Here is a 47546-nt window from a genome sequence, read left to right on the forward strand (position 1 = left end):
GTGAAGGCCGTCGACGGCGTCGACTTCGCGCTCGGGAAGGGCGAAACCCTCGGCATCGTGGGCGAGTCCGGCTGCGGCAAGTCCACGGTCGCCAAGCTGCTGGTCAGCCTGGAGCGGCCGACGCGCGGACGGATCCGCTACAAGGGCGAGGACATCACCAGGCTGTCCGGCCGGGCGCTGAAGGCCGTTCGCCGCAACATCCAGATGGTGTTCCAGGACCCCTACACCTCCCTCAACCCGCGCATGACGGTCGGCGACATCGTCGGGGAGCCGTACGAGATCCATCCCGAGGCCGCCCCCAGGGGCGACCGGCGCCGCAGGGTCCGCGAACTGCTGGACGTGGTCGGCCTCAACCCGGAGCACATCAACCGCTACCCCCACCAGTTCTCCGGCGGCCAGCGCCAGCGCATCGGCATCGCACGCGGCCTCGCCCTGCGCCCCGAGGTGATCGTCGCCGACGAGCCGGTGTCCGCGCTGGACGTCTCGGTACAGGCGCAGGTCGTCAACCTCCTGGACCGGCTGCAGAGCGAGTTCGAGCTGTCGTACCTCTTCATCGCGCACGACCTGTCGGTGGTCCGGCACATCTCGGACCGGGTCGGGGTGATGTATCTCGGCCGGATCGTGGAGACCGGCTCCGACGAGCAGATCTACGACCATGCGACGCACCCCTACACCCAGGCGCTGCTCTCCGCGGTCCCCGTGCCGGACCCCGAGGCACGCGAACGGCGGGAGCGGATCATCCTCACCGGTGACGTCCCGTCCCCGACGGACGTGCCCTCGGGCTGCCGCTTCCGTACGCGCTGCTGGAAGGCGCGGGAGCGGTGCGCGCAGGAGGTGCCGGAGCTGGCCGTCCCGGAGACCCTCCGGGACGCCGGTGGCCCCGCCGCGCACGCCTCGGCCTGCCATTTCGCAGGGGCCGATCATGGAAATCGGGTCCCATAACCGCACATATGTACAGCAATTGCGTTAACACGCAGGCAACTCGGCTGACCCGATTCCGATATACGGACGCGTCAGTCTGAACAGCGTACGGCCGTGCGGGTGCCGTAAACGGGCCGGGATGCGCCATGTCATCCCGGCCCGTTGCTTTGCCTACGCGAGCCCCAGCGAACGCTTCAGGAAGTCCACCTGAAGCAGCAGCAGGTTCTCCGCGACCTGTTCCTGCGGGGTCATGTGCGTGACGCCCGACAGCGGCAGCACCTCGTGCGGCCGGCCCGCCGCGAGCAGCGCCGAGGACAGCCGCAGGGCGTGCGCGACGACCACGTTGTCGTCGGCGAGGCCGTGCACGATCATCAGCGGCCGGTGCGGCTCGGCGGGCGCGGAGAGCCCCTCGTCGGTGACGAGCGAACTCTTCGCGTACGCCTCCGGGTTGGCCGCCGGGTCACCGAGATAGCGCTCGGTGTAGTGGGTGTCGTAGAGCCGCCAGTCGGTCACCGGGGCGCCCGCGATGCCCGCGTGGAAGACGTCCGGGCGGCGCAGCACCGCGAGCCCGGCCAGCCAGCCGCCGTAGGACCAGCCGCGGATCGCGACCCGGGTCAGGTCCAGGGGGTGGGACTTGGCCAAGTCCTGCAGCGCCTCGATCTGGTCGTCGAGGCTGACGGTGAAGTCGTGGTGGATCGCCTTCTCCCAGCCGGGGGAGCGGCCCGGGGTGCCCCGCCCGTCGGCGACGACCACCGCGAAGCCCTGGTCGGCGAACCACTGCGAGGTCAGATGCGCGTTGTGCGCGGCGAGGACCCGGGGGCCGTGGGGGCCGCCGTAGGGGTCCAGCAGAACCGGAAGGAGGGGTTGCGAGGTGTCACTGGGGTAGTCCGTAGGCATAAGCACGGCGCACGGGATCCGTCGTGCGCCCCCCTCGGTGAGCTGCACGCGCGGGGACAGACCGGGATCTTCCGCATACGACCGGACAGTCGCCGTCTGCTTCCCGTCCCCCAGAATCCGCACCAGGCTCCCGGGCCGGTCGAGCGCCGCCGACACCAGCACGGTCACGCCCCCGGCGCGCACCGCCGAGTGCACGCCGGGCTCCTGGGAGAGGCGCTCGACCCCGAGCTCGTTGACGCGGTAGACATGCACCTCGCCGGTCTCCGGCAGCTCGGCCTCCGCACCCGCCGACGCCGAGACCAGCACGTCGTCGGCGGTGACGTCCAGCACCGCCCGCACGTGCAACTGTGCTCCGGTCAGTGGACGTTCGCCGACCGCGAGGACCCGCGCACCGCCCTCGTCGGCGATCCGGACCAACTGTCCCGAAGGGCTCCAGCACGGCACCCCGGGGAAAAGATCCAGCCAAATCGGATCTTCGTCGGCGTGCACCATCCGGGTCGCCCCGGACTCGGCGTCCACCGCCAGGTACAGCTGGCTGCGCTGATCCCGCGCCTGGACGAGAAGCAGCGGCGCACCCGACCCTGACCAGTGCACTCGTGCCAGATACGGATACCGCGCACGGTCCCAGAGGACCTCCGTGCGTACCCCGTCCAGCCCGAGAACGAACAGCCTGACCTCCGCGTTGGCCGTCCCAGCAGCTGGATACGGCACGTGTTGTGGGTCACGTTTCGGCTGTGCGGGATCTGAGATCCACCACCGCTCCACGGGCGTGTCGTCCACCCGCGCCACCAGTAGCCGGTCCGACTCCGGAGCCCACCAGAACCCCCGCGAACGAGCCATCTCCTCGGCCGCGATGAACTCGGCCAATCCATAGGAAACCGTGTCGGATTCCGGCTCCGCTACCACCCGGTCGCCCTCTCCCTCGGCGCCCACGACCCGCAGCGCGCCCCCGGCGACATACGCGACGAGCCGCCCGTCAGGGGACGGACGGGGATCGACCACCGGCCCCGGCACCCGGATCTCCCGCGCCGTACCGGCCCGCAGCTCGGCCGTGAAAAGCCGCCCCGACAACGAGAAAGAGGCCAGCTCCACGGCCTCGTCGGTGGCGTAGCCGACGATCCCGGCCCCGCCCTCGCGACTGCGCTCACGGCGTGCCCGCTCCTCGGGCGAGAGGTTCTCCACGGCACCCCCGAGCAGGGCACGCGGATCGGCGGCCAGGTGCTCCGCACCATCCGCGGGATCGAGCACCCACAGGGCACCCGCGCGGTCCGTGCCGGAACCGGAGCGCAGGAACGCGACCCGGGAGCCGTCGGGGGCCACCGTGAACGAACGCGGCGCGCCGAGCGTGAAACGCTGGGTGCGGGCGTGGCGGCGGGGGAAGGAGTCGGACTCGGTCGTCATCCCCCGACCATATTGGCCATGCGCCCCCTTGTGCGGCTGTGCGCCGCGAGATGCGCACGTACTCGTAGTTATGATCACTAGCGCACTGTGGGTATGAACCTGCTGGCAGTTGTATGGATTTACAAGTTACCCCGCTCTGTTTTGCCCCCACGTTCCCGGGTTCTTGGAGGTGAGCCGCCGTGGCACTCTCGATTTCGGCGGTGGTGCTGCTGGCGATCATCGTCTTCTTGTTGATCAAGAAGTCAGGGCTGAAGGGCGGTCACGCGGTCGTCTGCATGCTGCTCGGCTTCTACCTCGCCTCCTCGACGATGGCGGGGACGATCAACGATCTGACGACGAGCGTGGCGAGCATGATCGGCAGCATCAAGTTCTGACGCTCGCCTTCTGACGCGCGTCGGCACGGGGGCTCCGGTGGGCGGTTGACCGGAGCTCGCCCTTCGCCGCCGTAGTCCGCGCCTTCCCCGCATCTGGATCCGTAAGCTTGACGGATCTGGGACAAGTGCTGGGCTGGAGCGGGGCGCGTGAACGGACACAACGCTGACGATCGGCTGCGGGAGCTGGCGAAGGCCTCGCCCAACTTCGGGCGTCTCTACGGCTACCAGCCCCTCCTCGCCATCTACGGCTCACAGGCCGAACTCACGGTCCTGACCAACCCGAACGCCGCGTACGTGAGCGCCGGCCAGTTCGGCGAGGTGCTGGCCGAGGAGTTCGTCACCCGTACGGGCACGCGTGTCGAGGGCACGACCCAGTTCGACCGCCTCAACGCGCTCACGCGTGCGGGCGTCCTCGTCGGCTGGAGCCGTGACGCCTTCGACAAGCTGCGCCGGGGCCGCAACGACGCCGCGCACAACCATCTCTTCGACACCACCAAGGCGCTCGAAGCGCTGAAGCTGTGCTGGCAGCTGGGTGACCTCTTCGACCGGGCCATGGGCGGCACGCGGACGGTGTCCGCCTTCGTCCCGCCGACGCTCCCGGCCGATGTGCCCTCCACCGACCCCGAGGAGATCGCGGAGCTTCAGGAGGCTTTGGAGGGGCACCGGCGGGCGCTGGCGGAGTCGCGCGTCAGGCTGTCCGAGACCAGCGATCGTCTGGAGGCCGAGCGGCGCGCCCGTGCCGAGGCGGAGGCGCTCATCGCCAACGTGCGGCAGTCCGAGTCGGCGTACACCGCCCAGATCGAGGAGTTGCTGGCCCAGGTCGCGGACCTGCGTGCCGCACACCAGCAGCGGTACGACCGTGAGCGCCTCCGGCCGCGCAAGGTCGCCTCCGCGGCCCGCGAGGCCATCGTCGAGCGCGCACAGCGCCCCGCGCCGCTCAACGAGGTACAGGCGCGCAAGAAGATCGACGCGATGCTGACCAGGGCGGGCTGGCTGATCCAGAGCAAGGCGGAGGCCAACCCGCTGGCGGGCCGGGGCGTCGCCATCGAGGAGTTCACTCTGGCGACCGGCCGCGCCGACTACGTCCTCTACGTCGACGGAAAGATCGTCGGCGTCATCGAGGCCAAGCGGGAGGGAACCGCGCTCGCCGGTGCGCTCGGTCAGAACGAGCGGTACGCGGCCGGTGTGCTCAAGGAACACGCGATGGCCGTATGGCGCCGGGACGAACCTTTCGCGTTCCGGTACGTCAGCACGGGCGCGGAAACGTACTTCCTCAACCGCGTCGACCCCGAGGCCCGCTCCCGTGAGGTCTTCGCCTTCCACCGTCCCGAGACGCTCGCGACCTGGATGAAGCGGACGGACGAGGAACCGGAGGCCCCGACCTTCCGCGCGGCCCTCCGCGCGAGCATGCCGCTCCTGGAGACCCACGGCCTGCGCATGGCCCAGGTGGAGGCCATCGCGGGCCTGGAGGTCTCCCTGGCCGCCGACCGACCCCGTGCCCTCATCCAGATGGCCACAGGCGCCGGCAAGACCTTCACGGCCGTCACGGAGACCTACCGCCTGCTCCGCCACGCGGGCGCCCGCCGGGTCCTGTTCCTCGTCGACCGCAACAACCTCGGCAGACAGGCACACGCCGAGTTCGACAAGTACCGCACACCCGACGAGAACCGGAAGCTGACCGACCTCTACAACGTCGACATGCTGGGCCGCAGCGGTCTCCAGGACACGTCGGCCGTCGTCATCTCGACGATCCAGCGGATGTACGCGCTGCTCAAGGGCGAAGAACTGCCGGACGGTTCGACGGGGTCGAACGAGGCGGAGGCCGGGGACCGCGAGGACGCGCAGGCGGACGCGCAGGCCTCGAACCTGGACGAGACCTACGCGGCGGACGAGCCGATCACGGTCGAGTACAACCCCGACGTCCCGATCGAGTCCTTCGACGTGATCGTCATCGACGAGTGCCACCGCTCGATCTACGGCCTGTGGCGCGGCGTCCTGGAGTACTTCGACGCCCACCTGGTCGGCCTCACGGCCACGCCGACCCGCCAGACCAAGGGCTTCTTCGACAACAACATGGTGTCGAGGTACACGTACGAGCAGGCCGTGGCCGACGGCGTCAACGTCGACTTCGACGTCGTGCGCGTCAACACCACCCTCCGCGAGGACGGCGGCGCGAAGATAGAGGCCGGTACGACAGTCCGCATCCGCGACCGCCAGACCCGCGCCCAGCGCTACGAGGAACTCGACGAGGACTTCGAGTACACGACCGCGCAGCTCGGCCGCTCGGTGATCACCGAGGACGAGATCCGGGCCGTGCTGACGACGTACAAGAACAACTGGCAGCGGTGGTTCCCGGGGCGAGTGGACCTCCCGAAGACTCTGGTCTTCGCGGCCGGAGACGATCACGCGGAAGAGGTGCTGAAGCAGGTCAAGGAGGTCTTCGGCCGGGGCGACGCGTTCGCCAAGAAGATCACGTACAGGTCGCGGCAGAACGGCGACGACCCCGACGCGCTCATCAACGACCTGCGCAACTCGCCCCGTCTGAGGGTGGCGGTGACGGTCGACATGATCGCCACGGGCACGGACGTGAGGCCGCTGGAGTGCGTGATCTTCCTCCGGTCGATCAAGAGCCCGGTCCTCTTCGAGCAGATGAAGGGCCGGGGCGCCCGCTCGATCGACGCGGACGAGCTGAAGGCGGTCACGCCGGACGCCGCACCCGACCTCACGAAGGACCGTTTCGTCCTGATCGACGCGGTGGGGGTGACGGACTCCCCTCTGGTGGACGCCCGCCCCCTGATCCCGGCGGGGGAGAAGAGCGTCTCCCTGGCGAAGCTGTTGGACAAGGCCGGTACACGGTCCCTGACGGCCGACGAGGCGGAGACGCTCGCGCGCCGCCTGGCCCGCATCGAGCGCCAGTTGGGGGAGGAGGAGAAGGGCCTGCTCGCTCAGACGTCCGGGGGTGTGAGCCTGGCCGACCTCGCCCGCAGGATCACGGACGCGGTGGATGTGGACACCCAGGACCAGGCTCGCCGGGAGGGCGGCGCCGAACTGGCCAGGAAGCTGGTCCAGGACGCGGTCGCCCCGCTGACCTCCCGTCCGGAGCTCCGGAAACTGATCCTGGAGATCCGCCACCAGCAGGACCTGACGTACGACGAGACGACGGAGGTCCGTGTCACCGAGATCCGCGAGATACCGCGCGAGGAGAGAGCCCGCAAGGAACTCGCCGAGTGGAACTCCCTGTTGGAGAAGGAGCAGCGGGACGAGAACGCGGCGATCCGGGTCGCGCTGGGGAGCGGGGCCCGTGTCAGCCCACACGAGGCACGGGACGCGCTGAAAGAGCTCGCGGGCAAGATCCGCGCGACGAACCGCGCCTGGACGACGAGCGTCCTCTGGGACCACTACGAGCAGCTCGGCAAGGCGGCTGCCGGCCCTGGCAAGGAGGCGGGCCTGGGTGACCTCGTCCGGCTCATCCGCTACGAGCTCGGCGCGGACGCCGAGCTGCGCCCGTACCGTACGGTGGTCGAGGAGCGCTTCGAGGGCTGGCTGCTGCGGCAGCGACAGGCGGGCGTGGAGTTCACCGAGGAGCAGGTGTGGTGGCTGGAGCGGATAAAGGACGCCATCGTCAACGACATCGGCATCGAGCCAGGAGACTTCGGGCACGCGCCGTTCACTGAGCGCGGCGGAGGCCGGGGCTTCATGCGGGCGTTCGGGGACAAGGACAAGGCGTTGGAACTGCTGGATGAGCTGAATCGGGAACTGGGTTGAGCGTGAGCGTGGATGGGGAGAGGGAGCTTCCGGCGGGGTGGGCCTGGGCGGCGCTGGGAGACGTAGCCGACACAGCGCTAGGGAAGATGCTGGACAAGAAGCAGTCCACTGGCCTGCATCCGACTCCGTACCTGCGGAATGTCAATGTGCAGTGGGGCCAGATCGACACAGATGACTTGCTGACGATGGACATCGAGCCGGATGACCTTTCCCGGTTCATGGTGTCCAAGGATGACCTGGTCGTCTGTGAAGGCGGAGAGGTCGGACGCTGTGCCATCTGGCACAAGGATGAGCCGATTGCGTTCCAGAAGGCACTTCACCGTGTACGCCCTTCGCGGGCGCTGGATAACAGGTACCTGCGCTATTACCTGGAATACGCCGCCAGCGCGGGAAAGCTGGCCAAGCTCTCCACCGGCAGCACCATCAAACATCTTCCGCAGCAGCGGTTGCGCGAGGTGCCGGTGCCGCTGCCGCCGCTCGCGGAGCAGCACCGCATCGTTGAGGCCCTCGAAGAGCAATTGCCAAGGCTGGACGCAGCCGAGGCCACAGTCAAGAGGGTGAGACACCGGAAGCCTCATTTGAGCGGTGCGTTCCGGGACGCCCTCATCCATGCCAATGGAGATCTGCCGACTGGTTGGCGCTGGGGTGAACTTGATGACGTCATCGAACGTGTGGAGGCTGGCAAATCATTCCGGTGTGATCCTCGCCCTGCTCTCGATGAGGAGTGGGGTGTAATCAAGGTGAGCGCGATGACATGGGGCGAGTTCCGGCAAGAAGAGCAGAAAGCGGTTCCGGTCGGCCGAGAGATCGATGCCCGCCACGAAATCAGGGTGGGGGACATCCTTGTCAGTCGCGCAAATACGCCTGAGTATGTAGGCGCTCCGGTTCTCGTTCGTCAAACAAGAACCCGACTCCTGCTCAGTGATAAAAGTCTGAGACTGGTACCCAAGTCAGGCGTGAATCGCAACTGGCTGATTACCGTACTGTCGGCCCCCTTGGTTCGTCGGCAGATTACGGCTAGGGCGACTGGTAGCAAGGACTCCATGCGAAACATTTCGCAGAAAGATCTGCTGTCCGTGAAGGTCCCTGTGCCGCCGGAGGACGAGCAGCAATCGCTGGCGGAGCGCGCGGACGAGCTGTTGACGGCGCTTGATGGAGCGGCGCGCGAGGTGGAGCGCGTTGCGGCACGGGCGGGCGCGCTACGCAGGGCTCTCCTTCGCCGTGCGTTCTCCGGCCAGTTGGTCTCCCAGGATCCAGCAGATGAAGACGCATCCGCTGTTCTGGCCCACGTTGCCGCCGAGCGCGCAGCGCAACCCAGGGCCACGCGCCCCCGCAGGAGCACCGGAAAGAAGGCCGCCGTACCCCGAGTCGCCATGCCCGCCGCCCCAGAACCAACCCCCGCCCCCGCCCTCGCCGTACAGCAGGAGTTCGACCTGTGACCGCCCCCGCAGACGCCCCGCAGCCCACTCCGGAAGCCGCCGAGACGGCCAAGGCCGTTGCCCAGACGAACACGCTCGTCTCCAAGCTCTGGAACTACTGCAACGTCCTCCGCGACAACGGCATGTCCACCATCGAGTACGTCGAGCAGCTCTCCTACCTGCTCTTCCTCAAGATGGTCGACGAGATCGAGAACGACCCGTGGGACGGCCAGGACATGAGCGCCATCGTCCCCGCCGACTACAACTGGAAGTCACTCGTCGGCAAGCGCGGCGCCGCCCTGGAGCAGCACTACCAGGCCACCCTCCTGCACCTCCGCAGCAAGCCCGACACCACCATCGGCACGATCTTCGCCGACGCCCAGAACCGGATCACCAAGCCGGCGCTCCTGGAGAAGCTGGTCGTCGAGCTGATCGGCCGCGAAGACTGGGCCATGACCGGCACGGACCTCAAGGGCGACGCCTACGAGGGCCTGCTTGCCAAGGGCGCATCCGACACCAAGACCGGCGCCGGCCAGTACTTCACCCCGCGCGCCCTGATCGACGCCATGATCGACGTCGTCCAGCCCGGCCCGGACGACACCATCACGGACCCCGCCTGCGGCACCGGCGGCTTCCTCATCGCGGCCCACTCCTACATCCGCGACCACCACATGAAGAAGATGTCGCTGGACGAGCGGAAGGCCTACGACGAGGGTCGCAAGATCTGGGGCAACGAACTCGTCACCGCCACCGCCCGCCTCGCCGCGATGAACATGCTCCTCCACGGCATCGGCAAGAGCGACGGCCCCAGCCTCATCCACGTCGGTGACGCCCTCGCCGACAAGCCCAGCGGCAAGCACGCCACCCTCGTCCTCGCGAACCCTCCCTTCGGCCGCAAGTCCGCGATCACGGTCATCGGCCAGGACGGCGAGGTCGAGAAGGAGGACATCCAGTACGACCGCGACGACTTCACCGCGACCACGACGAACAAGCAGCTGAACTTCCTCCAGCACATCATGTCGCTCACGGCGATCAACGGTCGTGCTGCTGTCGTCCTGCCGGACAACGTCCTCTTCGAGGGCGGCGCCGGTGAAAAGGTCCGCCGCAAGCTGCTCGACGAGTTCGACCTGCACACCATCCTGCGGCTGCCCACCGGCATCTTCTACGCAGGCGGCGTCAAGGCGAACGTCCTCTTCTTCGACAAGAAGCCCCCGCGCGCCGACGGCAAGCCCCTCACCACCGAGACCTGGATCTACGACTTCCGAACCGGCCAGCACTTCACCCTCAAGCAGCGCCCGTTGACCCGCGCCCACCTCGACGACTTCGTCGCGGCGTACCGGGTTGGTGAACCCCGGTCGGTCCGCGTGGAATCGGAGGACGAGAACGGCCCGTTCAAGAAGTTCAGTTACGAGGACCTGATCGCCCGCGACAAGGTCAACCTCGACATCACGTGGATGAAGGACCCCGCCCTCGAAGACGCCGACAGCGGTCTGCCGCCCGAGGTGATCGCCGAGGAGATCGTCCGCGACCTCCAGGCCGCCCTGAACGAGTTCACGGCCATCGCCCGCTCACTCGGCGGCGAGGTCGACGTACCGGAAGCCGAGGTCGAGTAGGTCGGCCCTTCGGGCAGGGCGATTGTGTGCGCTGAGTCTCAACGGCAGTCAGCAAAACCCCAGGTCGCCTCGTTGGCGCGTGAGACTCAGCGCACACAAAGTGGGCGACGCTCGTACCTTGTGGGTCAGCCTTCGGACGCGTACGACACGAAGTCGGCCCAGGCCTCCGGCGAGAGCTGGAGGCGGGGGCCGGCGGTGTGCTTGGAGTCACGGACGTGGATGGTGGCGGGGGTGGTGGCGATCTCGACGCAGTCACTCGGGTTGCTGCTGTCGCTGTAGCTGCTCTTGAACCACACCAGGTCCTGCATCATGTCTCTCCCCATAGTTGTTCGATGAAGGCCAGCGACTCCTGTGCGGTCAGAGCCTCGGCCCGGATGATGCCATAGCGGAGTTCGAGGATCCGGAGCTGCCTAGGGTCGTGGACAGGGCGGCCGTTGAACTCGTCGTCCATGCGCCCGACAGCCGCCGTCGCCGAACTTCAGCACCTGGATCCGTCCTCCGGTACCAGGGTGGTCCCAGCGGTCCGTCGGCATCACCTGAATTTCGACGCTCCGCAACTGTGCCACCTCCAGCAGGTGTTCGAGCTGTGCGCGCCACACCATGTTGCCGCCGACCGGCCGCCTGAGCGTCGTCTCTTCCAGGACGAAGCTGAACTCAGGGGCGGGTGAGCGGTCGAAGACCGTCTTCCGGGCCATGCGCGCTGCCACAGCCTGCTCCAGTTGCTCTTCCGGAGGGACCGGTCGTCGTGTCCCCAGCAACGCCCACGCATACTCCTTCGTCTGGAGCAGGCCGTGCAGATTGTGGTTGCCATACGAGAGCAACTCGACCGCCTTCGCCTCCATCTCCGCCAGATCCCGCACCTTCTTCGGGTACCGGACCTTCTCCACGTCCTCCTTCATCGCCGAGAGCAACCCACCCGCCCCCAACACCTCGTCCGCCCTGTCCAGGAACTCCGGCCGAGGGATCCTTTTCCCGCTCTCCAGCTTGTAGACCATGTCCTCGCCGTACCCGACGGCCTCCCCGAACCGGCAGGCCCGCATCCCCACCGCCTCCCGGCGCAGCTTCACCTGTCGCCCGACCGTCGCGACGACCGCAAGCCCCCACTCGTCATCCGGATCCACCTCCCAACCCGGCTCGTCCGCCTCGCCCTTGAGCCGTACCGCTTCGCCGTCCACCTGTGTCATCCCGCGTCCTCCCGTCGTACGTCCTGGCAACGACGCCCTACCCGTGCACACCACGCCGACCGGCCCGGACAGTGCTGGACAGAACCGGGTGGTCACCATACGTAGTGGCGTCGTCACAATTGACGGTAAGCGAGCATCGCGACCGCGTGTGAGGTGATCCGCGAAACAGGCATCCGTGAAGGTTCTTGCTGGACCCCGCCATATGCGGACAGCCTGGACACGGCCGGACAGCCGCCTGACAGTCGTCGTACGCAAGGGGCTGATCGCTGTTTGCGGCTAGTGATCACTGCCACTCTCAGTGACGTGATCCACGACACCGCCACCCCCGACGCCCGGTCCGAGCGCCCCGTCCGGGACTTCAGCGTGCTCCTGTCTTCCACTCCCCGCGGGGCACGCCTCGGCCGACTGCTTGCCGTTGAGCAACTCCGTTCCTGGGGCCTCCCCTTGGACCCGGCCCGGCAGATCGTCGCGGAACTCGCGGCCAACGCGGCCGTCCACGGCCGTATCCCCGGCCGGGACTTCCGGCTCAGCCTGTACGTCCTCGCAGGCACCCTTCGGATCGAGGTGACGGACACTCACGGTGACCGGCTGCCGCTTCTCCAGGACCCCGCCGCGGATGCCGAGTCAGGTCGTGGCCTCCTCCTCGTCGACGCGCTCGCCGACCGCTGGGGAGTGACGTCCGAGCTGTGCCCGCGCAAAACGGTCTGGGCCGAAGTGCAGCTCGCACCGGAACCCGATCGCCCGTGCTTCGGTGCGAGGGGCGGTCTCTTTTCCAAGGACCACGGCGGTGAAATGACCCGACCAAGCCCCACCCCTCCCGCCCGCCGGGCTTCTCACTCGCGCGAGTGAACATCGCCAACTGGACTGGATTCGCGGCCTATTGCCTGCCCTACTCTCAGCGCAACAACACACCGCAGAAATGCGACGGCCCCCGCCGGGACGGCAATCCCAGTGCGAGGGCCTGACCACCAAGGAAGATGAGTCCTTCCCGATGGATACGCAGAACCCTAGCGCGCCCGCGCACGCCCAGTCCCGTCCAGTCGCCAACAAACACCCGAATCGGCGGCACTTCGGCGGCCTCGTCCACGACAACGCCCGGCACACCGAACGCTTCACGGTGATCGGCAACCACCTCGCCCAGCACCAGGAGCTGTCCCTCGTCGCCATCGGCCTGGCGGTTCATATCCAGTCGCTGCCCAAGGGCGCCCAGGTCGACATCAAGTCCCTCACGTCCCGTTTCACCGAGGGCGCGACCCGTATCGCAGCCGCCCTGCGCGAACTGGAGGACCACGGCTACCTCCGACGCGAGCGGGAGCGCGTCTCCGGCGGGCGCATCGTCACGCGCACGATCTCGTGCAACCAGCCCGGCCATCACCGCCGTACAGCCACCGCCGACCACGCGCCCGGCGCCCCGGCCAAACCGAAGCGGTCCACACCCCGCAAGCCCCTCCCCGCCGTCCCGCGCCCCTCGCACCTCCACCCCAAGCTCCTTCAGGCGGCCATGGACCTCCTCGCCGATCTCCGCCGCCACGACCCCCGCCTCCTCCTGTCCGTCTGTGACGTCACCCACCTCGCCCCCGGCGTCGCCGCGTGGCTGGAGCGGGACGTCAGTGCCACAGCCGTACGACAGGCGCTCACCGCCGATCTCCCGCCCGAAGGGCCCCGCCGCCCGGCCGCGCTCCTGGCCCACCGCCTCACGGCGCTGCTGCCGCCCCCGCCCCCGTTCCGCGCCCCTGCCGCTCCGCCACCTGCCGTCCGGCACCCCGTGCGCAACTGCGACGGCTGCGACCGCGGCTTCCGCTCGCCCGAGCCGGGCGCTCGTTGCCGCGAGTGCCAGGCACGGGCGTCGGCTCGCTGAAAACCCAACCAAGCAAGTAAAGGAACCGCATGGTCAACTCGTCCCACGAGGCGATGCACCGCATCTTCCAGGAGTACCCCGGACTGTTCGCGGGCGTCTCCAAGGTGCTCGGCCTCCCCGTCATCCAGCCCACGTCCGTCACGGTGCTGCCGACCGATCTCACCGAGGCCAAGCCCGTTGAACGTCGTATCGACACCCTGCTGCGTTTCGACGGCGACGCCCCGATCCTGCTGGCTGTCGAAGCACAGAGCGCAAAGGACGCGAACAAACCCGCAAGCTGGGCCTACTACCTGTCCTTCCTCTACACGAAGTACAAAACCCCACCCCTGCTCCTGGTGGTCTGCCAGGATCGGCCCACAGCCGAGTGGGCCGCTCAACCCGTATCCATCGGCCCCGCATGGTGGGCCGCGCTGACACTGCGCCCGCTCGTGGCGGGTCCGCACAACATGCCCTTCATCACCGACCCGGACGAGGCCGGCGCCGACCTTGCGCTGGCTGCGCTGTCCGCCATCACACACGCGAAGGATCCCGACGTCGGTGTGATACTGAAGACGCTGTCCACCGCTCTGCGGAATGTGCCGGAGACCGTCGCCGACCCGATTATCGAACTCACCACACGAGGCCTGGACAGCATGCGTCGGGCCGCGGAATTCTGGAGGAACCTGGTGGCTGTGGACCTTTCTTTCTACAAGTCGTCGATCTCCGAAGAGATCCGTGACGAGGGGCGCGCGCAGGGTCGTGCCGAGGACATCCTGCTCGTCCTGCAAGCCCGCGGACTCGACGTCCCGGACGACATCCGCGAGCGCATCACCGCCTGCGACGACCCCGACCTTCTGCGCACCTGGCTCACCCGCGCAGTCACCGCAGCCTCCGCCGAGGGCATCTTCACCGAGCCGGAAGACGACGCCTGAGCCCTGGGGGAGCCGTCGAGCCCTGTCCCACCAGGGTCCGACGGCTCCCCAGCGGGACCGGCGTGATCCGGAAAGCGAAGGACCGGAATCGGTCACCTTCCTCTGAACAGCCCGTTCCCTCTTGACTGACCCCCGCGCCGCTCGGGAATCGTGCACGTAGAGATCGTGACGGAGAGTTCCTCGGGGGTTACCGGTGGCCGTTCCCAGACCGCAGACGCGTCAGTTCGAGGCGTTCATGACGAACCTGTCGTACGCCAGGCGCATGGTCGAGGCGGGCCGCATGCTGACCCCGTTCAAGTCGCCCAGGATCGACATCGACGACTTCTACCGGGCTGCCTGGGTGCAGGCCGTCGCCGCCATCGATCACTGGCTTCATGAGGAGGTCCTGCGCCGGGTCGCCGAGCTCGCGGCCAAGGACAGCCCCGAGATGCCGCACCAGCTGCGCGTGTACGAACTGCCGCTGCACAGGGTCGAGGCGGTGCGGCGAGGCGACGTCACCCTTCCCGAGGCCGTCGTCGAGCACCTGCGGGACAAGCTCGCGGCCCAGTCCCTCCAGCATCCCGGAAAGATCTCCGAGGTGCTCAAGCTCGTCACGGAGAAGAAGGTCTGGTACCTGTCCGCCGGATGGATCAACCAGACGTTCTTCCAGGGCCGCACCTCACGCAACGAGAAGACGCTTCGCAGCCGCTATCTGGAGATCACCCAACGGCGCAACAAGATCGCCCACGACGCCGACCTGATCGACGGCGACCTCGAGCAGCGCCGTCCCATCGACGAGGCCGCTGTGAACGACGCCATCGACTGGGTCGAGCGGATCGCGCTCGCCATCGCCCACGTGCTCGACGACGAGGGGTGACGGGCGGGCGGGGAGGTGACCGCCGGGCTGCTGTCGCCTCGTAGGGTGGTCCCATGACGGAACTGTCCGCTCGGCGGCTGCTCCTGGTGCACGCGCATCCGGACGACGAGTCGATCAACAACGGCGCGACCATGGCCCGGTACGCGGCCGAGGGTGCCCGGGTGACCCTGGTGACCTGCACCCTCGGGGAGCGCGGCGAGGTCATTCCGCCGCAGCTGCGGCATCTGACCGGCGCCGCCCTCGGCGAGCAGCGGCTGCGCGAGCTCACCGACGCCATGGCCGCACTCGGCGTCGGTGACTTCCGGCTGCTCGGCGGGGTGGGGCGGTACGGCGACTCCGGGATGATGGGGATCGCCGACAATGACGACCCCGACTGCTTCTGGCAGGCGAGTGTCGACGAGGCCGCCGCCGCGCTCGCCGAGGTGATCCTCGAGGTACGGCCCCACGTGGTCGTCGCCTATGACGACAACGGCGGCTACGGCCACCCCGACCACATCCAGGCCCACCGGGTCGCCCTGCGCGCCGTGGACTTCGCGGCCGGAGCCGATGTCGAGGGCGGGGCCGGCTGGAGTGTCCCCAAGGTCTACTACAACCGCGTCCCGCGTTCCGTCGCCGAGGCCGCCTTCGACCGGCTCCGGAAGGAGCTGCCGACGCTCCCCTTCACCAAGAGCGCGGCCGTCGCCGACGTACCCGGAGTCGTCGACGACGAGCGGATCACCACCGCGATCGACGGCACCGCGTACGCGCCCGCAAAGGCCGCCGCGATGCGCGCGCACGCCACCCAGATCGAGGTCGCCCCCGGCGAGCGCTACTTCGCCCTCTCCAACGAACTGGCCCAGCCCCTCTTCACCACCGAGTACTACGAGTTGGTGCGCGGGAGCCACGGGGGACCGGTACAGAACAGGGAGACCGACCTGTTCGCCGGAGTCGCCGGAGTCGCCGGAGTCGAGGAGGCCGTCTGATGTCCGGTCCCGGTTCGATGCTCGCCCAGCCCCTCCAGCCGCCCTCCGCCGGACGGATCGCCGCCTATCTCGGGCTCCTTGTCCTCGGCGCGGTCACCGGTGTCGCCGGTGCGCTCGTCCAGGCCGGGCTGTTCCCCGGCGGGCTGCTGCTCGCGCTCGCCGGCGCGGCCGGGCTGTTCCTCGGCGGCGCCCGGGCCGCGAACAGCCGCGCCGGAGCGGTCGCGCCCGCCGCCGGCTGGATGATCGCCGTAATCCTGTGCACCGCGGGCCGACCCGAAGGGGACTTCCTGTTCGGCGCGGGAGGCGGCTCCTACCTCTTCCTGCTCGGTGGCATGGCCCTCGCTGTGATCTGCGCCACCCTTGGGCCGGGGAGGCAACCGGACGGTCCCGACGTCCGACTTGGCAAGTGACGTACTACTTCGCGAAGGCGCGGGCGTTCGAGTCGTGTGTGGTTTTCAACGGCGGTCGTGGGATACGCGCCAGAAGTGGCCAGTATGGTGGTGCGCGCCGCCGAGCTGCCCGTGAGGTCGTGGCGGGCGGCGGAGCCAAACTGGAGAACCTGCCTTGAGTCGTGAAACTGACAGTCCGTCCTCCGGGTCCAACGGGCGCGGCGGGGCCGCGTACCCCTCGGGTACGCCGCCGTACGGCATCCCCGTGGTGCCCGACGCCGGTGCGGACGCGGGCCGTTCGGCCGCCCAGCCGGAGGAACGCAAGACCGAGACCACGCTGACGACCCGGATCCGGATCAACATCCCCGGTTCCCGGCCCATTCCGCCGGTCGTCGTGCGCAAGCCCGTCGCGGACTCCGAGAGCGACGGCAACGGCACCGGCGCCGACGCGCAGCCGGGGCCCGCCGCGGGCGCCAAGAACTCCAGCGGGCCCTCCGGGTCCGCCGGATCCGACACGGGCACCTTCGAGCTGCCCGCCGAACCCGCCCCCGCCGCCGCCGAGGAGAAGGCGAGCGACTGGTTCGCCCCGCGCAAGTCCGGGCCCGCCAAGGGCGGTCAGGGTGGCGGCGCCACCAACGGGGCGGGCATTCCGGGCGGTTCCGCCACGGGTGCGGGCGCTTCCGGCACTTCGGGTGCCTCGGGTGCGTCGTCCGCGCCGGGTGCTTCGGCCGGTGGCGCGCGGCCCGGTGCCGGGCGACCGGCCGGTGGGCGGCCCGGTGGCGTGGTCGGCTCCATGAGCGCGCCGATCGGATCCCGTCCGGGCGGCACCAACGGCGCCGGGCTCCCCGGTGCCACCGGCGGTCCGGTGGCTCCCGGGCACGGTGGCGGCACCGGTTCCTTCGACGTGACCGAGGCGCTGACCGCGGGCCCGCTCGGCACGTCCCGACCGCCGCAGGGCGGCGCCGAGGCGCGCCGCGACGACCTGCCGTACTTCTCGGAGAGCGGCCGCGGCGACCAGCAGGGCTTCCCCGGGACGAACGGCCGGGCCCCCGGCTCCGGCAGCCCGCACGAGTTCAACGCGCCGACCGGTGGTCCGGGCAGCCGGCACGACTTCAACGGCCCCGACGGGCCCTCCGGCCCCCATGGCCTCGGCGGCCCGCAGGGCCCCATGGGCCCGACCGGCGGCCCGGTCACGGGTGACGGCCCGATGGTGCCCCCGGTGGCGCAGAGCGCGGCCGGCACGGCCGTCGGCGCCCCCGGCACCCAGGGCACGCCCGGCAACCCCAACGGCTACGGCGGACCCGGTCGGCCGGGTGGCCCCGGTGGCCCGCGTACCGCCGCTCCCGGCACCGGCACGGGAACCGGCCCCGCCACGGGCCGCCTCCCCGGTGGCGGTCTGAGCGACGACACCGCGGTCCTCACCCCGCAGAAGCCCGCCCCCGAGCCGGGCGGCATGGGCGGCGGCTTCGGCCGTCCCGCCGACAACGTCTCCGGGCACACCGTCACCAGCGGCATCCCGGTCGTGCCCTCCGGTGCCCAGGGCGGCCCCGGCGCGCCCGCGCCCTTCGCACCCGGCGGCACGCAGGGCGGCGGCCCCGGGGCGAGGACCGCGCCCAAGTCGGCCGCCGCGTCCGCGCAGAACGCGTCCGACTCCAAGAAGAAAAAGAAGAAGGGCCGCAGCAAGCTGGTCCTGCTCGGCGGGGTCCTGGTCCTCGGCGGTGTCGGCGTCTACGGCGCCGGACTGCTGATGAACCACTCCGACGTGCCCAAGGGCACCACCGTGTTCGGCGTCGACATCGGCGGCAGCACCCGTGACGAGGCCGTCGCGAAGCTCGACGACGCCTTCGAGAAGCGGGCCGCACAGGCGCTGAAGCTGTCCGTCGACGGTGACACCGTCTCCCTCAAGCCGGACCAGGCGGGCCTGCAGTTCGACATCCAGGCCACGGTCGACGACGCCGCGAAGAGCGACTACAACCCGGTCTCCGTGATCGGCTCGCTGTTCGGGCAGCACCGCGAGATCGAGCCCGAGCTGCCGGTCGACGAGGAGAAGCTCCAGGCGGCGCTGCAGAGCGCGGCGGGCGGCTCCGGCTCGGCCACCGACGGCACGATCAAGTTCGAGTCGGGCAAGGCCGTCGCGGTCTACGGCAAGGCGGGCAAGGGCATCGACGCGGCGAAGGCCGGGGAGGCCGTCGTAGCGGGGTACCGCACCCAGGTGGAGACCGGCTCCGCCGCCGCGGTGAACGTCCCGACCACGGCCAAGCAGCCGACGATCACCGACGCCGAGGTCGACCGCATGATGAAGGAGTTCGCCGAACCGGCGATGTCCGCGAACGTCAAGATCCAGGTCAAGGGCACCGCCCAGGGCATCGAGTTCAGCCCGAAGAACTCGCTGTGGAAGTTCCTCGGCGTCAAGGCCGTCGACGGCAAGCTGGTCGAGGCATACGACCAGGAGGCCCTGAAGGAGCTGTACGGCGGCACCTTCGACGGCGTCCTGATCACCCGCGGCACCGGCCAGAAGACGGCCGTCACCGTCCAGGACGTCATCGGCGCCCTGCGCCCGGCCCTGAAGAGCACCACGGACCGGACCGCGGTCATCGACACCAACCCGAGCTGACCCGTCGGCAGTACCGCATGACATGACATCTGTCATGCGGTACTGCTTTTAGGGGCGCGGGGCTGTATAGATTTGCGGCTCCGCCGCGTGGGCGCGCGCAACCACCCCAGCCCGCACCCGCCCCCCGGCACTAATTCAGCATCGCGCGAGCCGCATGAGCCTCCCGCCGTACCCGTGCCGCCGCGGGCTCGTCCACCACCTCCACCAGCGAGGCGTACTCCTCCAACTCCGCCGCCCCACCCAGGAAATCCCCCCGCTGCACGAGCAACGCCCCCTTCTCGTACCGCAACCGAGCCGGATGAGAAGGGACCAGCAGCGACAACTCCACCGCCCACAACCCCACATCCGAGCGCTCGGGCCGAGCCGCGGCCCACGACCGGATGTTGTTCAGGATCCGCATCACCACGGACAACGGCTCCGCCGGCACCAGCATCGACGGCTCCAGCCGCGCCGCGCCCGCCCCGGCCACCAGCAGCTCCGCGTCGTCGGCCGACAGCACCCGGCCCCCGTCGAACGGATCGACCAGCACCTGCCGTTCGAGATCCTCCGGCGGTCCGAACCCCACCACGAAGTGCCCCGGCAGCGCGACCCCGTACACCGGCGCCCCCGCCCGCCGCGCGACCTCGACCCACACCACCGACAGCAGGATCGGCAGCCCCCGCCGCCGTAGCAGCACCTGATGCAGCAGCGAGGACTCGAGCCGCTGGTAGTCCGCGCCGGAGCCGCGGAACCCGTACCGCCCGCCCAGCAGCTCCTCCAGCGCGAGCGCCCACGCCCGCGCCCCGCCCGGCCGGTACGGCAGCTCCCCGGCCAGCCGGTCGAGCTCCGCCTGCGCGGCGTCCACCCCGGCCTCGCCCAGCTCCGGGTCGGCCGCCGCGCCCACCAGCAGACACAGCGCCGCCAGATCGGGCCGCTCGGCCCGCGCCTCCTCGGCGAACAGCCGCCGTACCTCTGCGGGGTCGTACGCGCTCACGACGGCTCCCGGTAGTGGTGGTAGGCGTGATGCGCCGAGAACCCCATCCCGGCGTACAGCGTCCGCGCCCCCGCGTTCTCCTCCTCCACCTGCAGCCAGGCGGCCGAGGCGCCCTCGTCCAGCGCCCGCCCGGCCAACGCGGCCATCACCCTCGTGGCGAGCCCCCTGCGGCGCTGCGCGGGATCGACCTCGACGGCGGCGAACCCGGCCCACCGCCCGTCCACGACACACCGCCCGATCGCCGCGGGCGCGCCGCCGGCCGCACCGGGTATCGACGCGAACCACACCGACGGTCCTCCCCCACTCTCGGCTTCGCTCGAGCGGGGGGACCCCCATCCCAGCACTCTCAGAGCCACCTCGCTCACTCCCTTGCGCTGATACCGGGCCAGCCACGCCTCGTCGGCCTCCCTGGCCAGCACCACACCCTCAGCGTCCGCCCGGTCGGCGACCGGCGCCAGCGCCCCGGTCCACAACGCGGCGGTCACCTCACGCACCCACCCGCGCCGCTCCAGTTCCGCGCAGAGCAGCTCCTGGGTCCCCTCGGCGCCGGTGGCGGTCTGCACATAGGCGGGCAGGCCGCGCTCTCCGTACCAGCGTCGTACGGCCTCCAGGGCGCCGTCGAGCGGCAGGCCGGGGTCGCCGAGCGGCAGCACGGAGTTGGCGCGGCGGGTGAACCCGGAGGCGGCCCGCAGCTCCCACTCGCCGAGCCGCTCGCTCTCCACCGGCCGCCAGGCCCGCGAGGCGACCCGGGCCAGCTCCTCGTACGACGCGGCGGGCCCCCGGCGGCGGGCCGGGGCGGCCGGGACGACCTTCCCCGCGACCAGCGAGGACTCGTCAATCCGGACGGCCTCACCACTCTTCCGTGTGATCACGAGCACACCCTTGTCCCATGATGTGAGAACACCCACCGTGTCGGTGAATTTCCCCTCCGTGACTCCAGGGTCGCTCAACCGTCGTACCGAGACGCGTTTGCCCACGTCAGCAGCGGTGATACGGACCTCGAGGCGTCCGTAGGCCGAGATTTCCACTGGTCGGTCCACCCCTCCTGTTCGGATCATGCCCAGGAACGGAGATACTAGGGGCGGGCATCGACGACGCCGCGCTCCCGCGCGCCAGGCGGCAGGGCCTGAGGAGGCCCGCCAGCGCCCTATCGAGGAGGAACGACAGCGTGACCTACGTCATCGCGCAGCCTTGTGTCGACGTGAAGGACAAGGCGTGCATCGAGGAGTGCCCGGTCGACTGCATCTACGAGGGCCAGCGGTCCTTGTACATCCACCCGGACGAATGCGTCGACTGTGGTGCCTGTGAGCCGGTCTGCCCGGTCGAGGCGATCTTCTACGAGGACGACACTCCGGAGGAGTGGAAGGACTACTACAAGGCGAACGTCGAGTTCTTCGACGAGCTCGGCTCGCCCGGCGGCGCCAGCAAGCTGGGTCTGATCGAGCGCGACCACCCCCTCATCGCCGCGCTGCCGCCGCAGGCCGAGTAACCGCATCAGCGGCCCGCACCAACCGTGCCGCCTCGGTCCCGTACGGCCTGACGAGCTCTGCCGGCCATGCGGGACCGAGGCGTTTGCCGTCCGCAGAAGAAAGTGAGCCAGAAACCGTGTCCGCAGTCTCCGACCGCCTGCCCACGTTCCCCTGGGACAAGCTGGAGCCGTACAAGAAGAAGGCCGCCTCGCATCCGGACGGCATCGTCGACCTCTCCGTCGGCACCCCGGTCGACCCGGTCCCCGAGCTGATCCAGAAGGCTCTGATCGACGCGGCGGACTCCCCGGGCTACCCGACGGTCTGGGGCACCCCGGCGCTGCGCGACGCGATCACCGGCTGGCTGGAGCGCCGCCTCGGTGCCCGTGAGGTCACCCACCGGCACGTCCTGCCGATCGTCGGCTCCAAGGAACTCGTCGCCTGGCTCCCCACCCAGCTGGGCCTCGGCCCCGGCGACAGGGTCGCGTATCCGCGCCTCGCCTACCCGACGTACGAGGTCGGCGCCCGCCTGGCGCGCGCCGCGTACGAGGTCTACGACGACCCGACCGAGCTCGACCCGGAGGGCCTGAGGCTCCTCTGGCTGAACTCCCCGTCGAACCCCACAGGCAAGGTCCTCTCGAAGCAGGAGCTGACCCGGATCGTCGCCTGGGCCCGCGAGCACGGCGTCCTGCTCTTCTCCGACGAGTGCTACCTCGAACTGGGCTGGGAGGCCGACCCCGTCTCGGTGCTGCACCCGGACGTGAACGGCGGCTCGTACGACGGCATCGTCGCGGTCCACTCGCTCTCCAAGCGCTCGAACCTCGCGGGCTACCGCGCCGCCTTCCTGGCCGGCGACCCCGCGGTCCTCGCTCCGCTGCTGGAGATCCGCAAGCACGGCGGCATGATGACCTCCGCCCCCACCCAGGCGGCGGTCGTGGCGGCCCTCGGCGACGACACCCACGTCCACGAGCAGCGCGCCCGCTACGCCGCCCGGCGCACCCTCCTGCGCGAGGCCCTCCTCGCCCACGGCTTCCGCATCGAACACAGCGAGGCCAGTCTCTACCTCTGGGCCACCCGCGACGAATCCTGCTGGGACACCGTCTCCCACCTCGCCGACCAGGGCATCCTGGTCGCCCCCGGCGACTTCTACGGCGAGGCAGGCGCAACCTTCGTACGAGTAGCCCTGACAGCAACGGACGAACGCGTACAGGCAGCGGCAGAACGACTGAGAGCAAGTTAGTCCCGCTGCCCCGCTGCCCCGCTGCCCCGCTGTCCCGCTGTCCCGCTGTCCCGCTGTCCTGCTGCGCCGCTGTGCCGCTGTGCCGCTGTGCCGCTGTGGGCAATCGTTCCGCTGGGGGTCCCCCCAGGCCGTTCAGGCACTGGGGGAGGAACGGGTGGGCACAGCCTGCAGCACCGGGTGCAGGACAACGGGGTCCAGGGAAAACCCTGGACCCCGCCAACCTCACCGGCCAAAGCCCGGCGCTCAGCCGATCGGCAGACCCTTCAGCGGCCCACCCCCGGGCAGCCCACCCTTCGTCGCCGACTTCGCGGTGTCCCCGAGGACACCCCCGGCGGCCCCCGCGGCCTCCCCGGCCACCTTCTGCACGGCCGGCGTCGCCTTCTTCACGGCCTTGCCGCCGCTCTTGCCCGCGGTCGGCACCGCCTTCTCGACGGCCTTGCCGCCGGCGTCACCCGCGAGCCCGGCCGCACCGCGCGTCGCGCCGTCGAGCGTGTTGCCGACGTTCGCCCCGTCCAGGGCGGTCAGCCCGCCGAGGTTCGGGGTGGCGGGCAGGGTGGAGGGGGCAGCGCTCGCGGAGCCGGCCGCACCGACCCCGGCGGCCGCTCCCGCGGCGACAAGCAGCGCGGCACGGGCGATCCTGCGGGTCAGGGGGAGGGACATGGTGCTCCTTCGACGGGAGAGAACAGAGAACGCTGTGACTACCGCTCGAAGCCCGCGAAGGTTGCGCACGCCCGACGTAAAGAGTTGGCAATGCGTCGCATTATCGGGATGCGGGCAAAGTCGGGCGAACACCACCCGATAAGCACCCGATGTGAAAGTCCGCCGAACCGCCCGGGCCCAGTGCCCCCAAGGGCTGTACCGCACCCGCGGGTGGCGGCGCGAGAACCTGCGCACCAGGCCGCCCCGGCACCCGGTATCCCACCCGCCCGGGTGAAGACCCGTACTACTGCCCGGCTACGGCCCGTATTACTGCCCGGTCACGATCCGCACACTGCCCGTGCCGCCGCCCGACCCCGACGCGCCCGCGGCCTCCGTGCTGCCCGAACCCGTCGGGCGCCACTGGCTGTCGGTGTTCCCGGCGGTCCACTCCTGGCCCGCGTACGACACCTGTTCGATGTGCAGCGCCGAGGCGTTGGCCACGGCCCAGTGCGCCAGCTGCCAGCCCCGCTCCTGGACGGTGCGCCCCGCGGAGGTCTCCCGCGAGACGGGCAGCGTCACGGTCCGCCCGTCGGTCTCGGCGCTGGGCACACCCTCCTCCGAGCCCTCCGACTCCTCCGACTCCTCCAGCGCGTCCCGCCCGAAGTCCCGGGAGAGTGCCGCGCGCACCGCGTCCGGGCCCGTGGTCGTCACGGCGACGCCCAGGCGCCCGTCGCAGGTCAGCGTGGCCGCCGAGCTCCCGGTGAGCGCGGCGGCCAGCATCACGGCATCCGCCTCGTGCTTGGCGTACGCCTCCGGGTAGCCGCTGCGCTGCACCTTCTGCGCGGCGACGGTGAGCGGGAGTTCGGTGTAGTCGGGCACCTTGGCGAGGTGCTCGTAGAAGATGCTGGAGGCGTACGCAGGGTCCGTGACCTGTTTCTCGGTGCCCCAGCCCTGCGAGGGGCGCTGCTGGAACAGGCCGAGCGAGTCCCGGTCGCCGTGGGTGAGGTTGCGCAGCCCCGACTCCTGGATCGCGGTCGCCAGCGCGATGGCCACGGCCCGCTCGGGCAGCTCCCGGTTGGTGCCGACGGCGGCGATCGTCGCCGCGTTCACCGCCTGCTCGGGCGTGAACTCGTACGTCGCCTTGTCCGCCGCCGTACCCGAAACGACTCTGCACCCGGGATCGTCGGCCCCGCCGGTGACGTACTGGACCACGACATAGCCGGCGACGGCGGACAGGACCACGCAGGCCGCCCCGAAACGGAGAAGGCGACGGCCGCGGCGCTTGGGAGAGGGGGACAGCTCTGGCACGCGTACAAGGTACTGGAGAGTACGGAAGCGGAGGAGGCTCGTGCGAAGCCTGTGAAGAGCGGGACGGAGATCTGGCGCGTTAGGGTCGACGCCATGGCCGACACCCCCCTTGATCTCACTCTGGACGCCGCCGCCCTCACCGCGCAGCTCGTCGACTTCCCCTCCGAGAGCGGCACCGAGAAGCCCCTCGCGGACGCGATCGAGACCGCACTGCGCGCGCTGCCGCACCTCACGGTGGACCGGTACGGCAACAACGTGATCGCCCGGACGAACCTCGGCCTCCCGGAGCGGGTCGTTCTCGCCGGCCACATCGACACCGTCCCGATCGCGGACAACGTCCCCTCGCGCCTCGACGAGGACGGGGTCCTGTGGGGCTGCGGCACCTGCGACATGAAGGCGGGCGTCGCCGTACAGCTCCGTGTCGCCGCGACGGTCCCGGCCCCCAACCGCGACCTGACGTTCGTCTTCTACGACAACGAGGAGGTCGCCGCCGACCTCAACGGCCTCAAGCATGTCGCCGAGGCGCACCCGGAGTGGCTCGTGGGCGACTTCGCGGTCCTGCTGGAGCCGTCGGACGGCCAGGTCGAGGGCGGCTGCCAGGGCACCCTGCGCGTGCTGCTGAAGACCTCCGGCGAGCGGGCCCACTCGGCGCGCGGCTGGATGGGCTCCAACGCGATCCACGCCGCCGCCCCCGTCCTGGCGCGGCTCGCGGAGTACAAGCCGCGGTGGCCGGTCATCGACGGCCTGGAGTACCGCGAGGGCCTCAACGCGGTGGGCATCAGGGGCGGGGTCGCGGGCAACGTCATCCCCGACGAGTGCGTGGTCACGGTCAACTTCCGCTACGCGCCGGACCGCAGCGAGGAGGAGGCGATCGAGCATGTGCGGGAGGTCTTCGCCGACTGCGGTGTGACGGAGTTCGTCGTCGACGACCACAGCCCCGGCGCCCTGCCCGGGCTCTCCCACCCGGCGGCGGCCGCGTTCATCGAGGCGGTGGGCGGCACCCCGATGCCCAAGTACGGCTGGACCGACGTGAGCCGCTTCTCGGCGCTCGGCATCCCGGCGGTCAACTACGGCCCCGGCAACCCGCATCTGGCCCACAAGCGTGACGAACGCGTCGAGGTGGCGAAGGTCCTGGCGGGGGAGGAGCGGCTGCGGGCCTGGCTCAGCAGCTGATCCGGCCGCTTTTGTACCGGACACTCCGACGTCCCCCGTCCGTAACCCGCGCGGATCTACGCTGGCACGGAAAGACCTGCAAGCGGAGGGAGCGCACATGGCTACCGGAAACCCCGAGGGGAAGAAGCAGCCGCCGGACGAGCAGCGGCTGGGACCGGTCCTCCGACGGCGGGGTCAGGTCACGGCGAGCACCACCGACCAGCGGCTGCTGGACGCGGGAGGCCCCTCGGACTGGGTCCACACGGACCCCTGGCGTGTCCTGCGCATCCAGTCGGAGTTCATCGAGGGCTTCGGCACCCTGGCCGAACTCCCCCCGGCGATCAGCGTGTTCGGCTCCGCCCGGACGCCCGTCGACTCCCCGGAGTACGAGGCGGGCGTCCGCCTCGGCCGGGGGCTGGTCGACGCCGGCTGGGCGGTGATCACGGGCGGCGGCCCGGGCGCGATGGAGGCGGCGAACAAGGGCGCGTGCGAGGCGGGCGGCACCTCGGTCGGCCTCGGCATCGAGCTCCCCTTCGAACAGGGCCTCAATCCCTACGTCGACATCGGCCTGAACTTCCGTTACTTCTTCGTCCGCAAGATGATGTTCGTGAAGTACGCGCAGGGCTTCGTGGTCCTGCCCGGCGGACTCGGCACCCTGGACGAGCTCTTCGAGGCCCTCACCCTCGTCCAGACCCAGAAGGTGACCCGCTTCCCGATCGTCCTCTTCGGCACGGAGTACTGGGGCGGACTGGTCGACTGGCTGAAGAACACCCTGGTCGCCCAGGGCAAGGCGGCCGAGAAGGACCTCCTCCTCTTCCACGTCACGGACGACGTGGAGGAAGCGGTCGCCCTGGTCTCCAAGGAAGCGGCCCGCGACCAGGACGTCTGAGTACCCAGCCGCTACGCGAGTCCGCGTCGGGCCACCGCCGGTGGGCGGTGGCCCGCGATGGACGCCACCATGTCCAGCACCTGCCGGGTCTCCGCGACCTCGTGCACCCGGTACACCTGGGCCCCGAGCCACGCGGACACGGCGGTCGTCGCCAGGGTCCCGAGGACCCGCTCCTTCACCGGCCGGTCCAGCGTCTCCCCGACGAAGTCCTTGTTGGACAGCGACACCAGCACCGGCCAGCCCGTCTCCACCATCTCCGGCAGCCGCCGCGTCGCCTCCAGACTGTGCCGGGTGCTCTTCCCGAAGTCGTGCCCGGGATCGATCAGGATCGACTCCCTCGGCACCCCCAGCTCCGCCGCCCGCTCCGCCAGCCCCACGGTCACCCGCAGGATGTCGGCCATGACGTCGTCGTACGTCACCCGGTGCGGCCGCGTACGGGGCTCCGCGTCTCCCGCGTGCGTGCACACCAGCCCCACCCCGTACCGCGCGGCGACCTCCGCGAGTCCGGGATCCACCCCGCCCCACGCGTCGTTCAGCAGATCCGCGCCCGCCTCGCAGACGGCCTCGCCGACCTCGGCCCGCCAGGTGTCCACGCTGATGATCACATCCGGGAAGCGCCGCCGCACCTCCGCCACGAAGCCGACCGTGCGCCGCGCCTCCTCCTCGGCGCTCACCTCTTCGCCGGGCCCGGCCTTCACCCCGCCGATGTCGACGATTGCGGCACCCTCCGACACCGCCTGCTCCACCCGCGCCAGCGCCGGCTCGTCCCGGAACGTGGCTCCCTGGTCGTAGAACGAGTCCGGCGTCCGGTTCACGATCCCCATGATCACCGGCTCGTGGGCCCCGAATTCCCGTCTGCCCAGCCTGAGCATCGCCTGTGACCTCTCCTAGTACGTGCCGCGCATCCGCCGCCTGTGACCCTAACCGGCGGGCCCGCATGGCACGATCGGACCCACACACATCCGAGATCGAGCACAGCGAGCGTGGAGACCCACCGATGGTTATGTTCTTGTTCCTGGTCATCGCGCTCGCCGTCGTGGTCGCCGCGGTGACACTCGCCGTGGTGGGCGGCGGCGAGGGCACCGGCCCGCTGCCCGAGGTGGCCCCCGAGCGGCTGCACGACCCGCTGCCCCCGGACCGTCCGCTCGACCGGTCCGACGTGGACCGGCTCCGCTTCCCGCTCGCCGTCCGCGGCTACCGCATGGAGGACGTCGACGACGCCCTGAACCGGGTCGCCGCAGAGCTCGCCGAGCGCGACGCCCGGATCGCCGTCCTGGAGACCGCCCTCGAGGGCGCCCAGGCCTCCGCGAGGCCGCACGTCTCCTTCGAGAAACCCGCACCGGAGGACCAGCAGTGAGCGACGGCGCCGCCCTCGCCGGCCCCGACGGCGCCCTGCGCTGCCCCTGGGCCCTCTCCACGCCCGACTACACCACGTACCACGACGAGGAGTGGGGCCGCCCGGTCCACGGCGACGACGCCCTCTTCGAACGCCTCAGCCTGGAGGCGTTCCAGTCCGGTCTGTCCTGGATCACCATCCTGCGCCGCCGCGAGGGCTTCCGCACCGCCTTCGCCGACTTCAAGATCGCCTCGGTCGCCGCCTTCACCGACGAGGACCGCGAACGCCTCCTGGCCGACGAGGGCATCATCCGCAACAGAGCCAAGATCGACGCCACCCTGGCCAACGCGCGCGTGCTGCTCGACTGGACCCCGGGCGCCCTGGACGAACTGATCTGGTCCCACGCCCCGACGACGAGCAGGGTCCCGAAGACCCTCGCGGACGTCCCGGCGGTGACGGACGAGTCGACGGCCTTGTCGAAGGCCTTGAAGAAGAGGGGCCTACGCTTCGTAGGCCCCACGACGGCATACGCCTTGATGCAGGCCTGCGGCCTGGTCAACGACCACCTGGAAACCTGCGTGAGCAGACCCACCTAAAGGGGCGCGGGGAACTGCGCGACCAGCCACAACGCACCCGCACCCGCCGACGAGACCTCAGCGCCCCAGATACTTAGGCGTCTCCTTCTGAACGAAGGCCCGCACGGCAATCGCGTGGTCCTCGGACGCACCGGCCCGAGTCTGCAACTCGTCCTCCTTCTCCAAGGTCTCGGAGAGCGAGTGCGAGCTTCCGAACGCAACGGCCTCCTTGATCGCCGCGTAGGCGACGGTCGGCCCCGAGGCCAACTCCCGCGCCACCTTCTCGGCCTCGGCCCGCAGCTCGGCGGCCGGCACCACCCGGCCCGCGATCCCCAGCGCGTACGCCTCCTGCGCCGAGATGTTCCGCGGGAACAGCAGCAGATCGGCGGCCCGCCCGGGCCCGACCACCCGAGGCAGGGTCCAGGAGACCCCCGAGTCGGCGGTCAGCGCGACCCCCGCGAACGACGTGTTGAAGGAGGCCGTGTCGGCGACGACGCGGTAGTCCGCGGCCAGCGCGAACCCGAACCCGGCGCCCGCCGCCACCCCGTTCACCGCGGCGACGACCGGCTTCGCCGCCTCCGTCAGCGCCCGCACGATCGGGTTGTAGTGCTCCTTGACGGTGCTCATGACGTGCCCCGAGCCCTCGGCGAGCAGCCCGATGTGCTCCTTGAGGTCCTGGCCGACGCAGAAGGCACGGTCTCCGGCGGCGGTCAGCAGCACCGCCCGTACCTCCGTGTCGTCCGCCGCCGCGCGCGCCGCGTCCCGCAGGGCGACCTTCGTCGCGACGTTCAGCGCGTTCATCGCCTCGGGGCGGTTCAGCGTGATCGTCGCGAGCCCGTCGCTCACCTCGTAGAGCACGGTGTCGGCCATGTCGTATCCCCTTGTGTGTGTCGGCTTGTGTGTCGGGTCGGTTACCAGAGAACAGCATGGCGTCCGAGGAACGGACGCGATGTGTGACCTGCGTCAAAGAAATCGCCCCGGTTTACGGACCGCGGGTGTCTGTGCGGCGGCGCAGTATCGCAGTCACATCGCCGAATTGGGTGGTTTTGCTCGCGTGCGTTGCCCAAGCGATGCCTACTGATGTTGGTCATCGGGTCCTGAGATGCGGGATAATGGCTTGGAAGCAATGTGTTCGATGCCGGTGTCGCGTGTCCCGCGCTGGATCGCGCGTGCCCTGCCAGGGCCGTCGGCTTTTGACGTGAGCTGGTTTCAGGAAGGGGAACGAGCATGGCGGCCATGAAGCCGCGGACGGGCGATGGCCCGCTCGAGGTGACCAAGGAGGGGCGGGGCATCGTCATGCGCGTTCCGCTCGAAGGCGGCGGTCGGCTCGTCGTCGAGCTGACCCCTGACGAGGCCGACGCGCTCGGCGACGCCCTCAAGAAGGTCGTCGGCTGACGCGCAAGCGACCCATACCCTTTCAGTCGCCCCGGCATCCCCTTGGATGCCGGGGCCGCTGTTTGGAGCCTGTGTCATATCCCCGGGACGCCTCGCCCGTACGGCCGAGCGGTCACCGCTTGACCGCGCACAGCAGCCCGTCCCCCACGGGCAGCAGGGACGGCACCAGCTCCTGGCTCTCGCGCACCGCCCGCAGCAGCTCCCGGATCCTTATGACCTCCGTGGGCTGCGGGCCGGAGTCGACCGTGCGACCGTTGGCGAAGACCCCCTCGAAGACGACGAGGCCGCCGGGGCGCAGCAGGCGCAACGATTCAGCGAGATACTCGAGGAACTCCAGCCGGTCGCCGTCGCAGAAGACGAGGTCGTAGCCGGCGTCGGCGAGACGGGGGAGGACGTCGAGCGCGCGGCCGGGGATGAAGCGGGCCCGGTTGCTGGCGAAGCCGCACGCGCGGAAGGCCTGCCGGGCGAACTGCTGGTGCTCCGGCTCGGGATCCACGGTGGTCAGGACGCCGTCGGGGCGCATGCCGTGCAGCAGGTGGATCCCGGAGACGCCGGTGCCGGTACCGATCTCCGCGACCGCCTTCGCGTCCACGGTGGCGGCGAGCAGCCGCAGTGCGGCGCCGGTGCTGGGCGACACCGAGCGCAGCCCTGCCTCGCGGGCCCGGTCGCGGGCCCAGCGCAGCGCGTCGTCCTCGGCGGCATAGGCGTCGGCGAACGCCCAGCTTGCCTGCCGGTTGCCGGTAATGACCCTCTCCTGTCCCCGCTGGTTGCCTGGGCGTGACTGTATCCGTTGGTGCCGGGAACCCGCAGATGGGACCAGACGTTTGAAGGGGTGGGAACGATGAGCGGGGGACACAGTTGGATCACGACGAGGGACGAGACGCCGAGCAACTGCTGACGCAGCCGTATGAGCCGTATCAGCACAGATCAAATTCTCGTAAAACCGCTTATCCGGAGCTAACGGGCGAGGTGGCTATGGTAGGGGCTCCACTGGACACCACCAGAGCCGACAGGGGAGGTGCGGCTGCGCCTGTGGATCGGGGAGGAGTGCTGCGGCGCTTTCTCGGATCGGCAGGCAGGCCGAAATCCGTGAACGACACCGCTGACCACAGCCACGGCGACTACGCCCAGACCGCGACCTTCTCCACCGACGCGGACGGGCAGGCGTGGACTCCGCCCACCTGGGAGGAGATCGTCAGCATGCACAGCGGCCGGGTCTACCGGCTCGCCTACCGTCTCACCGGCAACCAGCACGACGCCGAGGACCTCACCCAGGAGGTCTTCGTCCGCGTCTTCCGCTCCCTGTCGACGTACACACCCGGCACCTTCGAGGGCTGGCTGCACCGCATCACCACCAACCTGTTCCTGGACATGGTCCGCCGCAAGCAGCGCATCCGCTTCGACGCGCTCGGCGAGGACGCGGCCGAGCGGCTGGCCAGCAAGGAGCCCACCCCGCAGCAGGTCTTCAACGACGCCCACTTCGACGCGGACGTCCAGCAGGCCCTGGACACCCTCGCGCCCGAGTTCCGTGCCGCGGTCGTCCTGTGCGACATCGAAGGACTGTCGTACGAGGAGATCGCCGCGACCCTCGGCGTCAAGCTGGGCACGGTCCGCTCGCGTATCCACCGCGGCCGTTCGCAGCTGCGCAAGGCCCTCGCGCACCGCTCCCCGAAGGCGCGCGCCGAGCGCCGCTCCTTCGTGTCCAGGGTGCCCGCTCTGGGAGGAGGGAGCGCGACCGCGTGAGTGGATCTCGACGCACCCCCGCAGAGGGGCTCCTCGCAGAACAGCATCTGGGAGACCGGCTCTCCGCCCTGGTGGACGGCGAGCTCGGTCATGACACCCGTGAACGTGTCCTGGCGCATGTGGCGACCTGCCCGAAGTGCAAGGCAGAGGTCGACGCCCAGCGCCGGCTGAAGAACGTCTTCGCGGAAGTGGCCCCACCCGCCCCCTCCGAGAGCTTCCTGGCTCGTCTTCAGGGGCTCCCCGCAGGAGGTGACACGGACGGCGGCAATACGCCGCTGGGTCGGGGAGGCTTCGGTGACGGCGTCTTCGGAGTGAGCCGGGACGAGCCGTTCTCCTTCGGCTATCTGCCCACGAGCGACCACGGCTCCGCGCTGGCGCCCGCCGACCGCGGCTTCCGTATCCACCCCGTCGGCCGCGACGGCGAGCGCTCACGGGGCCTGCGGTTCGCCTTCGTGGCCGCCGGTGCGGTGTCGCTGGCCGCGATCGCCCTGGGCGGGATGAACACCGGTGCGCCGGTCGACACCGCGGCGGACGCGCGCGGCGGAAGCGGCGGGAGCAATGTGACACCGGCCCGCACCCCGGGCTCGGGCTCCGCCGCATCGTCCGAGAACCAGCGGCGCCGGTCCACCGGACCGCTGCTCGCCCAGGGCGGCCAGCTCCTCGGCACTCCCGCGGCGCCGACCGAGGTCTCCGCCCCGCTGCTGCCCGGTGTGCCCTCCCCGGCCTCCGGTCACACGGAGCAGACCGTGCTGCATCGGCTCACCGCCCCGGTGATGGCCGGAGCGGCCGTCATGTCCCCTCTGATACGTCCGCTCGGTACGACCCCGCCGATCGCCGTGAGCTCCTGGGCCACCGCCCCCGAGATCTCCGGCCCCGGCCTGCTCGCCGCGCCCGTCCCCGACACCACCTCCGCCCCCACCACCTCCCCGTCCTCGCAGAACCCCCGCTGACCCGGTCCCCGCCCCGGTCCGTCGCGAACCTGGTTGAATCCCAGGAGGTGGGGTTCACCCGGCCGTGACCGGGTCCGACCGTGGGGAGAACATGGACGAGGGGACGCCTCGGAGGGGGACCTCCGGCGGTAGGACGGGGGAGGCAGGCGTGGGCGCCGACGCGAGCGCGGACGAGGGTGACTACGAACTGGACCTGCCCCTGAACACCCGGGGCGCGGTGGACGCGGGTGAGGTGGCTGCAGTCGAGTCGTCCGTCGAGGAGGCCGCCGTAGCGCCGTCCTCCGAGGCGGCACCCCCGGCTCCCGCTCCGGTCACAGACGAGCCTCCCCGGCCGCTGCACGACCCCGACCCCTCCGGCACCCCGCCGTACGGCGTTGCGGGCCCCTGGGCCCCCGCACCGCCCGTCCAGCACCCGGCGGCGACCCTGGCGACGGGGGCGCAGGGGACGCCCCCCACCGCGCCTCCCTCGACCGCTCCCGCGCCGACCGGCTCAGTGCCTGCCGCTCCGGCCGCTCCCGCGCCGACCGGCTCAGTGCCTGCCGCTCCGGCCGCTCCCGCGCCGACCGGCACAGTGCCTGCCGCTCCGGCCGCTCCCGCGCCGGTCGGCGCCGCATCCGCGCCTGTGCCCGATCCCACTTCCACCCTGGCGCCTCTCCCGGCTTCCGGAGCCTCCATGCCCGTCCCCGCGGGCCCCGGAGTCCCCGCAGCCCCCGGAGTCGCCGCACCCCTCCCAGCCGCTTCCGGGGTCCTGGAAGTCCCCGGAGCGCCCGGAGTCCCCGGAGTCCCCGGAGCGCCCGGAGTCCCCGGAGCGCCCGGAGCGCCCGGAGCGCCCGGAGCGCCCGGAGCGCCTGGAGTCCCTGGAGTCCCCGGAGCGCCCGGAGTCCCCGGAGTCCCCGGAGCCCCCGGGGCCCAGGAAGTCCCCGTACCCTCCACACCCCCCGCCCCCTCCGGCAACCCCTGGCAGCGCTACGACCCCTGGGCCCCCGTTCCTGTCGGCCCCCTGCATCAGACCGGTGCTGCCGTGCTCACCGAGGGCGAGCGGCGTAGGCAGGTGCGGAAGCGGATCGCCGGGGGAGCCTTGGCTCTGGCGTTGGTGTCCGGGGTGCTCGGTGGGGTCGTGGGGGCTCAGCTGGAGCGCAGGGGCGGGTTCGGTGGGGTGGAGTTGCCGCAGGCCTCCGCGGAACCCACCGGGCGCGCCGCGGACAGCGTCGCGGGGATCGCGGCGCGCGCCCTGCCCAGTGTCGTCACGCTGCACGTCAGCGGCAGCGACGAGGCCGGCACGGGCACCGGCTTCGTGCTCGACACCCGGGGTCACATCCTCACCAACAACCACGTCGTCGAGCCCGCCGGAAGCGACGGCGAGATAACCGTCGTCTTCAACGGCGGCCAGACCGCCGAGGCGGAGATCGTCGGCCGGGACAGCGGCTACGACCTCGCCGTCGTCAAGGTCAGAGGCGTCAGCGGACTCAGGCCGCTTCCCCTCGGCGACTCCGACGGCGTCCAGGTCGGCGACCCGGTCGTCGCCATCGGCGCCCCCTTCGACCTGGAGGGCACCGTCACCTCCGGCATCATCAGTGCCAAGGAACGGCCCATCACGGCCGGCGGCGACAGCGGCGACGCGAGCGACGTGTCGTACGTCGACGCGCTGCAGACCGACGCCCCCATCAACCCCGGCAACTCCGGCGGACCCCTGCTCGACTCCGAGGGCCGGGTCATCGGCATCAACTCCGCCATCCGCTCCGCCGCCGACGGCTCCGAATCCGGCGACGGCGAGGCCGGCTCGGTAGGCCTCGGCTTCGCCATCCCCGTCAACCAGGGCAAACGTGTGGCCGAAGAGCTGATCAACACCGGGCACGCGACCCACCCGGTCATCGGCGTCACCCTCGACCTGGACTACGCCGGCGACGGTGCCCGGGTGAGCGCCAAGGGCGGCGACGCCGGCGCGCCGGTCACCCCGGGCGGCCCCGGCGACCTGGCCGGCATCAAGGCCGGGGACGTCATCACGGAGGTCGACGGCACGCCTGTCCACTCCGGCAACGAGCTGATCGTCAAGACCCGCGCCCATCGCCCCGGCGACCGCCTGGAGCTGACCGTCGAACGCGACGGCAGGGAACGCACGCTCTCCCTGGTCTTGGGATCGGCTGAGGGCGACTGAGTAGCAAGCTGTGCACAGTGATTGACAGAAACCTCACAGATCGGACCCCGAAACCCCCTCCGACAAGGCAAACAACGCGGAAAACAGGCTGTGTACACCCAGTCGGGCAGCGCGGGACGGTACCGGTCGGACAGGTGTGACAGGTACCGTGGACCCGGCCCGGACCACGGAAGACCTGACCTGACCGCCGAGGGCCGAGGGCCGAGGACCGCGGACATCCCAAGGAGCTTCAGGTGTTCAATGACATAGGACCGCTCGAGCTGGTGACGATCTTCGTCCTGGCCGTGCTCGTCTTCGGTCCGGACAAGCTCCCGAGGGTCATCCAGGACGTGATGCGCACCGTCCGGAAGATCCGTGAGTTCTCGGAGAGCGCCAAGCACGACATCCGCGCCGAACTGGGCCCGGAGTTCAAGGACTTCGAGTTCGAGGACCTCAACCCCAAGACCTTCATCCGCAAGCAGCTCGACAACGAGGAGCTGGGGCTGAAGGAGATCCGCAACGGCTTCGACATCAAGAAGGAGATGGCCGAGGTCACCGAGGCCGTGCACAGCCGTGACGCAGACTCCTCTTCTTCCTCCTCCGGTTCGGCCGGCGGCGGGCGCATCGACATGACGAAGAAGCCCGAGGAGCCGGGCAAGGACGACCGTCCGCCCTTCGACTTCGACGCCACGTGATCCCGGCCGTCTGACGCCACCTGACGGTCGTCCCGACGGCCGTCGCCGACGGCGTGCACGCCACCCGGGCGACCTGCGTGCCGGGCGCTTCCCCGCTGTTCGTGGCCGGGTGGCTATGCTGCCTGGTTGTTGTGCGGAGCGGACGAGTACGCCCGAAGGGGGGCGGGCCGGACCGCTCCGTCGAGAGCGAGGAGGCGTCCGGGCATGGAGACGACGAGTCGGGCAGTCGAACAGGCGCCGGCCGCGGAGGAAGGCCAGCAGGTCCCCTCCGCTCGGCGCACCGTCGACGGCTACCTGGAGGCGCCCTTCCCGTGGTACGGCCTCGACGAGGCCTTCACGGGGCCGCGCTGGCTGATGCCGGTGGGGACGGCGGCCGACGGGGCCGTCGAGCACGGTTCCATCGGACACGGTGACGAACCCTCCGTACGGCACGAGACGGCCGGGGAGGACCGGGGGAGGTTCGCGGTCGTGGTGACCGTCGCCGCGAATCCGTCCCGGAGGAGTGCCGACGGGACGGGGCTGCTGGAGGCCACCTCGGTGTCCTCGGCGGCCTGGCTGGCGGGGGTGGGGCTGCTGTCCTTCACCTGGCCCGGGCAGATGGACCACAGTCTGCGGGACGACTGGCTGGACCAGCAGACCGAGACGGCGTGGGCCCTGGCCGACGATCTCGATGGGCCGGAGTGGTCCAGTCTCTCCCTGCCGGTGGACGGGGTCCCCACGCCGTTTCACTACCGTGAATGGGAGTTCGGTTGGGTGCTCGCCGGGTCCACCGAGCAAGGGGTGCACCTCGGGGCGTACGGGAGAGGAATGAGTGCTTACGGGCTCGGGTTCTCCGTGGTGAAGGACATCGCCGAGTACGTGGCCTAGGCCGGTGGGGAACTTGCGGGCAGTATCCGGCAGGTCGCGCCCGCGCGGCGGAGCCGCATGTCGATGCGGCCCCGCGCCCCTGAGGGTGGGCTGATCTAGAACTTGTTCTTTGGGGTAATCCCCAAGGACAGTCCCGAAAGGCCCCGCTGCCGCCCCCCGAGCTTTCCTGCGATCGCCCGCAGCGCGGACCCCGCCGGGCTGCTCGGGTCCGTCAGGACCACCGGCTTGCCCTCGTCGCCGCCCTCGCGAAGGCGGACGTCGATCGGGATGGAGCCGAGGACGGGAACCGTCGCGCCCGTCGTGCGGGTCAGGCCGTCCGCGACCGTCTGGCCGCCGCCCGTGCCGAAGACGTCGACCATCTCGCCGCAGTGCGGGCAGGGCAGGCCGGACATGTTCTCGACCACGCCGACGATCTTCTGATGGGTCTGGACGGCGATGGCGCCGGCGCGCTCGGCCACCTCGGCCGCCGCCTGCTGCGGGGTCGTGACGACCAGGATCTCCGCGTTCGGGACCAGCTGTGCCACCGAGATCGCGATGTCGCCGGTGCCGGGCGGGAGGTCCAGCAGCAGGACGTCCAGGTCGCCCCAGTACACGTCAGCGAGGAACTGCTGGAGTGCGCGGTGGAGCATCGGGCCGCGCCAGACCACCGGGGTGTTGCCCGGCGTGAACATGCCGATGGAGATGACCTTCACGCCGTTCGCGGACGGCGGCATGATCATGTTCTCGACCTGGGTGGGACGGCCGTCGGCGCCCAGCATGCGCGGTACGGAGTGGCCGTAGATGTCGGCGTCGACCACGCCCACCTTGAGGCCGTCGGCCGCCATCGCCGCCGCCAGGTTCACCGTCACCGAGGACTTGCCGACGCCGCCCTTGCCGGACGCCACGGCGTAGACCCGGGTGAGGTTGCCGGGCTTGGCGAAGGGGACCTCGCGCTCGGCCTGGCCGCCGCGCAGGGCGTTCGCCAGCTCCTTGCGCTGCTCGTCGCTCATGACGTCGAGCGTGACGTCGACGCGGGTGACACCCTCGACCCGGGAGACCGCCTCGGTCACCCGTTGGGTGATCGTCTCGCGCATCGGGCAGCCGGAGACCGTCAGGTACACGGTGACCGCGACCGCTCCGTCCGCGCCGATCTCCACCGACTTGACCATCCCCAGCTCGGTGATGGGTCGGTTGATCTCGGGGTCGTTCACCGTCGCCAGTGCCTCGCGCACCGCGTCTTCGCTAGCCATAGGACGATGGTACGGCGCCCCCGGGGGCCTGCGGCCAGCCCCTCAGCGGTCGTCTGTGTCACGTCCCGGCGACCGATCCGCCGGGAATACGACCTTGCCCTCGCGGCCTCCGTGACCGTCGTGACCGCCGTGACCGTTGTGGCGGCCGTCCAGCTCCTTGAGCATGTCCTGCAGCTCGTTGCGGATCCAGTCGCGCGTGGCGACCTCGCCGAGGCCCATGCGCAGCGCCGCGACCTCCCGGGTGAGGTACTCGGTGTCGGCGATCGACCGCTCGTTCTGCTTGCGGTCCTGTTCGAGGTTGACGCGGTCGCGGTCGGCCTGCCGGTTCTGCGCGAGCAGGATCAGGGGAGCCGCGTAGGAGGCCTGCAGGGACAGCATCAGGGTGAGGAAGATGAACGGGTAGTTGTCGAAGCGCAGGTCGTGCGGGGCGAACACGTTCCACAGCACCCACACGATGATGACGACCGTCATCCAGACGATGAACCGTCCGGTGCCCAGGAAGCGCGCGATGCGCTCGGACAGCCGGCCGAAGGCCTCCGGATCCCATTCGGGCAGGAGCCGGCGGCGCGGTGGGCGCGGCTGGTCGAGCCGGGCGCGCGGGCGGGTGGTCGCGGTCGCGCCGGAGGGTGTGCGCTCGCGCGAGCCCTCACGCGTGCTCTCACGCTCAGGAGCCATGCGGGACCACCCCCTCGCCTGTCTCGTCGGTCGCCGCGCCGGTCGTCTCGTCGTTCAGATGGAACTCCGTCTCCCGCCAGTCCTCCGGCAGCATGTGATCGAGTACGTCGTCCACGGTGACCGCGCCGAGCAGCGACCCCGCCTCGTCCACCACGGGCGCCGCGACCATGTCGTACGTCGCGAAGAACCCGGCGACCACCGGCAGCTGGGCCTCCGGGTCCAGCGCCTGGAGGTCGTCGTCGAGGACCGCGCTGACCAGCGTGTACGGCGGTTCGCGCAGCAGCCGCTGGAAGTGGACCGTGCCCAGGTACTTACCGGTGGGGGTCTCGTCGGGCGGGCGGCAGACGTAGACCTGGGCGGCGAGCGCGGGGGACAGGTCGCGGTTGCGGACGCGCGCGAGGGCGTCGGCGACGGTGGCGTCGGGGCGCAGGACGATCGGCTCGGTGGTCATCAGACCGCCGGCCGTGTGCTCCTCGTAGGACATCAGCCGCCGCATGTCGGCCGCGTCGTCGGGCTGCATCAGGCTCAGCAGCCGCTCCTTGTCCGCCTCGGGCAGCTCGGCGAGCAGGTCGGCCGCGTCGTCGGGGTCCATGGCCTCCAGGACGTCCGCCGCGCGCTCCTCCTTCAGCTTGCCGAGGATCTCGATCTGGTCGTCCTCGGGCAGCTCCTCCAGCACGTCCGCGAGGCGGTCGTCGTCGAGGGCGGCGGCGACCTCGGCGCGCCGCTTGGCGGAGAGGTGGTGCAGGACGTTGGCCAGGTCGGCGGGGCGCAGCTGCTCGAAGGTGGCGAGCAGGCTCTCGGCGCCCTGTCCGTGCTCCTCCAGGGAGAACCCGGTCACCGCCGACCACTCCACCGTCAGCGTCTCGCCCTTCGCCCGCCGGAAGGCGCCGCCCTTCCTGCCCTTGCGGACGAAGACGCGGGTGATCTCCCAGTCCCGGCGGGCCGGCAGCTGCTGCACGGACACGTCGAGGACGGTGACCTCCTCGCCGGTCTCGACGAGCGTGACCCGCCGGTCGAGGAGCTCCCCGAAGACGAGGCGCTCGGTGGGCCGCTGCTCGAAGCGGCGGACGTTGAGCACGCCGGTGGTGATGACCTGGCCGGACTCGATGCCCGTCACCCGGGTCATGGGCAGGAAGATACGGCGCCGGGTGGACAGTTCGACGACCAGCCCGAGCAGCCGTGGCGGACGGCGTTTGACGCGCAACATGACGACCAGGTCGCGCACGCGGCCCACCTGGTCGCCGTTGGGGTCGAAGACCGGGACACCGGCGAGGTGCGAGACGAAGATCCGGGGGACACCGGCGACCATGGCTGTGGTTCCCTGCTTCCTTTTGCGTACTGCGGTGCTGCTGGCTTCCTTTTCCGAATCGCCTTCCCAATTGCCCGCCCTTGCGGGCTTCAGGCTAGCCCGTCCCGATCGGATACGCCCTGGTGAGCGGTCCGGACGAACCCGTTCCGACGGCGCCCCGGGACCCCGGTACGCTGCGGTACGCCGCTCGGCACACCCCCGCAGAAAGGCGGCCTTCTCTGTGACTGCGATTCCCCAGGGCCGTATCCGCCGGGCCGCGCCGGTGAGCGCGGTGTGCGCTCTGGTCGTGGCTCTGGGAGCGGGGTGCAGCGACGATCCGGACGCGGGCACGAACGGGGTGGGCAAGCTGCCCGCCGCGCAGATCCAGGCGAAGACGAAGACGGCCGCCGGGTCGGTGGACGCGGTGCGGCTGGCGGGGACCGTGGTCACCAGCGGCCGTACGTACAGGCTCGACATGCGGCTGAAGGAGGACGGCGGCTCCGGGGCGGTCACCTCGGAGGGGGCCACCTTCCATCTGCTGCGGGTCGGCGAGCAGCTGTACCTGAAGGCCGACGCGGAGTTCTGGACCCACGAGGACGGCACGTCCGACGACGGCGGCAAGGACACCGCCGCCGCGGACAAGCTCGACGGCAAGTATGTGAAGGTGCCGTCGGGGGACCCCTCGTACAAGAAGTTCAGCGTCTTCACGGACAAGGACCTCCTTCTCGACGGTCTGCTGACCCTGCACGGTTCGGTGAGGACGGACGGCCACCACGAGCAGTCCGGCACACGCACCATCCGCATCACCGGGGACGGCGGCGACGGCGGCACCCTGGACGTCTCCCTGGAGGGCGAGCCGTACCCCCTCCGCCTGGTCCGGGCCGGCGGCGCCGGCACCCTGACCTTCTCCTCCTGGGGCAAGGACTTCACCCTGGAGGAACCGGCAAAGGGCGAAACGGTCGACTACGGCAAACAGCTCCCGACGTCGTAGGGGGCGCCAGGCGCCGCTTTCAGGGGCGCGGGGCTGTGTTCATTTGCGGCTCCGCCGCGCGGGCGCGACAAGCCCCCACCGGCCCGCAGCCGAAGAACTAACCCTTTCGTCGAAGCCGCGCCAGCAGCTTCGGCAACCCCGCAGGGATCGCCTCCCGCGTCGTGGCCGGCGACGGCAACGGCCGCGCAGCCAGATCCCCGTCGGGCAACGGCACAGTCGCCCCCGTGGGCTCCAGCCGCAGCACCCGGCACTCCCGCGCCCACCGCTCCGGCATGGCCTCACCGTCGGACGCGTTCAACCGCTTGCCCTTGAGCTCGGCGACAGCCGCCTCCCACCCCTCGGACCCGGGCGCGAGCTGGACGACCGTCGCCGCCCAGGAGACCAGCCGGCCACCCTTGTCCTTGCTGCGGACGGTGACCTCGGCCGAGCCGCCCTCGACGAGGCCGGGCAGCGGCTGCTCGCCGGGCCCGTCGCCGACGACACAGGCCGCGCCCTCGTGCCACGCGTGCCACAGCGCCCGCGCGGCCGGTTCGCCCGCGCCCCTGACCCAGATGAGGCCGGACTTCTTGGTGGCCTCCTCGACGAGGGCCTGGTCGAGCAGCTCGCTAGTCATGGCGCCCAGCCTAGTCAGCACCTGTCCGGCGCCCGTCACAGCCAGCCGTTGCGCTTCAGCGTGCGGTGGATGCCGACACAGAGCCCGACCATGACCGTCATGACGACCGGGTAGCCGAACTTCCAGTGCAGTTCCGGCATGTAGTCGAAGTTCATGCCGTACACCCCGCAGACCATCGTCGGTACGGCGATGATGGCCGCCCAGGACGTGATCTTGCGCATGTCCTCGTTCTGCGCGACGGAGGCCTGCGCGAGGTTGGCCTGGAGGATCGAGTTGAGCAGCTCGTCGAAGCCGACGACCTGCTCCTGGACGCGGGCGAGGTGGTCGGCGACGTCCCGGAAGTACTTCTGGATGTCGGGGTCGACCAGCCGCATCGGCCGCTCGCTGAGCAGCTGCATCGGCCGCAGCAGCGGGGAGACGGCCCGCTTGAACTCCAGCACCTCACGCTTGAGCTGGTAGATCCGGCCGGCGTCGGTGCCGCGCGGGGTGCCCTTGCGGCCCGGCGAGAACACCTCGGTCTCGACCTCGTCGATGTCGTCCTGCACGGCGTCGGCGACCGCGATGTAACCGTCGACGACATGGTCGGCGATCGCGTGCAGCACCGCCGAGGGGCCCTTCGCGAGCAGCTCCGGGTCGTCCTGCAGGCGGTGGCGCAGCGCGCGCAGCGAGCCCTGGCCGCCGTGCCGGACGGTGATGAAGAAGTCCTTGCCGGTGAAGCACATGACCTCACCGGTCTCCACGACCTCGCTGTTGGCGGTCAGCCGGTCGTGCTCGACGTAGTGGATCGTCTTGAAGACGGTGAAGAGGGAGTCGTCGTAGCGTTCCAGCTTGGGGCGCTGGTGCGCCTGCACCGCGTCCTCCACGGCCAGCGGGTGCAGCCCGAACTCGCTCGCGATACCGGAGAATTCGGCCTCGGTCGGCTCGTGCAGCCCGATCCACACGAAGCCGCCGTCGCGCCGGACCTGACGCATGGCCTCCTGCGGGGTCAGCGGGTGCGGGAACGGGACGCGGGCGCCGTCGCGGTAGACGGCGCAGTCGACGACGGCCGACGGCATCGCGGGGTCGCGGGTGGTGTCGTAGGCGCCGGTGTCCATCCGGACACCGCCCTTGCGGACGCCGCCCCTGAGCAGGGCGGGGCGGGCGGGGCGGACCACGGCACGCAGGTCGCGGATCATCGACATGGCAGGGCTCCTTCGCGTCGGGCAGCGAAAGGCCGTTGTGACGGGTGGAACTACCCGGAATGGGGACGTCCTGCTTCGGATGTTTGGCACGTCCACAAAGCGGGGAGCACCGCACCGTCGCGGTGGCGAGTTCGCTGCTGATTCAGATCAGACAGATCAGGCAAAACGAAACGAAGTGCTCTTCCGCGTGAAGACGCGAACAGGGAAGGCGGCGATCAGCCGGAACCCAACCGGAACCCAAGGGGAGCTTCGTCAGCGGCCGGAAGAGCGAGTGGTACTGCACGGGTGACTTCGATCCATGACAGCCCCACCTCCTCCAGCCGGTCCCTCGTAAGGGAGTCCCATCGGCGTCGGGGCAAGATCGCGACGCTTCTGCGTGCTGCCCCAACCGTCGGCTCAGAGTATCAGCCGCCTGAAGTGTCAAGGCGCTGCTTTGCCCGGTACTGACGAGTTCTATGCTCGCGACATGGCTGATGTTCTTCCTCTTGTCGAGGCCCGGTTGCGTACGGCGCTGGGTGAGCCGGACGCCCGCGCGGCGGTCACCTTCCTCGGCACGGACCGCGTCGAGGTGCTCCGCTTCCACGAGGGCGACATCGTCCGCTACGCCACGCTCGGCATGTCCGCTCACCCGATGACGGACCCCGCCGCGGTGCTCGCCGACCCCGTCAAGGGCCCCCGCGCCGAACTGCTCATCTCCGTACGCGGCGGGCTCGCCGAGACCGACAAGGTGCTTCGCCCGCTGGCCGTGCTCGGCGCGTCTCCGCAGGTCGAGGGTGTGGTCGTGGCCCCCGGTGCCTCCCTGGACGTCGGCGAACCGCTGTGGCCCGGCGCCCCGTTCACCTCGGTCCTGGTCGCCGAACCGGGCGGCCTGGTCGAGGATCTGGAGCTGGACGAGCCGCTCGACCCGGTCCGTTTCCTCCCCCTGCTCCCCATGACGCCGAACGAGGCCGCCTGGAAGCGGGTGCACGGCGCCCAGGCACTCCAGGAGCGGTGGCTGACGAACGGGACGGACCTACGGGATCCCGCCCGGAGGTCCGTCCCGCTCGACTGACGCTTCGTGAGGAACGTCACCAACCGGTGGCCGAAAAGCTTCGGTTGGTAAAGCGGGTGGTTCGCACGGGCCGATCGCACGGACCGATCGCACGGACCGTCAGTTCGTGAACGCCGTCGCGTTAGGTCGGCTAATTAATGTAAGGGGCATGCATGTCTCCCCCGGGGAACCCGTTCCGTCCGGACGGGTGATCGTCCTTGACGTGGGCCTGCTCGGGTAGGACCGTGGGGCCCTATGAGGGGCGAACCCAGTTGCCCGAAGTGTGGTGGCCGGGTCAGGGCTCCCGGACTCTTCTCCGATTCCTGGCAGTGCGATGTGCACGGGACGGTGCATCCGCTGCAGCCCGTGATCCCGCCCAGCGTCGAGGCCCTCAGTGTCGTGGTGCACCGCACGCAGGTGCCCGTGTGGATGCCGTGGCCCCTGCCGGTCGGGTGGCTGTTCACCGGTGTGACGTACGCCGGTGACGACCGCAGCGGAGGTCGCGCCACCGCGGTCGCCTGCTCCGGGCCCGGACCGCTGGGCGGGGTGGCCGAGCTGATCCTCGTGGCGGAGGAGCTCGGCGTGGGGCTCGGTGCGCGGTACGCGGGGATCGACGGGCCGGATCCGGGGCCGTACATGAGCGTCGAGAAACCCGCTCAGGCGAAGGTGCTGGCTGTCGGGCGGCCCACGCCGTTGTGGCATGTCTCAGGGGTGCCGGACGATCGCGCGGTGTTCGCGGGGGAGGCCCGGGGACTGTGGTTGTGGGCGGTGGTGTGGCCCGAGCAGGCGGGGCTGTTGATGTATGACGAGTTGGTGTTGACGGATCTGCGGGACGCGGGGGCGGAGGTGGAGCTCGTGCCCTGCGGGGCGCTGTCGCCGCGCTTGCTCAAGCCGTAAGCGTCTCTGGCGCTTGTGTAGGGGGTGGACCCCGGTTTCGGGTGTGACATCCGGTGTTCGAATCTGGGCTATGCTGAGGCGTCCCTTCCGTATGCCGTCCCGCTGGGAGTTCGTTCGTGCGTATCGATCTGCACTGCCACTCCACCGCGTCCGACGGTACGGACACGCCCGCCGAGCTGGTGCGCAATGCCGCCGCCGCCGGGCTGGACGTCGTCGCGCTGACCGATCACGACACCACCCGCGGGTACGCGGAGGCGATCGGTGCGCTGCCCGAGGGGCTCACCCTGGTCACCGGTGCCGAGCTGTCGTGCCGGATCGACGGGGTCTCCATGCACATGCTGGCCTACCTCTTCGACCCCGAGGAGCCCGCCCTGCTCGCCGAGCGCGAGCTGGTGCGCGACGACCGGGTGCCGCGGGCGCGGGGCATGATCGCCAAGCTCCAGGGGCTGGGCGTGCCGGTCACCTGGGAGCAGGTCGCGCGGATCGCCGGTGACGGTTCCGTGGGGCGGCCGCATGTCGCGACCGCGCTCGTCGAGCTCGGTGTCGTGCCGACCGTGAGCGACGCCTTCACACAGGACTGGCTGGCCGACGGCGGCCGGGCCTTCGTCGAGAAGCACGAGACGGACCCCTTCGAGGCGATCCGGCTGGTCAAGGGCGCGGGCGGGGTCGCCGTCTTCGCGCACCCGGGCGCCAGCAAGCGCGGCCGTACGGTCCCCGAGTCCGCGATCGCCGAGATGGCCGCCGCCGGCCTCGACGGTGTCGAGGTCGACCACATGGACCACGACGAGGACACCCGCGCCCGGCTGCGTGGACTGGCGAAGGACCTCGGGCTTCTCGTCACCGGCTCCTCGGACTATCACGGCAGTCGCAAGACCTGTGTGCTCGGCGAGTACACGACCGACCCCGAGGTGTACGGGGAGATCACCCGGCGTGCCACCGGGGCGTTCCCCGTGCCGGGGACCGGCGGGGCCTGAGGGTTCACCTCCGCCCACCCGTTCTCCCCTCTTCCCGCAAGGCCTCTGTACCGATGTTCGACGTTGCCGTCTTCGGCTCTCTCTTCCTGACCCTTTTTGTCATCATGGATCCCCCTGGGATCACCCCGATCTTCCTGGCCCTGACCGCGGGGCGCCCCGCCAAGGTGCAGAAGCGGATGGCGTTCCAGGCCGTCTGTGTCGCGGGCGGTGTCATCACCGTCTTCGGGCTCCTGGGGCACCAGATCCTGAACTATCTGCACGTCTCCGTGCCGGCGCTGATGATCGCGGGCGGGCTGCTGCTCCTGTTGATCGCGCTCGACCTGCTCACCGGCAAGACCGACGAGCCGAAGCAGACGAAGGACGTGAACGTCGCGCTCGTGCCGCTCGGCATGCCGCTGCTGGCCGGGCCCGGTGCGATCGTGTCGGTCATCCTGGCCGTGCAGAAGGCCGACAGCGTCGCCATGCAGGTGTCGGTGTGGGTGGCGATCCTCGCCATCCACGTCGTGCTGTGGCTGGTGATGCGCTATTCGCTGCTGATCATCCGTGTCATCAAGGACGGCGGTGTGGTCCTGGTGACCCGGCTCGCGGGCATGATGCTCTCCGCGATCGCCGTGCAGCAGATCATCAACGGGATCACCCAGGTCGTCCGGGCGAGCTGACCGGCGTGCACGCCAGAGCCCCGTACGGCGATCGGCGCCGTACGGGGCTCTGAAGTGTGTAAGGTCCCGCGGACTACGAGGCCGCGGAGTCGGCCGGTCGGATCCACAGCCGCTGCCCGATGGCGGCGGCGTCCTGCACGATCCGGTTGACGGAGGCGGCGTCCACGACGGTGCAGTCCACGGGCGTGCCGTCGACGTCGTCGAGTCGCATGATTTCGAAGCGCACAGGCTTCTCCCTTCGTCTGGTCATCCTCCTGGAGGATTGCTTGCTACATGAGTAGTCAACGAGCTGCGTGTTACAAACATTCCCTACGCTAAAGAAATTTTTCGAACGGCTAATTACCGGCCGGTACGAGAGTGTGCGGAGACTGAACGGGATCGGTTGTGTTCACAGCGTGACCGCCGGGACAATGGAGGCGATGAACGACGACCTCCCGGCCCTCGCCGCCCGCATCGACCGCACGAACGAGCTGCTGACCCGCATGCTCGCCGAGGTGGCCAAGACACCCTCGACCCATGCGATCTTCGTCGACGCGGGGTATCTCTACGCCGCCGCGGGCCGGCTGATCGCCGGGACGGAGGACCGCAGGGCCTTCGATCTCGACGCCGAGGGGCTGATCGAGGCGCTCATCGACCGCGCCCGCACGATCTTCGCCGACAGCCGGCTGCTGCGCGTCTACTGGTACGACGGCGCCCGGCGCCGCATCCACACCGCCGAGCAGCAGTCCATCGCCGAACTCCCGGACGTGAAGGTCCGGTTGGGCAACCTCAACGCCAACAACCAGCAGAAGGGCGTCGACTCCCTGATCCGGACCGACCTCGAGTCACTGGCCAGACACCGCGCCATCAGCGACGCGGCCCTGCTCGGCGGTGACGAGGACCTGGTCTCGGCGGTGGAGGCAGCGCAGGGCTACGGCGCCCGCGTCCACCTCTGGGGCATCGAGGCACCGGAGGGCCGCAACCAGGCCGAGCCGCTGCTCTGGGAGGTCGACAGCCAGCGCACCCTCGACCTCGACTTCTTCAAGCCGTACGTCGCGCGGCGCACCGCCCCCGCGTACGAGGCGAGCGGCGCCGGCCGGCCCACCCGCGAGGACGTCCGCTTCGTCGGCGCCCAGATCGCGGCGAAGTGGCTCGCGGCGCGCGGCCGGGAGGCCCTGGTCGAGCTGCTCCCCGGCCACCCCTACCTGCCCGGCTCCGTCGACCAGGACCTCCTCGTGGAGGCCGAGGGCATCCTGCAGTACTCCCTGCGCGGCCAGGCGGACCTGCGGCGCGCGCTGCGGGACGGCTTCTGGGAGCACGTGCAGACGCAGTACTAGGCCTGTCGTCAAATTCCCGTCGTCGCCCGGAGGGCGTGCACGGCGTCGCGGGGCAGGCGGCAATCTGACGACAGGGCCTAGGGCGTGTTTCGAAAGTCCCTCCCCCAGAGGGGGTGCCCCCAGCCCGGCGACGCCTGGCACGCACGCTCGCCGCGTTGTCGGGATCAC

The 47546-nt window shown here is 70.4% G+C and carries 45 protein-coding genes and 1 pseudogene (1 of these 46 cut by a window edge); 30 read left to right on the forward strand and 16 right to left on the reverse strand.

Annotation, left to right across the window (positions count from 1 at the left end):
* Positions 1 to 942 carry the 3' portion of an ABC transporter ATP-binding protein gene (locus ACLZN2_RS05465; RefSeq protein ID WP_416977209.1) on the forward strand. Its footprint begins 87 nt before the window's first position, so the window shows 942 of its 1029 coding nt (coding positions 88–1029); its start codon lies beyond the left edge, outside the window; it ends in the stop codon at positions 940 to 942.
* 150 nt (positions 943 to 1092) lie between these two features.
* Here ACLZN2_RS05465 and ACLZN2_RS05470 read toward each other — a convergent pair whose 3' ends face one another.
* Positions 1093 to 3219 carry a prolyl oligopeptidase family serine peptidase gene (locus ACLZN2_RS05470; protein ID WP_416977210.1) on the reverse strand — a complete coding sequence of 709 codons (2127 nt, stop codon included), beginning with the start codon at positions 3217 to 3219 and terminating at the stop codon, positions 1093 to 1095.
* Positions 3220 to 3398: 179 nt separating this feature from the next.
* On the opposite strand from ACLZN2_RS05470, the gene ACLZN2_RS05475 reads away from it, so the two are divergent.
* From ACLZN2_RS05475 to ACLZN2_RS05490, 4 genes are all read left to right on the forward strand, one after another.
* Positions 3399 to 3593, forward strand: a complete 195-nt coding sequence (locus ACLZN2_RS05475; RefSeq protein WP_055635483.1) for a hypothetical protein — start codon at positions 3399 to 3401, stop codon at positions 3591 to 3593.
* Positions 3594 to 3740: 147 nt separating this feature from the next.
* Positions 3741 to 7358, forward strand: a complete 3618-nt coding sequence (locus ACLZN2_RS05480; protein ID WP_416977211.1) for a DEAD/DEAH box helicase family protein — start codon at positions 3741 to 3743, stop codon at positions 7356 to 7358.
* Positions 7359 to 7366: 8 nt separating this feature from the next.
* Positions 7367 to 8797, forward strand: coding sequence for a restriction endonuclease subunit S (locus ACLZN2_RS05485; RefSeq protein WP_416977256.1), 1431 nt, complete (start codon positions 7367 to 7369; stop codon positions 8795 to 8797).
* Positions 8794 to 10389 (forward strand): type I restriction-modification system subunit M, encoded by a 1596-nt coding sequence (locus ACLZN2_RS05490; RefSeq protein WP_416977212.1) that lies wholly within the window; start codon positions 8794 to 8796, stop codon positions 10387 to 10389. The genes ACLZN2_RS05485 and ACLZN2_RS05490 overlap by 4 nt, the downstream gene beginning before the upstream one ends.
* A 125-nt stretch (positions 10390 to 10514) precedes the next feature.
* On the opposite strand, the gene ACLZN2_RS05495 is transcribed toward ACLZN2_RS05490, so the two are convergent.
* Together ACLZN2_RS05495 and ACLZN2_RS05500 are read right to left on the reverse strand one after the other, a co-directional pair.
* Entirely contained in the window at positions 10515 to 10700 is a 186-nt protein-coding gene (locus ACLZN2_RS05495) for a DUF397 domain-containing protein (protein ID WP_416977213.1), read from the reverse strand.
* Positions 10697 to 11573, reverse strand: a pseudogene (locus tag ACLZN2_RS05500) (helix-turn-helix domain-containing protein). The gene ACLZN2_RS05495 and the pseudogene ACLZN2_RS05500 overlap by 4 nt, the downstream one beginning before the upstream one ends.
* Before the next feature lie 303 nt (positions 11574 to 11876).
* On the opposite strand from ACLZN2_RS05500, the gene ACLZN2_RS05505 reads away from it, so the two are divergent.
* The 7 genes from ACLZN2_RS05505 to ACLZN2_RS05535 all read left to right on the forward strand — a co-directional run bounded on the left by ACLZN2_RS05505 (position 11877) and on the right by ACLZN2_RS05535 (position 19163).
* Positions 11877 to 12422, forward strand: coding sequence for an ATP-binding protein (locus ACLZN2_RS05505; RefSeq protein ID WP_416977214.1), 546 nt, complete (start codon positions 11877 to 11879; stop codon positions 12420 to 12422).
* A gap of 142 nt (positions 12423 to 12564) precedes the next feature.
* Complete coding sequence (locus ACLZN2_RS05510; RefSeq protein WP_416977215.1) at positions 12565 to 13431, forward strand: helix-turn-helix domain-containing protein; 867 nt, start codon at positions 12565 to 12567, stop codon at positions 13429 to 13431.
* A gap of 29 nt (positions 13432 to 13460) precedes the next feature.
* A complete protein-coding gene (locus tag ACLZN2_RS05515; RefSeq protein WP_416977216.1) occupies positions 13461 to 14342 on the forward strand; it encodes a hypothetical protein in 882 nt (293 codons plus the stop codon).
* A 193-nt stretch (positions 14343 to 14535) separates the two neighbouring features.
* Positions 14536 to 15198, forward strand: a complete 663-nt coding sequence (locus ACLZN2_RS05520; RefSeq protein ID WP_416977217.1) for a hypothetical protein — start codon at positions 14536 to 14538, stop codon at positions 15196 to 15198.
* A gap of 53 nt (positions 15199 to 15251) precedes the next feature.
* On the forward strand, positions 15252 to 16160 hold the full coding sequence (gene mshB / locus ACLZN2_RS05525) for an N-acetyl-1-D-myo-inositol-2-amino-2-deoxy-alpha-D-glucopyranoside deacetylase (protein ID WP_416977218.1): 909 nt from the start codon (positions 15252 to 15254) through the stop codon (positions 16158 to 16160).
* Positions 16160 to 16570, forward strand: a complete 411-nt coding sequence (locus tag ACLZN2_RS05530; RefSeq protein WP_416977219.1) for a DUF6113 family protein — start codon at positions 16160 to 16162, stop codon at positions 16568 to 16570. Before mshB ends, ACLZN2_RS05530 begins: the two co-directional genes overlap by 1 nt.
* A gap of 154 nt (positions 16571 to 16724) precedes the next feature.
* A complete protein-coding gene (locus ACLZN2_RS05535; RefSeq protein WP_416977220.1) occupies positions 16725 to 19163 on the forward strand; it encodes a hypothetical protein in 2439 nt (812 codons plus the stop codon).
* Positions 19164 to 19293: 130 nt separating this feature from the next.
* Here the strand turns inward: ACLZN2_RS05535 and ACLZN2_RS05540 are convergent, their stop codons facing one another.
* Complete coding sequence (locus ACLZN2_RS05540; protein ID WP_416977221.1) at positions 19294 to 20136, reverse strand: tetratricopeptide repeat protein; 843 nt, start codon at positions 20134 to 20136, stop codon at positions 19294 to 19296.
* The gene (locus ACLZN2_RS05545) at positions 20133 to 21164 is read right to left on the reverse strand and encodes a GNAT family N-acetyltransferase (RefSeq protein WP_416977257.1); all 1032 of its coding nucleotides are present in this window, start codon (positions 21162 to 21164) and stop codon (positions 20133 to 20135) included. Before ACLZN2_RS05545 ends, ACLZN2_RS05540 begins: the two co-directional genes overlap by 4 nt.
* A gap of 140 nt (positions 21165 to 21304) precedes the next feature.
* Between ACLZN2_RS05545 and fdxA the strand changes: the two genes are divergently transcribed.
* Positions 21305 to 21625 (forward strand): ferredoxin, encoded by a 321-nt coding sequence (fdxA, locus tag ACLZN2_RS05550; protein WP_263212261.1) that lies wholly within the window; start codon positions 21305 to 21307, stop codon positions 21623 to 21625.
* 116 nt (positions 21626 to 21741) lie between these two features.
* Positions 21742 to 22842: a bifunctional succinyldiaminopimelate transaminase/glutamate-prephenate aminotransferase gene (locus tag ACLZN2_RS05555; protein WP_416977222.1), complete on the forward strand. Its 1101-nt coding sequence runs from the start codon at positions 21742 to 21744 to the stop codon at positions 22840 to 22842.
* A 243-nt stretch (positions 22843 to 23085) separates the two neighbouring features.
* Here the strand turns inward: ACLZN2_RS05555 and ACLZN2_RS05560 are convergent, their stop codons facing one another.
* Positions 23086 to 23502 carry an ATP-binding protein gene (locus ACLZN2_RS05560; protein WP_416977223.1) on the reverse strand — a complete coding sequence of 139 codons (417 nt, stop codon included), beginning with the start codon at positions 23500 to 23502 and terminating at the stop codon, positions 23086 to 23088.
* 306 nt (positions 23503 to 23808) lie between these two features.
* Positions 23809 to 24789: a heavy metal transporter gene (locus tag ACLZN2_RS05565; protein ID WP_416977224.1), complete on the reverse strand. Its 981-nt coding sequence runs from the start codon at positions 24787 to 24789 to the stop codon at positions 23809 to 23811.
* Between the two features lie 93 nt (positions 24790 to 24882).
* Here ACLZN2_RS05565 and dapE point away from each other — a divergent pair, with 93 nt between their 5' ends.
* Entirely contained in the window at positions 24883 to 25962 is a 1080-nt protein-coding gene (dapE, locus tag ACLZN2_RS05570) for a succinyl-diaminopimelate desuccinylase (protein WP_416977225.1), read from the forward strand.
* 97 nt (positions 25963 to 26059) lie between these two features.
* Positions 26060 to 26830, forward strand: coding sequence for a TIGR00730 family Rossman fold protein (locus ACLZN2_RS05575; RefSeq protein WP_416977226.1), 771 nt, complete (start codon positions 26060 to 26062; stop codon positions 26828 to 26830).
* 11 nt (positions 26831 to 26841) lie between these two features.
* Here the strand turns inward: ACLZN2_RS05575 and folP are convergent, their stop codons facing one another.
* Positions 26842 to 27702 carry a dihydropteroate synthase gene (gene folP / locus ACLZN2_RS05580; protein WP_416977227.1) on the reverse strand — a complete coding sequence of 287 codons (861 nt, stop codon included), beginning with the start codon at positions 27700 to 27702 and terminating at the stop codon, positions 26842 to 26844.
* A gap of 125 nt (positions 27703 to 27827) precedes the next feature.
* On the opposite strand from folP, the gene ACLZN2_RS05585 reads away from it, so the two are divergent.
* Both ACLZN2_RS05585 and ACLZN2_RS05590 read left to right on the forward strand, forming a co-directional pair.
* Positions 27828 to 28187 (forward strand): DivIVA domain-containing protein, encoded by a 360-nt coding sequence (locus tag ACLZN2_RS05585; protein WP_416977228.1) that lies wholly within the window; start codon positions 27828 to 27830, stop codon positions 28185 to 28187.
* Positions 28184 to 28762, forward strand: a complete 579-nt coding sequence (locus tag ACLZN2_RS05590; RefSeq protein ID WP_416977229.1) for a DNA-3-methyladenine glycosylase I — start codon at positions 28184 to 28186, stop codon at positions 28760 to 28762. The genes ACLZN2_RS05585 and ACLZN2_RS05590 overlap by 4 nt, the downstream gene beginning before the upstream one ends.
* A 57-nt stretch (positions 28763 to 28819) precedes the next feature.
* Here ACLZN2_RS05590 and ACLZN2_RS05595 read toward each other — a convergent pair whose 3' ends face one another.
* Positions 28820 to 29611 (reverse strand): enoyl-CoA hydratase/isomerase family protein, encoded by a 792-nt coding sequence (locus ACLZN2_RS05595; RefSeq protein ID WP_416977230.1) that lies wholly within the window; start codon positions 29609 to 29611, stop codon positions 28820 to 28822.
* A gap of 357 nt (positions 29612 to 29968) precedes the next feature.
* Here ACLZN2_RS05595 and ACLZN2_RS05600 point away from each other — a divergent pair, with 357 nt between their 5' ends.
* On the forward strand, positions 29969 to 30136 hold the full coding sequence (locus ACLZN2_RS05600) for a DUF3117 domain-containing protein (protein ID WP_003966491.1): 168 nt from the start codon (positions 29969 to 29971) through the stop codon (positions 30134 to 30136).
* Between the two features lie 112 nt (positions 30137 to 30248).
* On the opposite strand, the gene ACLZN2_RS05605 is transcribed toward ACLZN2_RS05600, so the two are convergent.
* Positions 30249 to 30923 (reverse strand): O-methyltransferase, encoded by a 675-nt coding sequence (locus ACLZN2_RS05605; RefSeq protein ID WP_416977258.1) that lies wholly within the window; start codon positions 30921 to 30923, stop codon positions 30249 to 30251.
* A 260-nt stretch (positions 30924 to 31183) separates the two neighbouring features.
* Between ACLZN2_RS05605 and sigE the strand changes: the two genes are divergently transcribed.
* The 5 genes from sigE to ACLZN2_RS05630 all read left to right on the forward strand — a co-directional run bounded on the left by sigE (position 31184) and on the right by ACLZN2_RS05630 (position 36525).
* Positions 31184 to 31879 carry an RNA polymerase sigma factor SigE gene (gene sigE, locus ACLZN2_RS05610; RefSeq protein ID WP_416977259.1) on the forward strand — a complete coding sequence of 232 codons (696 nt, stop codon included), beginning with the start codon at positions 31184 to 31186 and terminating at the stop codon, positions 31877 to 31879.
* Complete coding sequence (locus ACLZN2_RS05615) at positions 31876 to 32829, forward strand: anti-sigma factor family protein (RefSeq protein ID WP_416977231.1); 954 nt, start codon at positions 31876 to 31878, stop codon at positions 32827 to 32829. Before sigE ends, ACLZN2_RS05615 begins: the two co-directional genes overlap by 4 nt.
* 424 nt (positions 32830 to 33253) lie before the next feature.
* The gene (locus ACLZN2_RS05620; RefSeq protein ID WP_416977260.1) at positions 33254 to 34984 is read left to right on the forward strand and encodes a trypsin-like peptidase domain-containing protein; all 1731 of its coding nucleotides are present in this window, start codon (positions 33254 to 33256) and stop codon (positions 34982 to 34984) included.
* Positions 34985 to 35217: 233 nt separating this feature from the next.
* Positions 35218 to 35658, forward strand: a complete 441-nt coding sequence (locus ACLZN2_RS05625; protein WP_416977232.1) for a sec-independent translocase — start codon at positions 35218 to 35220, stop codon at positions 35656 to 35658.
* 204 nt (positions 35659 to 35862) lie between these two features.
* Positions 35863 to 36525, forward strand: coding sequence for a hypothetical protein (locus tag ACLZN2_RS05630; protein WP_416977233.1), 663 nt, complete (start codon positions 35863 to 35865; stop codon positions 36523 to 36525).
* Positions 36526 to 36620: 95 nt separating this feature from the next.
* Here the strand turns inward: ACLZN2_RS05630 and ACLZN2_RS05635 are convergent, their stop codons facing one another.
* From ACLZN2_RS05635 to ACLZN2_RS05645, 3 genes are read right to left on the reverse strand one after another with little or no spacing between them, the layout of a single operon-like run.
* A complete protein-coding gene (locus ACLZN2_RS05635) occupies positions 36621 to 37754 on the reverse strand; it encodes an Mrp/NBP35 family ATP-binding protein (RefSeq protein WP_416977234.1) in 1134 nt (377 codons plus the stop codon).
* Positions 37755 to 37796: 42 nt separating this feature from the next.
* Entirely contained in the window at positions 37797 to 38429 is a 633-nt protein-coding gene (locus ACLZN2_RS05640) for a DUF1003 domain-containing protein (protein WP_416977235.1), read from the reverse strand.
* The gene (locus tag ACLZN2_RS05645; protein ID WP_416977236.1) at positions 38419 to 39738 is read right to left on the reverse strand and encodes a magnesium transporter MgtE N-terminal domain-containing protein; all 1320 of its coding nucleotides are present in this window, start codon (positions 39736 to 39738) and stop codon (positions 38419 to 38421) included. Before ACLZN2_RS05645 ends, ACLZN2_RS05640 begins: the two co-directional genes overlap by 11 nt.
* Before the next feature lie 220 nt (positions 39739 to 39958).
* Between ACLZN2_RS05645 and ACLZN2_RS05650 the strand changes: the two genes are divergently transcribed.
* Entirely contained in the window at positions 39959 to 40708 is a 750-nt protein-coding gene (locus ACLZN2_RS05650; RefSeq protein ID WP_416977237.1) for a hypothetical protein, read from the forward strand.
* Positions 40709 to 40805: 97 nt separating this feature from the next.
* Here the strand turns inward: ACLZN2_RS05650 and ACLZN2_RS05655 are convergent, their stop codons facing one another.
* The gene (locus ACLZN2_RS05655; protein WP_416977238.1) at positions 40806 to 41321 is read right to left on the reverse strand and encodes a hypothetical protein; all 516 of its coding nucleotides are present in this window, start codon (positions 41319 to 41321) and stop codon (positions 40806 to 40808) included.
* Positions 41322 to 41356: 35 nt separating this feature from the next.
* Positions 41357 to 42502 (reverse strand): magnesium and cobalt transport protein CorA, encoded by a 1146-nt coding sequence (locus ACLZN2_RS05660; RefSeq protein WP_416977239.1) that lies wholly within the window; start codon positions 42500 to 42502, stop codon positions 41357 to 41359.
* A gap of 466 nt (positions 42503 to 42968) precedes the next feature.
* On the opposite strand from ACLZN2_RS05660, the gene ACLZN2_RS05665 reads away from it, so the two are divergent.
* From ACLZN2_RS05665 to ACLZN2_RS05680, 4 genes are all read left to right on the forward strand, one after another.
* Positions 42969 to 43553 (forward strand): suppressor of fused domain protein, encoded by a 585-nt coding sequence (locus ACLZN2_RS05665; RefSeq protein ID WP_416977240.1) that lies wholly within the window; start codon positions 42969 to 42971, stop codon positions 43551 to 43553.
* Between the two features lie 234 nt (positions 43554 to 43787).
* Complete coding sequence (locus ACLZN2_RS05670) at positions 43788 to 44429, forward strand: DUF6758 family protein (RefSeq protein ID WP_133912557.1); 642 nt, start codon at positions 43788 to 43790, stop codon at positions 44427 to 44429.
* 116 nt (positions 44430 to 44545) lie between these two features.
* Entirely contained in the window at positions 44546 to 45403 is an 858-nt protein-coding gene (locus ACLZN2_RS05675; protein ID WP_416977241.1) for a PHP domain-containing protein, read from the forward strand.
* A 53-nt stretch (positions 45404 to 45456) separates the two neighbouring features.
* Positions 45457 to 46062, forward strand: a complete 606-nt coding sequence (locus tag ACLZN2_RS05680) for a MarC family protein (RefSeq protein ID WP_416977242.1) — start codon at positions 45457 to 45459, stop codon at positions 46060 to 46062.
* Between the two features lie 73 nt (positions 46063 to 46135).
* On the opposite strand, the gene ACLZN2_RS05685 is transcribed toward ACLZN2_RS05680, so the two are convergent.
* The gene (locus tag ACLZN2_RS05685; protein ID WP_133912554.1) at positions 46136 to 46288 is read right to left on the reverse strand and encodes a hypothetical protein; all 153 of its coding nucleotides are present in this window, start codon (positions 46286 to 46288) and stop codon (positions 46136 to 46138) included.
* Between the two features lie 184 nt (positions 46289 to 46472).
* Between ACLZN2_RS05685 and ACLZN2_RS05690 the strand changes: the two genes are divergently transcribed.
* Positions 46473 to 47378 (forward strand): NYN domain-containing protein, encoded by a 906-nt coding sequence (locus ACLZN2_RS05690; RefSeq protein WP_416977261.1) that lies wholly within the window; start codon positions 46473 to 46475, stop codon positions 47376 to 47378.
* The last annotated feature ends 168 nt before the right edge of the window (positions 47379 to 47546 follow it).

This window comes from Streptomyces sp. T028 (assembly GCF_048159505.1).
Lineage (GTDB): Bacteria > Actinomycetota > Actinomycetes > Streptomycetales > Streptomycetaceae > Streptomyces.

Bases quoted from the DNA above. Each gene is read 5' to 3' on its own strand.
- ACLZN2_RS05575 (WP_416977226.1), top strand. From the start codon at position 26,060: ATGGCTACCGGAAACCCCGAGGGGAAGAAGCAGCCGCCGGACGAGCAG.
- ACLZN2_RS05600 (WP_003966491.1), top strand. From the start codon at position 29,969: ATGGCGGCCATGAAGCCGCGGACGGGCGATGGCCCGCTCGAGGTGACC.
- ACLZN2_RS05470 (WP_416977210.1), bottom strand. From the start codon at position 3,219: ATGACGACCGAGTCCGACTCCTTCCCCCGCCGCCACGCCCGCACCCAG.
- ACLZN2_RS05635 (WP_416977234.1), bottom strand. From the start codon at position 37,754: ATGGCTAGCGAAGACGCGGTGCGCGAGGCACTGGCGACGGTGAACGAC.
- ACLZN2_RS05680 (WP_416977242.1), top strand. From the start codon at position 45,457: ATGTTCGACGTTGCCGTCTTCGGCTCTCTCTTCCTGACCCTTTTTGTC.
- ACLZN2_RS05495 (WP_416977213.1), bottom strand. From the start codon at position 10,700: ATGATGCAGGACCTGGTGTGGTTCAAGAGCAGCTACAGCGACAGCAGC.
- ACLZN2_RS05640 (WP_416977235.1), bottom strand. From the start codon at position 38,429: ATGGCTCCTGAGCGTGAGAGCACGCGTGAGGGCTCGCGCGAGCGCACA.
- ACLZN2_RS05660 (WP_416977239.1), bottom strand. From the start codon at position 42,502: ATGTCGATGATCCGCGACCTGCGTGCCGTGGTCCGCCCCGCCCGCCCC.
- ACLZN2_RS05630 (WP_416977233.1), top strand. From the start codon at position 35,863: ATGGAGACGACGAGTCGGGCAGTCGAACAGGCGCCGGCCGCGGAGGAA.
- ACLZN2_RS05560 (WP_416977223.1), bottom strand. From the start codon at position 23,502: ATGTCCCTCCCCCTGACCCGCAGGATCGCCCGTGCCGCGCTGCTTGTC.
- ACLZN2_RS05690 (WP_416977261.1), top strand. From the start codon at position 46,473: ATGGAGGCGATGAACGACGACCTCCCGGCCCTCGCCGCCCGCATCGAC.
- ACLZN2_RS05665 (WP_416977240.1), top strand. From the start codon at position 42,969: ATGGCTGATGTTCTTCCTCTTGTCGAGGCCCGGTTGCGTACGGCGCTG.
- ACLZN2_RS05510 (WP_416977215.1), top strand. From the start codon at position 12,565: ATGGATACGCAGAACCCTAGCGCGCCCGCGCACGCCCAGTCCCGTCCA.
- ACLZN2_RS05655 (WP_416977238.1), bottom strand. From the start codon at position 41,321: ATGACTAGCGAGCTGCTCGACCAGGCCCTCGTCGAGGAGGCCACCAAG.
- folP (WP_416977227.1), bottom strand. From the start codon at position 27,702: ATGCTCAGGCTGGGCAGACGGGAATTCGGGGCCCACGAGCCGGTGATC.
- ACLZN2_RS05595 (WP_416977230.1), bottom strand. From the start codon at position 29,611: ATGGCCGACACCGTGCTCTACGAGGTGAGCGACGGGCTCGCGACGATC.
- ACLZN2_RS05645 (WP_416977236.1), bottom strand. From the start codon at position 39,738: ATGGTCGCCGGTGTCCCCCGGATCTTCGTCTCGCACCTCGCCGGTGTC.
- ACLZN2_RS05670 (WP_133912557.1), top strand. From the start codon at position 43,788: ATGAGGGGCGAACCCAGTTGCCCGAAGTGTGGTGGCCGGGTCAGGGCT.
- ACLZN2_RS05585 (WP_416977228.1), top strand. From the start codon at position 27,828: ATGGTTATGTTCTTGTTCCTGGTCATCGCGCTCGCCGTCGTGGTCGCC.
- dapE (WP_416977225.1), top strand. From the start codon at position 24,883: ATGGCCGACACCCCCCTTGATCTCACTCTGGACGCCGCCGCCCTCACC.
- ACLZN2_RS05530 (WP_416977219.1), top strand. From the start codon at position 16,160: ATGTCCGGTCCCGGTTCGATGCTCGCCCAGCCCCTCCAGCCGCCCTCC.
- ACLZN2_RS05515 (WP_416977216.1), top strand. From the start codon at position 13,461: ATGGTCAACTCGTCCCACGAGGCGATGCACCGCATCTTCCAGGAGTAC.
- mshB (WP_416977218.1), top strand. From the start codon at position 15,252: ATGACGGAACTGTCCGCTCGGCGGCTGCTCCTGGTGCACGCGCATCCG.